The sequence below is a fragment of the Rhodococcus sp. PvR044 genome, from assembly GCF_040548995.1.
GTDB lineage: Bacteria > Actinomycetota > Actinomycetes > Mycobacteriales > Mycobacteriaceae > Rhodococcus_G > Rhodococcus_G oryzae.
Genome location: NZ_JBEPSX010000017.1, coordinates 1 through 55,334 on the forward strand (window position 1 = coordinate 1; position 55,334 = coordinate 55,334).

Sequence of the window (55,334 nt, forward strand, 5' to 3'; positions counted from 1 at the left end):
GCTGCACACCTACAATCACCACCGGCAACACTCCGCCATCGGCAGGAACGTTCCCTTCAGCCGCTTGACCAACGTCCCTGGGCAGTACACCTAGAACCCCAGGCGCCCGAGCTGCTTCGGGTCGCGCTGCCAGTCCTTGGCGACCTTCACGTGCAGCTCCAGGAAGATCCGGGTGCCGAGCAACTTCTCGATCTGGGTGCGCGCCTTGGTGCCGACCTCGCGCAGCCGGGCACCGCCCTTGCCGATCACGATGCCCTTCTGGCTGGGCCGCTCGACGTAGAGCAGCGCGTGCACGTCGAGCATCTCGCCCTGCTTCTCGGTGCGGCCCTCACGCTCGATGACCTCCTCGATCACCACGGCCAGCGAGTGCGGCAGCTCGTCGCCGAGCCCCTCGAGCGCGGCCTCGCGGATGAGCTCGGCCATCAGCGTCTCCTCCGGCTCGTCCGTGATCTCGCCATCCGGGTAGAACGCCGGGCCCTCGTCCATCGACTTCGCCAGCAGATCGACCAGCATCTCGACCTGCTCCCCCGACGCCGCCGACACCGGGATCACCTCGGTCTCGGGGCCGAGCAGCTTCGACAGCGCCACCAGTTGCTCGGCGACCTTCTGCTTGCTGACCTTGTCGATCTTGGTGACGATGCCGATCAGCTTGGTCTTCGGCGCCATCTGGCGGACCTGCTCGAGGATCCAGCGGTCGCCGGGGCCGATCTTCTCGTCCGCGGGGATGCACAGACCGATGGCATCGACCTCGGAGTAGGTGTCGCGCACCAGGTCGTTCAGTCGCTGACCGAGCAGAGTCCGGGGCCGGTGCAGCCCGGGGGTGTCGACCAGGATCAGTTGGGCGTGCGGGCGGTGCACGATGCCGCGGATGGTGTGCCGGGTGGTCTGCGGCCGCGACGAGGTGATCGCGATCTTGCTGCCGACCAGCGCGTTGGTCAGCGTCGACTTGCCGGTGTTCGGCCGTCCGACGAAACAGACGAAGCCGGAACGGAATTCGGTCTCAGTGCTCATGGGCATCTCCAGAAATGGGTCGGTAGGGCTCCCAGCCCATGACATAGGGGTCCGAGCCGTCGGCTCGGGCGGCGATCAGTTTGGCGGAGGCGGTGACCTCGGTCAGTGCGAGCACCCCGGGCTCGTTGTCCCGGACGGCGGTGACGATGTCTGCGGCGCTGCCGGGCAGGTCGCCCACCACCGCGGCGGCCTCGAAACCCTCCGCCCCGCTCGAGAGGGCCGCGGCGATCGCGGCCTGCAATGCGGTGAGGGTCAGGGCGTCGAGCGAGACCGGGCCTGCGGCGTAGGTGCGACCGTCGAGGTCCCGGACCGCCGCGCCCTGTGCGCCGCCGGTTCGGCCCATCGCCCCGCGGGCGAGGACCACCAGCTTGGCGTCCTCCTCGTCGAGATGCTCAGTCATGTCGGCCCTCGTCTCCCTCGTCATCGCCGACCGAGTCGGCGTCCGGTTCGGGCGCTCTCCATGCAAGAACAGTACTGATCCGGACCCGGCCTCGGACGTCGCTGCCGCCCTCGGCACGCAGCATCAGGCCGTCGGTGGTGACCTCCGAGCCCGGCAGCGGGACCCGGCCGAGCGCGTAGCCGAGCAGCCCGCCGACCGTCTCCACCTCGTCGTTGTCGATCTCCATCTCGAACAGCTCGGCGAGGTCCTCGATCGGCAGGCGGGCCGAGAGCCGAAAACGACCGTCGCCCAGGTCCTCCACCGGCGCGATCTCGCCGATGTCGTACTCGTCGGCGATCTCGCCGACGATCTCCTCGATGACGTCCTCGATGGTGACGAGCCCGGCGATGCCGCCGTACTCGTCGACCAGCAGCGCCATGTGGTTGCGGTCGCGCTGCATCTCGGCGAGCAGGCTGTCGAGCGGCTTGGAGTCGGGCACGAACACCGGCGGGCGCATCACCTCCCCGACGGTGACGCCCCGGCCGCCGTCGGTCGAGTGGTACGTCTTCTGGACCAGGTCCTTGAGGTACACGACGCCGAGGATGTCGTCGACGTTCTCGCCGATCACCGGGATCCGGGAGTGCCCGCTGCGGACGGCAAGCGAGGTCGCCTGACCCGCGGACTTGGTCGCCTCGATCCACACCATCTCGGTGCGCGGGACCATCACCTCGCGGGCGGGGGTGTCGCCGAGCTCGAACACGGACTGGATCATCCGGCGTTCCTCGTCGGCCACCACCCCGCGCTCCTGCGCCATGTCGACCAGCTCACGCAGCTCGATCTCGGAGGCGAAGGGGCCGTTGCGGAAACCCCGACCTGGGGTGAGCGCGTTGCCGACCAGGATGAGCAGTCGGCTGATCGGGGAGAACAGGACGCCGATCACCTGCAGCGGCAGCGCCGCGGCGAGCGTGATCGAGTAGGCATGCTGGCGGCCGATGGTCCGCGGCCCCACCCCGATCGCGACGTAGTCGATGAGCACCATGACAACCGCGGTGACCAGTAGCGCCCAGCTCCGCTCGAGCATGTCCAGGAGCGCGGCGGCGAGCAGGACCGTGGCGGTGATCTCGGCCAGAATCCGTAGCAGCACCATGAGATTGACGTACCGGGGCCGGTCGGCCACGACCATCAGCAGGCGCTGCGCACCCGGACGCGCATCCTTGGCCAGGTCCTCGACCCTGGCCCGGGAGATCGTGTTGAGTGCGGAGTCGATGGCGGCGAACAGCCCGCCGAGCGGTACCAGGATCGCGGCGAGCAGGATCTGGACTAGCTCATCACTCACTGCTCGGGGCCGTCGACAAACCCGGTCTTGCCCAGCAGCCTGCTGTCACGGGCGGCCAGTTCCGCCTCCCGCTCGGCCAGGCGCAGCTCGTCGTACCAGTCGGCGAGCAGGCTGTTCTGCAGCGCGAACATCTCCTTCTCCTCCTCCGGCTCGGCGTGGTCGTAGCCGAGCAGGTGCAGGACACCGTGCACGGTCAGCAGCGCCAGCTCGTGCGCGGTGGAATGGCCCGCCTTGGCTGCCTGGTCGGCGGCGAAGGCAGGGCACAGCACGATGTCGCCGAGCATCGCCGGTCCGGGTTCGGGGGCGTCGGGCCGACCGCCGGGCTCGAGCTCGTCCATCGGGAAGGACATCACGTCGGTCGGGCCGGGCAGGTCCATCCACCGCATGTGCAGGTCGGCCATCGTGTCGAGGTCGACGAGCACCATCGACAGCTCGGCCGCCGGGTGCACGTCCATCCGGCCGATGACGAACCGCGCGACGCTGATCAGCTCGCCCTCGGAGACGTCGATCCCGGACTCGTTGGATACCTCAATGCTCATGACAGTCGTTCTCCTCGGGGCCGCCTGCGGCGGGGATGGGCGGGTGCGGTGTGGCTCACGTGGGCGTCAGCGCCGCGACGGGCGGGCCTGCGCCGCGCGGCGCTGCGAGCGGTTGCCGAGCTTGACCTCGTCGATCCGCTCGGTCTCGAAACGCTCGTAGGCGTCGACGATGTCGGAGACCAGGCGGTGCCGCACCACGTCCGCGCTGGTGAGCTCCGCGAAGTGGATGTCGTCGATGTCGGTCAGGATCTCCGAGGCAGCCCGCAGCCCGGACCGGGCGCCGCCGGGCAGGTCGACCTGGGTCACGTCGCCGGTCACCACGATCTTGGAACCGAACCCGAGCCGGGTCAGGAACATCTTCATCTGCTCGGCCGTGGTGTTCTGCGCCTCATCCAGGATGATGAACGCGTCGTTGAGCGTGCGGCCGCGCATGTAGGCGAGCGGGGCGACCTCGATGACGCCCGCCTGCATGAGCTTCGGGATGGCCTCGGGGTCCATCATGTCGTGCAGCGCGTCGTGCAGCGGCCGCAGGTAGGGATCGATCTTCTCGTGCAGGGTGCCGGGCAGGAACCCGAGCCGCTCGCCCGCCTCGACCGCGGGTCGGGTCAGGATGATGCGGCTGACGTTCTTGCTCTGCAGCGCCTGCACGGCCTTGGCCATGGCGAGGTAGGTCTTGCCGGTGCCGGCGGGGCCGATGCCGAAGACGATGGTGTTCGCGTCGATCGCGTCGACGTATCGCTTCTGGTTGACCGTCTTGGGCCGGATGGTCTTGCCCCGCCGGGACAGGATGTCCAGGCTCAGTACCTCCGCGGGCGATTCGGCGACGCCCTCGGTGAGCATCGCGACGCTGCGCCGCACCGCATCGGGGGTCAGGGTGTTGCCGCCTGCGACGACGGCGATCAGCTCGCCGATCACCCGCTCGGCCAGCGCGACGTCCGCGGCCCTGCCGGTGAGGGTGATCGCGTTGCCACGAACGTGAATGTCTGCGTCGAGGGCCCGTTCGAGTTCCTTGAGGTTCTGATCCGAGGAACCGAGCAGCGGGAGCACCGCGTCGGGTGAGACGTCCATGCTCGACCGCACCGTGCGCTGCGCTGGGCGGTCCTGGCTGCCGTTGGCCTTCGCCCCTGCGCGCGAAGCGCGTCCCCCTGCGTCGTCCGACTGATCGCCCATGTCGCTGTCTGCACTCACGTGGTAGCTATGGCCTGCTTTCCTGGTTCCGTGTCCCGACGGACTGGGCCGCCCTGATACCTCGCAGTCTATCGCGGGTCGTTCGCGCCGCCCACACGATTACCGCCGGTCAGGGCCAGCCGCGGGTACCTGCGCGCCCGCGGCGTCCCGGATCCAGGCCCGTGCCTCGTCGACGACCTCCGCCGCCCGATCGGGCGCGACCCCGAGCAGCACCAGTGAGACGACGCCGAACGACTCCCCGGAATCGGTGACGCCGCCCTTGTTGACCTGATCGAGCAGGGTCATCGTGACGGCCTCGGTCATCGCGACCAGGAGCCCGGCGGGCAGGTACGACGAGAAGGTCCCCTCGCGCTGCCCCTGCTCGACCATGGCGATCGCCGGCGCCCGCGCCGGTTCCATCAGGTCGAGGATGCGCTGCTCGCCGAGTTCCTTGCGCGCGAAGGTCAGCAACATCCGGAACCGGTCGCCGACCGGCCAGGTCAGCAGGGCGAGGACGGCGAGCGCCAGGTCGGGTCGTTCCGGCACCGGAACGTCCGCACCGAAGGACGCGACCAGCTCGGCCGAGGCCTCGTCCGCAATGCCCTCGACGAGCGCCTCCCGGCTGGGGAAGTGCGCGTAGACCGTGCGGCGGACCACGCCTGCCGCGCGCGCGACGTCGTCCATGCTCGCGTCCGGGTCGGCGGCAAAGGCACCGATCGCGGCGTCGATGATGCGCGTCCGATTGGCCCGCGCCTCGCTGCGTCGACGCCTCACCGGCTCCGCCACCGTCGCATCCACCCTCTCGCCGCCCGATGTGATCTGCGTCAAGCATAGTTGCACAGCGATGTGCAAGCTATTAACTTGCACATCAATGTGCAGATAGGTCCGGACGCCGGACCGCCGCCGCCGAATGGAGCGCCGACGATGACAACACTCGCGACCAAGCCGGTCTCCTGGATGGAGCAGCCCTACCGCTGGCGCTGGGCCGCGCTCGGCGTGCTGTGCCTGAGCCTGCTGATCGTGGTGATGGCGAACACCGCGCTCATCGTGGCGGCGCCGGACATGACCCGGGACCTCGGCCTGACCAGCGCGCAGCTGCAGTGGGTCATCGACGGCTACACCGTGCCCTACGCGGCGCTGATGCTGCTGGCAGGCGTGATCGGCGACAAGTACAGCCGCCGCGGCGCGCTGCTGACCGGCCTGCTGGTGTTCGGCGGCGGCGCGGTGTTCGGCAGCCTCGCGGACACCACGACCGCGGTGATCGCCGCCCGGATGACCATGGGCGTCGGCGCGGCGATCATCATGCCCGCGACGCTCTCGCTGCTGGTCGCGACCTTCCCCAAGGCGGAGCGCTCCCGCGCGATCGCCGCCTGGGCGGCCACCTCCGGGCTGGCCATCGCGTTCGGGCCGCTGCTGGCGGGCTGGATCCTCGAGAGCCACTCCTGGAACGCGACCTTCCTGATCAACGTCCCCATCGCCGCGGTCGCGGCCGTCGCCGCACTCGTCCTCGTGCCGCCGTCGCGCGCCGAGGGCCTGGGCCGCATCGACTGGATCGGCGGCCTGCTGTCGGTCGTCGCGATCGGGGCGCTCGTCTACGCGATCATCAACGGCTTCCACTTCGGTTGGGGCGCAGGCCCGCTCGTCGGCGCCGCCATCGCGCTGGTCGGGCTCGCGGCGTTCGTCGCCTGGGAGCTGCGGCACCCGCAGCCGCTGCTGAACGTGCGCAAGCTCGGCGAGCGCAGCGTCGGCGGCTCGACCCTCGCGGTGCTGCTGCTGTTCCTGTCCGCGTTCGGCGCGATCTACTTCATCGCCCAGGAGTTCCAGTTCGTGCTCGGCTACGGCCCGCTCGAGACCGGCGTCCGGTTGCTGCCCCTCGCCGCGGCGGTGACCGCGGGTGCGGTGGTCAGCGGCCGGATCACCCCGCGCATCGGCGTGCGCAGCGCGATCGTGGCGGGCATGGTCCTCGCGGCGGCTGGCGTGCTGCTGCTGACGCGGGTCGACGGCGGCTCGGGCTACCTCGACTTCCTGGTGCCGCTGGTCCTGCTCGGGGTCGGCATCGGCCTGAGCGAGCCGCCCGCCACCGACGCGATCATGGGCAGCTTCCCCGACAGCGACCTCGGCGCCGCGGGCGGCCTCAACGACACCGCGATCGAGCTGGGTGGATCGCTGGGCATCGCCATCCTCGGTTCCATCCTGGCGGCGAGCTACAAGGACTCGATCGCCGGCTTCATCGACGGCGCGCCGCTCCCCCAGCTCGGCGGGGATCTCGCCGCCCAGGCCGACTACGCGATGGAGGTCTCCCGGGAGTCGGTCGGCGGCGCGGCACTGGTCGCGCAGGAGCTGGCGGGCAATCCGCTGTCGGCCTCGTACGCGCAGCCGCTCCTCGAGGCCGCCTCCACCTCGTTCGCGGACGCGATCGCGAGCGCGAGCCTGGCCGGCGGGCTCGCGCTCGCCGTCGGCGCGGTGCTGGTGGCGGTGATCCTGCCCGGCAAATCGACCGACCGACCGTAGCCGGCGGCGCGGGCGGCCTCGAACCGATGAGTTTCGCCCGGCCAGGGGGTCTACCTCCCCAGGGACACAACAGGAGGCGGATCATGCGAACGATGCAGACACTGGCGAGCGGGTTCGGACAGCTGGAATCCCCGCGCTGGCACGACGGCCGGCTGTGGTTCGCGGACTGGACGGCCGGGGTGATCCACGCAATCGACCCTGACGGACGGATCGAGGCCGTGGTCGAGCATCGGTCGTTGCCGCTGTGCTTCGACTTCCTGCCCGACGGGACACCGGTGCTCGCCTCCGGCCCCGAGCGGGCGCTGCTCCGCCTGTCGCCGGACCGGACCCTCACGCGCTACGCGGACCTGTCGGCGCTCTCGCCCTACGGCAGCAACGACATCGTCGTCGACGGCAGGGGCAACACCTACGTCAACAACGTCAACTTCGACTTCGCCGCCGGCCCGCCCGCGGCCGAGAGCGCACCAGGATTCGTCGCACTGGTCACCGCGGACGGGCAGGCACGCGTGGTCGCCGAGGACCTGGCCTTTCCGAACGGCATGGCGGTCACCGCCGACAACGCCACGCTGATCGTCGCCGAGTCCTACCGTCACCGGCTCACCGCCTTCGACATCGCGGCCGACGGTTCGCTGACCAACCGCCGCGTCTGGGCCGACGTGGGCAACCACTCGCCCGACGGCATCTGCCTCGACGCCGAGGGCGCCGCCTGGTACGCCGACGTCGGCGACCAGTGCTGCGTCCGCGTCGCGGAGGGCGGTCAGGTCCTCGACCGGGTGCAGCTCGACCGCGGCGCGTTCGCCTGCGCCCTCGGCGGGGCCGACGGCGGCACGCTCTTCGTCGTCGCAGCGCAATGGCCGGGAGCCGAGCGCTTCATGGACCACACGGCGTGGGACGGCACTGTGGTCAGCACGCCTGCGCCCGCGCCGGGGGCCGGCTGGCCTGGGTCTGGCGCCTGAGTCACGCCGGGCGCGCGGACCAGGGGTCGTCGTCGAGCAGGGCCCGCAGGGTCAGGTCCCAGCTTCGGGAACCGCGGGCGAGGAAGTCGTTGTGCCCCTCGCCCGGCACCTCCCAGAACGCCACCGTGTCCCCGGCCGCCGCGGCGGCGTCCCGGTACGCGCGGCTGGCGGCGGCGGGCACCTGGATGTCCTCCGCGCCGTGGATGCAGACCACCGGGACACCGATCGGGACCCGGTCCACGGGTGAGGCGTCGTGGTAGAGCTGCGGCGCGTCTTCGTACCGGGCGCCGAAGAACGCCTGCAGCGCCGCCCCGGCGGTGCGACCGGCCGCGCGCGCGGCCAGGTCCATCGCCCCCGCCTGCGTGACGACCCGCTCGGGGCGAACCGGGGAATCACGTTGCCCGGCAACCCACAACGCCAACTGAGCGCCCGCGGAGTGACCGACGATCCGGACGTTGCCGAGGTCGAGCGGGATCGGCGAGAGGGCGGGCAGCACGCCGCCGACCGCGGCCAGCGCGGCCTCGATGTCGGCACTGGTCTGCTCCCAGCCGCCGCCCGCGCCGACCCGGCGGTACTCGACGTTCCACGACGCCACCCCGAGCCGGGCGAGTTCGATGGCGAGGGCGGTCGCCAGGTTCAGGTGGAAGTCGGCGCTCCAATAGCCGCCGTGCAGGAGCATCACCACCGGCACCGGCTCGGCGACCGGGACGGCGGGCAGGTACAGGTGCCCGAACTGCTGCGGCTCGGGTCCGTAGTCGACGCGTTGACGGGGCACGGTTACTGCTGAGACATTCTGCGTTCGCCGGCGCTCACTGGAGGGGCCGCGCGGACCAGCGGTCGGTCAGCACGCCGATCGCGCCGAGCGCCACCGCGCCCGCCGTGGAGGTCCGCAGCACCGTCGGGCCCAGGCGCACCGCGACCGCCCCCGCCGCGGTCAGCGCGTCGACCTCCGCGTCGTCCAGGCCCCCCTCGGGCCCGACCACCAGCAACATCTCGGCCGCCGTGGCCAGCGGCAGCTCCGCCAGCGCCGTCGTGGCCGACTCGTGCAGCACCGCGACCACGGCGCCACCGGCCACCGCGGCCGCCACCCGCTCGACAACCGCGGGCGTGCGGTGCAAGTCGAGAACCTCCGGAATATGTGCTCGCCGTGACTGTTTCGCGGCGGCCGCCGCCACCGCGCGCCATTTCGCGACGCCCTTGTCGGCCTTCGGGCCCTCCCAGCGGGCCACGCACCGCGCGGACTGCCAGGGCACGATCGCGTCGATGCCCGCCTCGGTGGCCAACTCGACGGCCAGCTCGGAGCGCTCCGCCTTCGGCAGCGCCTGCACCAGCGTCACCGCAGGAGCGGCCGCCGGGACGGTGGCGCGGGCGGTGACCTCCAGGTCGAGGCGGTCCTTGCCGACCTCGACGACCACCGCGTCCGCGACGGCGCCCCGGCCGTCCGAGAGCACCAGCCGCTCACCGACCCGGATCCGGCGCACCGTGGCGGCGTGCCTGCCCTCCTTGCCGTCGAGCACGGCGACCGCGCCGACCTCGGGCAGCGGGTCCAGATAGAACACCGTCGCGGCCATGTACGTTCGCCCGACCCGTCAGCGACCGCTGAACGCGTCGCGCAGGCGGGAGAACAGTCCGCCGTTGTGCTGCGAGGCGGTGGTGACGACCTCGGCCTGGTCCTTGTCGCGCAGGTCCTTGAACGCGTTCAGCGCCGCGGTCTGCTTGCCGTCGAGGCGCGCGGGGACCACGACCTCCAGGTGCGCGTGCAGGTCGCCGCGCACCCCGGAACGCAGCTTCGGCATGCCGTGCCCGCGGACCGACTCCACCTTGCCCGGCTGGGTGCCCGCGGGAATGGTGATCTCCGTCGGGCCGTCGATGATCGTGTTGACGGTGACGGTGGTGCCGAGCGCCGCGTCGACCATCGGGACGCGGACGGTGCAGTGCAGGTCGTCGCCGTCGCGGACGAACACGTCGTGCTGCTGCTCGATGATCTCGACGTACAGGTCACCCGCGTGGCCGCCGCCGGGGCCGACCTCGCCCTGCGCGGCCAGCCGGATCCGCATGCCGCCGCTCACACCGACCGGCACCTTCACCGCGATGTCGCGGCGAGCACGCACCCGGCCGTCGCCGCCGCACTTGTGGCAGGGGTCCGGGATCGTCTCGCCGGCGCCGCGGCAGGTCGGGCACGGACGGGAGGTCATCACCTGGCCGAGAAACGAGCGCTGGACGGACTGCACCTCGCCCGCGCCGCGGCAGGTCTCACAGGTCACGGGCTTGGAGTCGCCGTTGGTGCCGGCACCGGTGCACGCGTCGCACAGGATCGCGGTGTCCACGGTGATGTGCTTGGTGACGCCGGTGGCGCACTCCTCGAGGGTCAGCTTGGTCCGCAGCAGCGAATCGGCGCCGGGCTGCACGCGGCCGCGCGGTCCGCGGCTGGTCTGGCCGCCGCCGCCGAAGAACGCCTCGAACACGTCGCCGAGTCCGCCGCCGAAGCCGGCACCACCGAATCCGGCGCCGCCGCCCCCGCCGCCCTGCGACAGCGGGTCGCCGCCGAGGTCGACGATGCGCCGCTTCTCGGGATCGGAGAGCACCTCGTATGCGGTCGAGATGTCCTTGAATCGGGCCTGCGCCGCCTCGTCGGGGTTGACGTCGGGATGCAGCTCCCTGGCGAGCTTGCGGTACGCCCGCTTGATCTCCTGATCGGTCGCCTTCGTGCTGACGCCCAGAAGTCCGTAGTAATCCCGTGCCACGTTAAGTCTCTCGTCCTCGTTGTCGATCAGTTCCAGCTGTCAGTGAAAGTCATGCTCGCGGCCGCCCGCGCACGCACGTCAGCGCTCGGCGAGTACCTCGCCGATATACCTCGCAACGGCGGCGACCGATGCGATTGTTCCCGGGTAGTCCATCCGGGTGGGGCCGAGCACCCCCATGCCGCCGAAGACGTTGCCGCCCGCGCCGTAGCCGGTGGTGATCACCGAGGTCCCGCGGATCTGCTCCATCTGGGTCTCTTCACCGATCCGGACGGTCACCTTGCCCGCGTCGCCGGTGGCGGCGAGCAGCTTGAGCACGATGACCTGCTCCTCGAGGGCCTCGAGGACGGATCGCAGCGAGCCGGGGAACCCGGTGAAGTCCGCCGCGTTGCGGGTCAGGTTCGCGGTGCCGCCCAGCACCAGCCGCTCCTCGGGGTGCTCGACGAGGGTCTCGATCAACACGGTCGCGGATCGGACCACGGCGTCGCGCAGGTGGTCAGGGGCGTCGGCCGCGAGCTCCGAGACAGCGATCGACGCGGCGGCCAGGCGCTTGCCCTCCAACGCGCCACCCAGCAGGTTCCGCAGCCGGGACAGGTTCTCGTCGTCGATCACGTCACCCAGTTCGACGATGCGCTGGTCGACGCGACCGGAGTCGGTGATGAGCACCAGCAGCAGCCGGGCCGGGGTCAGCGCGACCACCTCGAGGTGGCGGACCGAGGACGATGAGAGCGTGGGGTACTGCACGACCGCGACCTGCCGGGTCAGCTGGGCGAGCAACCGCACCCCGCGGCGGAGCACGTCGTCCAGGTCGACGCCGGATTCGAGGAACTCCAGGATGGCGCGGCGTTCGGCGGGCGAGAGCGGCTTGACGTCGGCGATCCGGTCCACGAACTGCCGGTAGCCCTTGTCCGTAGGCACCCGGCCGGAGCTGGTATGCGGCTGGGCGATGTAGCCCTCTGCCTCGAGCACGGCCATGTCGTTGCGGACGGTGGCACTGGAGACGCCCAGGTTGTGGCGTTCGACGAGGGCCTTCGAGCCGATCGGTTCCTGGGTGGCGACGTAGTCGGCGACGATCGCGCGCAGCACCTCGAAGCGTCGTTCATCGGTACTCGACATAGCGGCCACCTCCGTCACCCGACTCCCCCGTCCGGAAGTCCGGCGAGACCATTCGTCACGGTCGGCGTGGTTAACACCCCCGCGACCGGCTACCAGTCTAATCGCCCTGCCGGGCTCTTCCCGCGAGGCCTTACTGTGTGTGGTGCGCGAACGGCGCCAGGTGCCGGCCGCGCACCCCCGACTACCGGGACGGGAACACCGATGATTTTCAAGGGCGTGAGGGACGGCAAGCCGTACCCGGACCACGGGCTGTCCATGCGCGACTGGTCCAAGATCCCGCCGCGTCAGGTGCGGCTCGACGAGATCGTGACCACCACCAAGGTCCTGGAGCTCGATCGGCTGCTGTCCGAGGACTCCACCTTCTACGGCGACCTGTTCCCGCACGCGGTGCTCTGGGACGGCGTGATCTACCTCGAGGACGGTCTGCACCGCGCGGTCCGCTCCGCCCTGCGCAACCGGGTCGTCCTGCACGCCCGGGTCTTCGACTACGACGCGATTCGCTGACCCGACCGGGGGGTCTGATCCGCCTGCGCTCATCGATCGGCTCGGCCCCGCCCTCGCTCAGATCATCAGGGCGGCGAAACCGACACAGGCGACGGTGAACAAAGCCACGACCGCGCACAGGACAACGGACCCGGTCACGATCAGTGCGGGCGCGCAGGCCGAGATCCCGGAGCCGAGCGCGATCACCGGCGACGATCGGAGCCGGGAGGTCGACGGTTCGGCAGGGACGGGGGCCCGGTCGGCTGATGGGTGGTTCATGTGATCTCCTGTCCCGGCCTACAGGCCGACAGTCTTTTCGAGGGCGCAGAGTTCGTCGTCGAGGCGACCGAGCAGGGGCTGAAGTAGCGGCACCGCTCGCCGGCAGCCGGTCAGCCCGAACGCGATCTCGTCATCGGTACTGGTGCAGGTGATGTTGAGAGCCTGTCCGTCGACCGGGATCGACAGCGGATACAGCGCGGTCAGACGGGCACCGTTCCAGTACAGGGGCTCAGCCGGCCCGGGAACGTTGGAGATCATCACGTTCGGCGGGCGGATCGGCCCGCCCATTCCGAACATGCCCAGTGCGAGCGGCGCGGCCCCGAGCGCACTCATCGCCAGAGCCTGCGCCGAGCTCATCGCCCGCAGTGCCTGTTTGCCCTCGCGCATGGAGGCCGTCACGGTCGCGAGGCGGTTCGCCGGGTCGGCGAGGTCGGTGGCGAGATTACACATCAGCACCCCGATCTCATTGCCTGCCTTGCCCTCCCGCTGCTCGCCACGCAGCGAGACCGGCACCATCGCGATCAGCGGGTCGGCGGGCAGCGCCTCGAGATCGCCCATGTAGCCGCGCAGCGCCCCTGAGCACATCGCGAGCACCACGTCGTTGATGGTCGCCTCGGCATGCTTGGCGACCATCCGTAGCCGTTCGATCGGCCAGGAGCGCACCGCAAACCGTCGGGCCCCACCGATCGGCACGTTGAGCATCGACCCGGGCGCAGAGAGCGAGAGCGATCCGCCACGCCCGTGCAAGGCCCGGTCGACGGTGCCAACGAGCGCGGGCACGAGGCCTCCCAGCTCACCGAGCGCGCCGCGAGCGACACGCAGCGCGGTGGCAGGCACGCCGAGGGGTCCGGGACCGCCCGCCGGCTGGTCCGAGACGAGTCGCAGCGCGCCGCCCTCGCGCACCAGCGGCTCCCATGGCGCGGGCATCGCTCGCCGCGCCGGGTCCGCGCTGAGCCCACGGCGCAGCAGCTTCATCGCCGACACGCCGTCCGCGAGGGCGTGGTGGATCTTCGTGTAGACCGCGAAGCGGCCATCAGCGAGGCCCTCGATGAGGTGCATCTCCCACAGCGGCCTGCTTCGGTCCAGCAACACGGAATGCAAGCGGGAGACCAGCTCCAGCAGTTCGGTGATCCCGCCAGGGCGCGGCAAGGCATCGTGACGCACATGGTGCCCGAGGTCGACGTCGACATCCGTCTCCCAGCCCCACTGCCCCAGTGAGGTCACCGACCGACGGGCGCGTTTACGCAACAGCGGCGCGACATCGCCCCGACCCAAGGACGAATCGAGCAGTGCCCGCACATCGCACCCATCGGCGCCATCCGGCGGAGCGAACAGCGCGAGCCCCCCGACATGCATCGGATGGTCACGAGACTCGCCGAGCAGGAACATCGAATCGGTCGGCGCCATCGGCAGCAGCAAGGTTCGGCCTTTCCATGTGCCCGCACCCGGACGATCACGCGGGTCGTGGAGCCGAGGGGGCGTGTCCAGGATTTTGTCCAGCGGCAACGATGGGGCCAACGTTAGAGGCAGCAGCGGCTGAAGACTGTCCCCGAAGCGCGGGGGATGTCCCGATTGCGCAGGGACTTCGAGCGCGCAGGGTTTTCGGGCCGGGCTACGTCGTGGTGAGGGTCTTCGACGGCGGCTGCCCGTACCGCTTTCGGTATTCGAGAGCGAAACGGCCGAGGTGCTGGAATCCCCAGCGATAGGCCACATCGGTGACCGCGACATCGGACGGGTCTGCCTGGATCAGGTCCTCATGGGCCCGCTCGAGCCGCACATCGCGAAGATAGGCCAGTGGCGAGACCCCGACGTACCGCCGGAATCCGTCCTGCAGGGTGCGCACGCTGACGCCCACCAGCATCGCCAGCCTGCTGACGGTCCACGGATCCTCGGGATGCGCGTGGATCGCATCGATGGCCCGACTGATGGTGCGCGGGCGGGCAGCGTGGGCGGGCGAGTCGAGGAGTTCACGGCTGTCGTGAGCCGCCGTGAGCAGCAAACCGGTGGTCACGGCATCGACCAGCCGGCTCGAAACCAGCTCGTTGTAGAGCAGGCTGCTGTCGTCGTCGAGTTCCGCGGCGAGGGTTCGGACCAGAGCCAACCAGCTCGCGCCCGACTTGCTGGACAGATCGAACACGGGGTCGAAGGTCACCGGTTTGCCGACCGGCCGGCCGAGTAGGGCGCGAAGCTCGGACTCGAGGTAGGCGCGGTCGAACTTGATGCCGTACACCTCGCAGTCCGCGCTCCATCGCGTGATCCTGGTGGAGCGATGCGGGAGGTAGATGGACGCACGCCCGCGGGTGACCACATCGGACTCTCCGCCTGCTTCCGACTCGATGCCGCCCGACATCGGAATGTTCACGTGGTAGGCACTTTCCAGCTCGTCGAGGTGGATGCTCACGTCCACTCCGTACGACAACCGCCCCACGGACACAGGACCGAGCTGCACAGTGCGTAGCGACATGTCGAGGTCGGAGTCCATGGTGAGCTGGGCCAGCCGGTGGGGGTAGTAATTCCGACCGACGGCCGCGCGCGCTTCGTCGAGGGTTCGGGCGTGAAATGCCAACACCCGGCGCGTCGGTTCGGGCGCACCCGCTGCAGGCGATTTATCGTGCATCTTTCGGCTCCACACCCAGGCTACGCGCGGCCCGGCCGAAGCAGATCCCACAGATCCCGATTGGATCGAATCCGGGAGCCGCGGACCCGGCCACCTGCCCACTTGTGCCGCTGACCCAAAAGGCCCGTGGTTGTTGGCCGAATCGGCCAAGCGCCGCGGCTCCGATCGCGCCGATACTCGACGCCAACCCCCACCGAGGAGTGTGCGATGAGCATCGACCAGCTGGTGCCGACGATCGTCCGACCGCCCGTCACCATTCACTGCCCGGCGACCGGCGAGGAGGTCGGTTCGGTTCCCGACACAGAGCCCGACTCGGTCGCCGAGGTGGTCGACGGACTCCGCGCACAGCAGCCGGCCTGGGAGGCCCTCGGACCCAAGGGTCGGGCCAGGTGGCTGTTCATACTGCGGGACTGGTTGCTGGACAACGAGACCCACCTGGAGGATGTGCTCCAGTCCGAGACCGGGAAGCCGCGGACCGAGGCCGGTCTCGAGGTGCCGGTGATCGCCGAGATCATCAACTTCTACGCCGCCCGCGCGCCGCGCGACCTGGCCGACGCGAAGCTCCCGAACTCCGGTGCGTTCAGCCTCACCAAGTCGCAGCGCAAGACATATCGCCCGCATCCGGTGGTCGGGGTGATCACGCCGTGGAACTTCCCGCTGCTGATGCCCGCCATGGACGTGATCCCCGCGCTGCTCGCAGGCGCCGCCGTCATCCTCAAGCCGTCCGAGGTGACCCCGCTGTCCGCGCTCGAACTGGCGCGCGGATGGCGCGAGATAGGCGCGCCGCCGGTGCTGGCCTGCATCACCGGCCGCGGGGACACCGGCGCGGCCGTCGTCGACGCCGTCGACATGGTGCAGTTCACCGGTTCCACGGCCACCGGGCGCAAGATCGCCGCCCGGGCGGGCGAGCGCCTGATCCCCTGCAGCGTCGAACTCGGTGGGAAGGACGCCGCGATCGTGCTGGCCGACGCCGACCTCGAGCGGGCGGCCAACGGGATCCTGTGGGGCGGGCTGATGAACTCCGGCCAGGCCTGCATCTCGGTCGAACGGGTGTACGTCGAGGAGTCCGTGCACGACGAGTTCGTCGCGCTGCTCACCGCGAAGGTCCGGTCGCTGCGTCAGGGCGCCGACGACGACTCCCACTCCGCGGACGTCGGCGCGCTCGCGAACGCGAACCAGGTCGACATCGTGCGCCGTCACGTCGACGACGCGATCGCCCGCGGCGCCACCGCGCTGACCGGCGGCGCCCCAACCGGGGTGGGGACCTTCTTCAAGCCGACCGTGCTGGTCGACGTGGACCACACCATGGCCTGCATGACCGAGGAGACCTTCGGTCCCACCATCCCCGTGATGAGGGTGGCCGACGCGGACGAGGCCGTCCGGCTCGCCAACGACTCGGTCTACGGCCTGTCCGCGACCGTCTGGACCGGCAGCCGCTCGCGCGGAGACGCCATCGCTCGACGACTCGAGGCCGGGGCGGTGAACGTCAACGACATGTTCAGCAACCTCTTCTGCTTCGGGCTGCCGCACGGCGGGTGGAAGAGCTCCGGGATCGGTGCGCGCTTCGGCGGCGCCTCGGGCCTGCACAAGTACTGCCGGATGCAAGCCGTCACCGCGCCCCGGTTCCCCACCCTCACCAACGAACCGCTGTGGTACCCGTATACGCCCTCGCGGGGCCGGGTCGCGGCCCGCCTGCTGCGGGCGATCGTCGCCCGCGACGTTCGCCGCCGATTCTCCGGAACCCGTCGGTGACGCCAACGGCCCCGCCACCCGCAGTCCATATCCGGTTGCGTTTAACGGTTTGACCTGTGACGATGCCGATTTCCGAATTCAACTGCCGGCCGGTCTGACTCGCCCTAATCTGACCGATCGGGGGGCGTCCGATGTGGGCCACCCAGCCAGCACACTTCGAACGAAGGAATCTCATGTCACGATCTCTGGCGCGCCGTGGCGCGTCCGTCCTCGTCGCCGCGGCTCTGCTCGGCGGCGGCCTGGCCCTTGGTGGGGGTACGGCATCGGCCGCGGAGGCCACCGGCAGCGCGAGCGGCATCCAGCGCGACAGCCTCCTCGATTTGCCGGCAGCCCTGGTGCTGACGCTCGGGAGGGCGGCAGGCTCCGTCCATCACATGTACGGGGCGTGTTTCGATACCGGTGTGGAGTCATGTCCCAGCCACACGGAACTCTTGCTCGACCTGCTGCTGGGAAACAGGTCCTCCTGAGCCCCCCGTCAGTTCGTGGCCGCAGCCAGTCGGCCGCAACCCCGCCCGCCCAGGATCCCCGGGCGGGCGGAGTTGCGTACCTAGGGTTCAGCTCAGGATGTCCCGGATGACGCCGTCGGCCAGCAACCTGCCGCGGTCGGTGAGCACCAGTCGGTCACCGGCGCGCGAGAGCAGCCCGTCCGCGACGGCCTGCTCGGCGGCGGCGAGCTCGCTCGCTCGCAGGTCCGACTCCGGCAGCCCGGACCGCAGCCGCAGCGTCAGCATCACCCGCTCCATGTGCCGATCCTCGGCGGTGAGGTGCTCGCTGTCCGCCACCGGAAGTTCGCCCGCCGCAAGCTGATCGGCGTAGCGGGCGGGATGCTTGACGTTCCACCAGCGCACCCCGCCGACGTGGCCGTGCGCGCCTGGGCCCGCGCCCCACCAGTCACCGCCGTCCCAGTAGCCCAGGTTGTGCCTGCACTCGGCGCCCTCCTTCGCCCAGTTCGACACCTCGTACCAGCTCAGCCCGGCGTCGGCGAGGCGCTCGTCGATCCGCTCGTACCGGGCGGCGAGGACGTCGTCGTCGGGCGCGGGCAGGTCCCCGCGTCGCACCTTCCTGGCCAGCGCGGTGCCGTCCTCCACGATGAGCGCGTACGCCGAGACGTGGTCGACGCCCGCGGCGAGCACCGCGTCAAGGGACGCGTCGAGGTCCTCGTCGCGCTCGCCGGGCGTGCCGTAGATCAGGTCGAGATTCACGTGCTCGAACCCCGCCGCGCGTGCCTCCACGGCGGCGGCCACCGGGCGCCCCGGGGTGTGGGTGCGGTCGAGGATCCGCAGCACGTGCTGCGCCGCCGACTGCATGCCAAGCGAGATGCGGGTGAACCCGGCCTCGCGCAGGCGGTCGAAGAACTCGGGCGAGGTGGACTCGGGGTTCGATTCCGTTGTCACCTCCGCGCCGGCGGCCAGGCCGAAGCTCGAGCGGACCGCACCAAGCACGTCGGCCAGCCCGTCGCCGCCGAGCAGCGACGGCGTGCCGCCGCCGACGAACACCGTCTCCGCCGCGGGCACCGCGCCATCGGCGCCGAGCATCGCGGCGGCCGCGTCCAGCTCGCGACGCAGACCCTCCAGCCAGGACTGCGGCGACGCGGAGGTGCCCAGCTCCCCCGCCGTGTACGTGTTGAAGTCGCAGTACCCGCAGCGCGTCGCGCAGAACGGGACGTGGATGTAGATCCCGAACGGACGCGACCCCACTCCGGACAGGGCATGGTCCGGCAGCGCAAACGCAGCAGCCAACGCGTTTCCGCTCATTCCACAGGCTCCACTCGGCCGGTCATCGATCCACTCACCTCATCAGTGTCCCATTACCAGAGGACGTGACGAGCGCCACACATCGCCCTGCCTGCGCATTTCCCCCGAGTCGGGGGGAAATAGCCATGGGATGTCGGAATCGGCGAGGTGATCTGGCACAATTGGCCGGGTGACCGGACTTGGGATTGCGCTCGTGGCTCGACGCCACGTCGATCTCAAGCGTGTCTGTAGCTGTCTGCCCTTGCCTGCGTAGACGCCATTCGCCAGCCCCCTCTCAGTCCCGGCCGGTCTCGGATGTGCTGCGGGGACAGCCCTCCCCGTCGGCTATGCCATCACAGACCGGCGCACCGAAGAAGATTCTGGAGCGCCTCCGATGTCGCAAAGTGTCGACACTCCTCCTCCCGCCCGCGCGCCGCGGCCGGCCAAGCGCCGTGCCGAGGGCCAGTGGGCCCTCGGCTACCGCGAGCCGCTGAACGCCAACGAGCAGGCCAAGAAGGACGACAACCCGCTCAACGTCCGCGCCCGCATCGAGAACATCTACTCGAAGCAGGGATTCGACAGCATCGACAAGTCCGACCTGCGCGGCCGGATGCGCTGGTGGGGCCTCTACACCCAGCGTGAGCAGGGTTACGACGGCACCTTCACCGGTGACGAGAACATCGATCTGCTCGAGGCCAAGTACTTCATGATGCGGGTGCGCTGCGACGCAGGCGCGCTCAACGTCGAGCAGCTGCGCACCATCGCGGGCATCTCCACCGAGTTCGGCCGCGACACCGCCGACCTCTCCGACCGCGAGAACGTCCAGTACCACTGGATCGAGGTCGAGAACGTCCCCGAGATCTGGAAGCGGCTCGAGTCCGTCGGCCTCAAGACCACCGAGGCCTGCGGCGACTGCCCGCGCGTCGTCCTCGGGTCCCCGCTGGCAGGCGAGTCCCTCGACGAGGTCCTCGACCCGACCCCGGCGATCGACGAGATCGTCCGCCGCTACATCGGCAAGCCCGAGTACTCGAACCTGCCGCGCAAGTTCAAGACCGCGATCTCCGGCCAGCAGGACGTGGTGCACGAGATCAACGACGTCGCCTTCATCGGCGTCAACCATCCCGAGCACGGCCCCGGCCTCGACCTGTGGGTCGGCGGCGGGCTCTCGACGAACCCGATGCTGGCGCAGCGCGTCGGCGTCTGGGTGCCGCTCGACGAGGTGCCGGACGTGTGGGAGGCCGTGGTCTCGATCTTCCGCGACTACGGCTACCGCCGGCTGCGGTCCAAGGCGCGGCTGAAGTTCCTCATCAAGGACTGGGGCATCGAGAAGTTCCGGGAGGTGCTCGAGACCGAGTACCTCAAGCGGAAGCTGATCGACGGCCCCGCGCCCGAGCAGCCCAAGCGGCCGATCGACCACGTCGGCGTGCAGAAGACCCGCAATGGCCTCAACGCCGTCGGCTTCGCGCCGATCGCGGGCCGGGTGTCCGGCACCATCCTCGCGAAGGTCGCCGACGCCGCCGAGAAGGCAGGCAGCGACAAGATCCGCTTCACGCCGTACCAGAAGCTGATCATCCTCGACGTCGCCGACGACAAGCTCGATCAGCTGATCGCCGACCTCGACGAGCTGGGCCTGCCCGCCCGCCCGTCGCACTGGCGGCAGAACCTGATGGCCTGCTCCGGCATCGAGTTCTGCAAGCTGTCGTTCGCCGAGACCCGCAAGCGCTCGCAGGTGCTGGTGCCCGAGCTCGAGCAGCGACTCGCGGACATCAACGCGCAGCTCGACGTGCCGATCACCATCAACATCAACGGCTGCCCCAACTCCTGCGCCCGCTCGCAGGTCGCGGACATCGGCTTCAAGGGCATGCTCATCGACGACGGTGAGGGGAATCAGGTGGAGGGCTTCCAGGTTCACCTGGGAGGCAGCCTCGGATTCGACGTGGCCTTCGGCCGCAAGCTGCGTCAGCACAAGGTCGCCAGCACCGAGATGGGCGATTACATCGACCGGGTGGTCCGGCAGTTCGTCAAGCACCGCAATGCGGGCGAACGCTTCGCCGAGTGGGCCGTCCGAGCAGACGAGGGGGATCTCCGTTGACCACATTGGATCTGGCCACCGCGACCGCGGACGACCTGCGCGCGCTCGCCGAGCAAGCGGCGGCGAGCCTCGACGGCGCGTCCGCGCAGGAACTGCTGCAGTGGACCGAGGACACGTTCGGGACCGACTTCATCGTCGCGTCGAACATGCAGGACGGCGTCCTGGTGCACCTGGCCGCCCAGGTGCACCCCGGCGTCGACGTGCTGTTCCTCGAGACCGGCTACCACTTCGCGGAGACCATCGGCACCCGCGACGCGGTCGAGGCGGTGTACGGGGTGAACGTCATCAACGTCCAGGCCGAGGCCAGCGTCGCCGAGCAGGACGCGGCGGAGGGCAAGGACCTGTTCGCCCGCGACCCCGGCCGCTGCTGCGCACTGCGCAAGGTCGCGCCGCTGAAGAAGTCGCTCGCCGGATACAAGGCCTGGGTGACCGGCATCCGCCGGGTCGAGTCCCCCACCCGCGCCAACGCCCCGCTGATCTCGTTCGACGACGCGTTCGGGCTCGTGAAGATCAACCCGATCGCCGCGTGGTCCGACGACGACATGCAGGCCTACATCGACAAGCACTCGATCCTGGTGAATCCGCTTGTCGACGAAGGCTATCCATCAATCGGGTGCGCGCCGTGCACCGCCAAGCCAGCCCCCGGCTCCGATCCGCGCAGCGGACGGTGGGCCGGTAACGCCAAGACAGAATGCGGGTTGCACGCCTCATGACTGCTGAACTGACCGACATCCGACCGCAACTCGACGGCACCGACTTCGACACGCTCGCTGCCCTCGAGTCCGAGGCCATCCACATCTTCCGTGAGGTGGCAGGCGAGTTCGAGCGCCCGGTGATCCTGTTCTCCGGCGGCAAGGACTCCACCGTGCTGCTGCACCTGGCGATCAAGGCCTTCTGGCCCGCGCCGCTGCCCTTCGCGCTGCTGCACGTGGACACCGGGCACAACCTGCAGGAGGTGCTGGACTTCCGCGACCACGTGGTCGAGAAGTACAACCTGCGCCTGCACGTGGCCAAGGTCGAGGACTACCTCGCCGACGGCCGGCTCACCGAGCGGCCCGACGGCATCCGCAACCCGCTGCAGACGGTGCCGCTGCTGGACGCCATCGCCGAGAACCGCTTCGACGCGGTGTTCGGCGGCGCCCGCCGCGACGAGGAGCGCGCCCGCGCCAAGGAGCGGATCTTCTCGCTGCGCAACGCGTTCGGCCAGTGGGACCCGAAGAAGCAGCGTCCCGAACTGTGGAACCTGTACAACGGCAAGCACTCCCCCGGCGAGCAGGTCCGCGTATTCCCGCTGAGCAACTTCACCGAGCTCGACATCTGGCGGTACATCGCCCGCGACAACGTGGAACTGGCCAGCATCTACTACGCCCACCAGCGCGAGGTGTACCAGCGCGACGGCATGTGGATGACCTCCGGCGTCTGGGGCGGACCGCGGGAAGGCGAGGAGGTGCAGAACCTCTCGGTGCGCTACCGCACCGTCGGCGACGGCTCCACCACCGGCGCCGTGCTCTCGGAGGCGGCCGACAACGAGGCCATCCTCGCGGAGGTCGCGGCGTCCCGATTGACCGAACGCGGTGCCACCCGTGGCGACGACCGAGTTTCCGAAGCGGCCATGGAAGACCGCAAGCGAGAGGGCTACTTCTGATGAGCGACCTGTTGAGGCTCGCCACCGCGGGCAGCGTCGACGACGGCAAGTCCACCCTGGTGGGCCGGCTGCTGTACGACACGAAATCCGTTCTCGCCGACCAGATCGACGCCGTCACCCGCGCGTCGGTCGACCGTGGGCTCGACACCCCGGACCTGTCGCTGCTGGTCGACGGCCTGCGCGCGGAGCGTGAGCAGGGCATCACCATCGACGTGGCGTACCGCTACTTCGCGACACCCAACCGCACCTTCGTGCTCGCGGACACCCCGGGCCACGTGCAGTACACCCGAAATACCGTCTCCGGCGCGTCCACCGCGCAGCTGGTGATCCTGCTCGTCGACGCGCGCAAGGGCGTCATCTCGCAGACCCGCAAGCACGCCGCCGTGCTCGCGCTGCTCGGCGTGCCGAAGCTGGTGCTCGCGGTCAACAAGATCGACCTGGTCGAGAACCCGGCCCAGGTGTTCGCGGACATCTCCGAGGAGTTCAACGCGCTCACCACCTCGCTGGGGTGGGCATCCGAGGACGTCGTGGAGATCCCGGTCTCCGCGCTGCACGGCGACAACGTGGCCGTCCGCTCCGAGAACACCCCGTACTACAACGGCCCCACCCTGATCGAGCACCTCGAGTCGATCCCGGTGGACGCCGAGCCGCACCGGGTGGGCCTGCGTTTCCCGGTCCAGTACGTGATCCGGCCGCGCACCGCCGACTTCCTCGACTACCGCGGCTACGCCGGTCAGGTCGCCGCGGGTTCGGTCCGCCCGGGCGACGAGGTGGTGATCCTGCCGTCCGGCACCCGCACCACCGTCGAGCGCGTCGACACCGCCGACGGTGAGCTCGACGTCGCGAACGCGGGACGCAGCGTCACGCTGATCTTGGCCGACGACGTCGACGTCTCGCGCGGCGACACCATCGCCTCGATCGAGGACGCGCCCGAGCCGATCGGCGAGTTCGAGGCGACGGTCTGCTGGCTCGCCGAGAAGCCGCTGCGCCCCGGTGCCCGCCTGCTGCTCAAGCACGGCACCCGCACCACGCAGGCGATTGTCGGCGGCATCGTCGAGCGGTTCGACGAGCAGGACCTCACCACGGCGCAGAGCCCGGACACCCTCGAGCTCAACGAGATCGGCAAGATCTCGGTGCGCGTCGCGGAGCCGATCGTGGCGGACGACTACACGGTCAACCGGCACACCGGCAGCTTCCTGTTGATCGACCCGGCGGGTGGCAACACCCTCGCGGCCGGCCTGGTCGGCGACGCGATCGCCGCCATCGAGCTCGCCCGCGTCTAGCGTCGTGTTCGACATCCAGGTCGGGACGCACGCGTCCCCGATGCCCGTCCCGGCGCCGCTGATCGCGGTGGCCCACGGCAGCCGCGACCCCCGCTCCGCGCGGGCGGTCGCGGCCGCGGTGGACGGCATCCGGGCGTCGCGCCCCGACCTGGACGTCCGCCTCTGTTTCCTGGACCTGTCCGCCCCGTCGGTGGATCAGGCGATCGATGCGGTTGCCGCCAAGGGACATTCGTCCGCCGTCGTGGTGCCGCTGCTGCTGGGCAGCGCGTTCCACGCGCGGGTGGACCTGCCCGCGCTGCTCGCGGCGGGCCATCGCAGGCACCCCGAGCTCGACCTCGTGCAGGCCGAGGTGCTCGGCGACGACCACCGGTTGGTCTCCGCCGTGCGCGACCGCATCACCCAGACGGGAACCGATCTCGGCAATCCCGAGGTCGGGGTCGTGCTGGCCGCGGTCGGCTCGTCCTCGGAGACCGCCAACGAACTCACCACCCGCATCGGCCCGCGGCTGCTGGCCGGCACCGGCTGGGCAGGCGTCGAGGTCTGCTTCGCGACCACCGGACCCGGCGTGCCGCAGGCCGTCTCGGCGCTGCGGGCCCGCGGCGCGCGGTCCATCGTCGTCGCACCGTGGTTCCTCGCGCCCGGCCTGCTCACCGACCGGATCGGCCGGTCCGCCGAGGACTGCGCCCCGGAATCGCTGCAGGCCGACGTGATCGGCGCCCACCCCCTGCTCGCGGAGGTCGCACTCGACCGGTACGCCGCGGGCGTCGAGCGGATCGCCGCCGCCCGGGTCGAACTCTCCGCCTAACCCGGCCGCTCGACCTCGTCGAGCCTGCGCCGCAGGTGCTCCCGTTCGGCGTCGGTGCCGACCGTCTCCAGCGCCGCACGGTAGGCCGCCGCGGCCTCCGGGAACCGGCCGAGCCGCTGCAGCAGGTCCGCGCGGGCGACCGCGTACGGGTGGTAGCCCCGCAGCCGCGCCTCCCCCGCCAGCCCGTCGAGCAGGGTCAGCCCCGCCTCCGGTCCGTCCCGCATCGCCACCGCCACCGCCCGGTTCAGCGCCACCACCGGCGACGGCGCCAGCGCGAGCAACACGTCGTAGAGCGCCACGACCTGCGGCCAGTCCGTGGTCGCGACGTCCGCGGCCTCGTCGTGCAGGGCCGCGATGGCCGCCTGCACCCCGTACACGCCCGGCGGGCCGCCGGTCAGCGCGACGACCACCAGGGCGCCGCCCTCCTCGATGGCCCCGCGGTCCCAGTGGCTGCGGTCCTGGTCGTCGAGCAGCACCAGCTCGCCGCCCGGCCCGGTCCGCGCGTCGCGGCGGGCGTGGATCAGCAGCATCAGCGCCAGCAACCCGGCGACCTCGCGCTCGGCGGGCAGCAGCCGCCGCAGGATCCGGGCGAGCCGGATCGCCTCCTCCGCGAGGTCGAGGCGCTGCAGGTCGGGACCCGAGCTGGCCGCGTAACCCTCCGTGAAGATCGAGTAGATCACCCCGAGCACCCCGGGCAGGCGGTCCGGCAATTCGTCGGCGCCCGGTACCCGGAACGGGATCCTTGCCTGCCGGATCTTCTTCTTGGCCCGCACGATTCGCTGCGCCATCGTCGCGGTCGGGACGAGGAACGCCCTGGCCACCTCCGGCGTCGTCAGCCCGGCCAGGCAGCGCAGGGTCAGCGCGGCCCTGTCCTCGTCCGCGAGCGCCGGGTGGGTGCAGGTGAAGAACAGCTGCAGCCGGTCGTCGGGCAGGTCGGCGAGCGCGTCGGCGGGCGGGGCCGGGTCCGCCCGGTCGGACTCGACCTGCAGGACGGCGAGCCGGGCCGCATAGGCCTGGTCCCGCCGCAGCCGGTCGACCGCCCGCCGCCGCGCCGTCGTCATCAGCCAGGCGCCGGGCCTGGCAGGAACGCCGTCCACCGGCCAGTGCACCAGCGCGGCCTCGATGGCCTCCGAGGTGACCTCCTCGGCCAGGTCGAGGTCGCCGAACCGGCGGACGAGCGAGGCCAGCAGCCGGCCGCGTTCCTCCCGGAACACGGCCTCCACGGACGATTCGGCCGCGGCCCGCTCGTCCATCGCGGTCACTCGCCGAAGTCGGCGATCGGCCGCACCACGACCGATCCGCCGCCGCGGGCGCCGGGGCAGCGGGCCGCCCAGTCGAGCGCGACGTCGAGGTTCGGCACGTCGATCACGTAGAAGCCGCCCAGGACCTCGCGGCTCTCCGCGAACGGTCCGTCGGTGACGGTCCGCTGCCCATCCGCGTCGACCCGGACCGCCGTGGCGGTCGTCAGGTCCGCGAGCGATTCCCCGGACACGAAGATGCCCGCCTCGCTGACCTGCTTGTCGTAGACCATCCAGTCCTCCGGGGTGCACCCGTTCGCGACGGGATCGGTGGAGGCCGCGTTGATCAGCATCATGTACTTCATGGTTCGACTCCTGTCGTTTCATCGTGCGGCGAGGTGCCGTACTCAATGACGACGAACGGAACCCGGTCGAATCGACACGTGCAGGAAAATAGTAGGCGGCTTCGCCGCCTGTGCGCGGTTGACGAGTGTCTGGACTCGTCAACCGCGCACGGGCCGCGGAGCGGCCTAGGCCGGGATGTTCGGGATCAGGGTGGCGCGGGCGTAGACGGTCTCGCCCTCCTTGAGCTGCAGCGCCTCGCTGTCGCCGCGGGTCACCTGGGCCGCGAACAGGTCGCCGGTGGCGGCGTTGCGCAGCTCCACCCGCACCTCGAAGCCGAGGTGCACCACCCGCTCGACCGTCGCCCGGGTGACACCCGCGGACTCCGCGGTGCCTGCCTTCTGCGCGACCGCCATGCTGGGGTCGCGCCCGACGCGGATGTCGTGCGGGCGGACCAGCTGGCCGTTCAGCTTGGCCACCGGGCCGAGGAACGACATCACGAAGTCGTTCGCGGGCGTGTCGTACAGGTCCCGAGGGGTGCCGACCTGCTCGATCCGCCCCTTGTTCAGCACCGCGATCCGGTCGGCGACGTCGAGCGCCTCCTCCTGGTCGTGGGTGACCAGCACGGTGGTCACGTGCACCTCGTCGTGCAGCCGCCGCAGCCAGGTCCGCAGGTCCTCGCGGACCTTGGCGTCGAGCGCACCGAACGGCTCGTCGAGCAGCAGCACCTGCGGGTCGACGGCGAGCGCGCGGGCCAGCGCCATGCGCTGCCGCTGGCCGCCGGAGAGCTGGGCCGGGTAGCGGTGCTGGAAACCGTCGAGACCGACGATCTCGAGCAGCTCGTTGACCTTCTTGTCGATCTCGGGCTTCGGACGCTTGCGGATCTTCAGCCCGAACGCGACGTTGTCGCGAACGGTCATGTGCTTGAACGCCGCGTAGTGCTGGAACACGAAGCCGATGTCGCGCTTCTGCGGCGGCACACCGGTGACGTCCTTGCCCCCGATCGTGATGGTCCCCGAGTCCGGGTTCTCCAGCCCGGCGATCGACCGCAGCAGGGTCGACTTGCCGGACCCGGACGGACCGAGCAGCGCGGTCAGGGAGCCGGCCGGGATGTCCAGCGACAGGTTGTCGAGGGCGGCGAAGTCGCCGAAGTTCTTGTTGGCGCCGATCACGGAAATCATGTGTTGCTCCTCTTGCGGTCGAGCAGCGTCATCAGCAGCAGGGTCACCAGCGCGATCCCCATCAGCAGCGTCGCCGCGCAGTAGGCCCCGAAGGTGTTGTGATCGTCGATGTAGCGCGAGTGCACGAGCAGGGTCAGGGTCTGGGAGACGCCGGGGAACCCCGAGGACACCATGATCACCGCGCCGAACTCGCCGAGCGAACGGGCAACGGTGAGCACCACGCCGTAGGTCAGGCCCCAGCGGATCGCGGGCAGGGTTATCCGCCAGAAGGTCTGCCACTTGGAGGCGCCGAGGGTCGCGGCGGCCTGCTCCTGCTCGTCGCCGATCTCGTGCAGCACCGGTTCGACCTCGCGGACCACGAACGGCAGCGTGACGAAGATGGTGGCCAGCACCATGCCTGGCAGGCCGAAGATCACCCGGAACCCTGCCTCGTCCAGGACGCCGAACCAGCCGTTGACGCCCCACAGCAGGATCAGCGAGACGCCGACGACGATCGGCGAGACCGCGAACGGCAGGTCAACGACCGCCTGCATCAGGCCGCGGCCCGGGAACCGTCCCCGGACCAGCGCCAGGGCCGTGACGATGCCGAAGATCACGTTGATCGGCACGACGATGGCCACGATCAGCAGCGAGAGGTTCAGCGCCGAGATCGCCGCCGGGGTGGAGATCGCCTCGATGAAGGCGCCGATGCCCCGCTCGAAGGTGCGCCACAGGATGACGCCGATCGGCACCAGCAGCAGGAAGAACAGGTAGCCGAGCGCGACGACCCGCATCCCGAGCTTCGATCCGGTCGAGAGGTTCACTGGGCCTGCTCCTCACGTCGCTGGCTGCGGCTCGAGAGCACCCGCAACACCAACAGGGTGACGAAGGCGATCGCCAGCAGCGCCACCGACACCGCGGCGGCGTTGACCGGCCGGTCGATCTCGATCTGCTGCTGGATGTACTGCGAGGTCACCTGCGTCTCGCGCGGGATGTTCCCGCCGATCAGCACGACCGAGCCGTACTCGCCGATCGCCCTGGCGAACGCCAGGCCCGCGCCGCTGATGATCGCGGGCGACAGGATCGGCAGCACCACCTTCCGGAAGATGGTCCAGTTGCTCGCGCCGAGGGACGCGGCGGCCTGCTCCACCTCCCGGTCGGTCTCGATCAGCACCGGCTGCACCGACCGGACCACGAACGGCAGCGTGACGAACGCCAGCGCGACGACGAGGCCGGGCTGGGTCGCGTTGAGCTGCACACCGATCGGGCTGTTCGGGCCGTACAGCGCCAGCAGCACGATGCTCGCCACGATGGTCGGCAACGCGAACGGGAGATCGATGAGCGCGTTGACGAATCGCTTACCGGGGAACTCGTCGCGGACCAGCACCCAGGCGATCAGGGTGCCCATCACCACATTGATGAGGGCGACGACCGCCGAGACCGTGACGGTCACGCGCAGCGAGGCCAGCGCGACCGGGCTGGTCACGGCCTCCCAGAACCCGCTGAGGCCGTCCTCGAACGAGGTCACCGTCAGCGCCGCGAGCGGGAGCAGCACGATGACGCTGAGCCAGAGCATCGCGACGCCGATGCCAAGCGGGCCAACGGTGCCGGTCACGGCGGTCCACTTGCGCTTCTTCGGGCGGGTGGGCCGAGCGGGGGGACCGGTCTCGGTCGACTGCTGTCCTACGGACTCGGACACCAGTCCCCCCGTCGTTGTTTCTGTAGTGCTGGTCACGGTCAGATTACTTGGTGGCGTTGTCGTAGATCGTGGCGATGGAGCCGGTTTCCTTCTTGAACAGGCTCTCGTCGACGGCCTTCCAGCCGCCGAGGTCCGCGATCGTCCACAGCTTCGTGGGCGCAGGGAAGTCGGCCGCGAACTCGGCGGCGACACCGGGATCGACCGGACGGAATCCGGCCTCGGCCCACAGCTTCTGGCCCTCGGTGGTGAAGAGGAAGTCCTTGAACGCGTTGGCCTTCTCGAGGTTCTGGCTGCTCTTGATCACGGCGACCGGGTTCTCGATCTTGAATGTGACCGGCGGGGTGACGTGCTCGACCGGGTCCCCGTTGCGCTCGGCGAACAGGGCCTCGTTCTCGTAGCTCAGCAACACGTCGCCGGTGCCCTGCAGGAAGGTCTCGGTGGCCTCGCGACCGGACTTCGGCTGAACCTTCACGTGATCGGTGACGAGCGTGTTCAGGTAGTCGAGTCCGGCCTGCGGGTTCTTGCCGCCGTCGCTCTTGGCGGCGTACGGCGCCAAGAGGTTCCACTTCGCCGAGCCCGAGCTGAACGGGTTGGGCGTGACCACCTCGAGGCCGGGCTGGAGCAGGTCGTCCCAGTCCTTGATGCCCTTCGGGTTGCCCTCGCGGACCACCACCGTCACGACCGAGCCGAACGGGATCCCGTTGTAGGCGTCCTTGTTCCAGTCCTCGCTCACCAGGCCCGCGTCGACGAGGCGGGTGATGTCGGGCTCGACGGAGAAGTTGACGAAGTCGGCCTGGGCGCCGTCCTTGACCTTGCGGGACTGGTCACCGGAGGCGCCGTAGGACTGCTGGAACTCGACGTTCTTGCCGGCCTCGGTCTCGTTGAAGGCGGGGATCAGCTTGTCGTAGCCGGGCTTGGGGACCGCGTAGGCGAACAGGCTGACGGTGCCCCCGCTGCCGTCGCTCGATCCACCCTCGGCGCCGACGGTGTCGCTCGAGCCGCCGCTGCACGCGGTCAGTGCGATCGAGCCGGCGGTGACGGCGGCGGCCAGCAGGAGGCCGGAACGGGTGATGCGAGAGCGCGCGCTCATGTGAATTGCCTTTCACAGGTGTGCCACGAGGGCAAGGAGGTGGTGTCCGGTCCTCAGACCGCAGCGCGGGACCACTACCGGCAACGGCGTGGTCTCACGGTGACACAGAATTGGGGTTGTCGCCCGCTACGTGGGGCGGTCCGGCCGCGGCTCAGGTGGCTCGTGCGGCTACGGGAATCGACAACAGTCGATATCGGCGACCGCAAGCATGCCGACAGCGATCAACGCCAGTTCATGGCGGACCTGGTGCACGGCGGTTGCAGACACGCGCACGAATGTAGCAGAGCTACCGGCCCCGATCGAACTGGAGCCGGCACCGTTCCACTACCTGGTCAGCAGCCAGCCGATCAGGACCAGGAGCATCAGCGCGATGAGGGCGAGGGTGACACGCGAACGGGGCATCAGCGGGCACCGTCCTCGGTGGCGGAGGCGGGGGCCGAGTCCCGGCCGAGCAGCACGAAGATCCTGGCGAGCAGCAGGTCGGCGCCGCTGGCGATCCCGATCGCGAGCGGCATCATCACCGCCATCACGAGGATCAGCTGCGGGATGAAGGGCAGCCCGATCACCCAGAGCTCGAGTCCGTCCCACCAGCTGGCAATCTGTGTCACCCGGTCAGCCTATCGCCCCCACTCCGGTGGACGCCCACGCCCGTCGGGCAGATGATGATGAGATGGCCCCACTCGATGATCAGATGGCCCCACTCGATGACACCGAGGCGCTCACAAACGGCGAGATGGTGCCCGCGAACCTGCCTGCGCGCATCGACCTGGAGCACCATCGCAGCACCTTCCCGCCCATCGACGACTACGCCTTTCTCTCCGACTGCGAGACCACCTGCCTGATCGCCCGCAACGGCTCGGTCGAGTGGATGTGTGTGCCCCGCCCGGATTCGCCGAGCGTCTTCGGTGCGGTCCTCGATCGGAGCGCGGGTCACTTCCGGATCGGCCCCTACGGACAGAACGTGCCCGCGGCCAGGCGCTACCTGCCGGGCGGCCTGATCGTCGAGACCACGTGGCAGACCGAGACCGGCTGGCTCATCGTGCGTGATGCCCTGGTGATGGGCCCGTGGCACAACACCCAGGAGCGCTCGAAGACCCATCGGCGCACCCCGACCGACTGGGACGCCGAGGGCATCCTGTTGCGCACGATCAAGTGTGTCAGCGGGACCATCGAGCTGGAGATGAGCTGCGAGCCCGCCTTCGACTATCACCGCGCCGCCGCGAAGTGGGAGTACACGGGCAAGGTCTACGAGGAGGCCACCGCCACCTGCGACGGCAGCATCCTCGGCGCGCACCCCACCCTGCGGCTGACCACGAACTTCAAACTCGGACTCGAGGGCCGCGAGGCGCGGATCCGGACCCGGATGCGGGAGGGCGACAACGGCTTCGTCGCCCTGTCCTGGGCGGACGTGCCCGCGCCCGGCACCTTCGAGGAGGCCGCGGACAAGATGTGGCAGACCGCGGAGTGCTGGCGCCAGTGGATCACCATCGGCCGCTTCCCCGACCACCCGTGGCGCGGCTACCTGCAGCGCAGCGCGCTCGCCCTCAAGGGCCTGACCTACAGCCCGACCGGTGCGCTGCTCGCCGCCTGCACCACCTCCCTGCCGGAAACCCCTGGCGGCGAGCGCAACTGGGACTACCGCTACGCGTGGGTGCGCGACTCCACCTTCGCGCTGTGGGGCCTGTACACCCTCGGCCTCGACCGGGAGGCCAACGACTTCTTCTCGTTCATCTACGACGTGTCCCGGTCCGAGGACGGTCACCCGAACCCGCTGCAGGTGATGTACGGGATCGGCGGCGAGAAGACCCTCGAGGAGGAGGAGCTCGGCCACCTGTCCGGATACGACGGGGCCCGCCCGGTGCGCATCGGCAACGGCGCATACAACCAGAACCAGCACGACATCTGGGGCACCATGCTCGACTCGGTGTACCTGCACGTGCGCTCGCGCGACCGGGTCCCCGAATCGCTGTGGCCGCTGCTCAAACGGCAGGTCGAGGAGGCGATCGAGCATTGGCGTCAGCCCGACCGCGGGATCTGGGAGGTGCGCGGCGAACCGCAGCACTTCACCTCCTCGAAGGTGATGTGCTGGGTGGCCCTCGACCGCGGCAGCAAGCTGGCGATCCTGCACGGCGAGAAGGCGTATGCCGAGCAGTGGGCGCGGATCGCCGACGAGATCAAGGACGACATCCTCGAACACGGGGTGGACGACCGGGGCGTCTTCACACAGCGCTACGGCGACGATTCGCTCGACGCCTCGCTGCTGCTGGTGCCGTTGCTGCGCTTCCTGCCCTCGCACGACCACCGGGTGCGCGCCACCGTGCTTGCCATCGCCGACGAGTTGACCGACGACGGTCTGGTGCTGCGGTACCGGGTGGAGACCACCGACGACGGCCTGTCCGGCGAGGAGGGCACGTTCACCATCTGCTCGTTCTGGCTGGTGTCGGCGCTGGTCGAGATCGGCGAACTGTCACGCGCCAAGCGCCTGTGCGAGCGGCTGCTCGGGTTCGCCAGCCCTCTCAAGCTGTATGCCGAGGAGATCGATCCGCGGACCGGCAGGCACCTGGGGAACTTCCCCCAGGCCTTCACCCACCTGGCGCTGATCAACGCGGTGGTGCACGTGATCAGGGCCGAGGAGGCCGGCGACACCGGTACCTTCCAGCCCGCGCACGGCCCGACCTGAGAACGCCGCGGGTCGGCCCGCCAGGGCTTCGTCAGGCAAACCGGCGTAGCAGCCGCTCCGCATCGTCCGCGATCCACCGAACGACCTCGCCCGCCGGACGGGCCGAGTGCACCAGGCCGACGGCCTCACCGGCGTACACGACGCCGAGGTCGGGGTCGTTCGGGTCGTAGGCCTCCGCGAGGGTCTCCTCGGACCCGTCGGCGCCGTGCCAGGCCTCGGTGAACTCGTTCGCGATCGCCCGGCCGCCCCAGCGGCTCGGCCACGGCTGACTACGGGCCTGATCGAAGACGGAGGTGTACACGGTGTCGGCGCTGCCTGCCTCGACCACCCGCTCGCGGGCATAGCCGGGTCCGATGGTCTCCGGGCTGGCCAGCAGGGCGGTGCCGATCAGCGCGCCCTCCGCGCCCGCGGCGATGACCGCCGCCAGCCCGCGCCCCGTTCCGATGCCACCGGCCGCGACCACCGGCAGGTCCGTCGCGTCGAGCAGTTCCTGCAGCAGCGGCAGGGTGCCGATCTGGCCGGTGTGCCCGCCCGCCTCGCCGCCCTGGGCGATCACCAGGTCCACCCCGGCAGCCTCGGCGACCCGCAGGTCCTCGAGCGTGTTCACCTGGGACACGACAGGGATACCCGCGGCGTGCACCCGCGGCACGTAGGCGGCCGGGTCGCCGAAGGACAGCGACACCAGCACCGGCTCCTCAGCCAGCGCCGCGTCGAGCAGGGTGTCGTCGTCGTCGAGTGCCCACGTCATCAGCCCGACGCCGAACCGCCCGCCGATGCGGCGGGCCACCGCCGCCTCCTCGGCCACCCACTGCGGGGTCGCGTACCGCGCCGCGCCGAGCAGCCCGAGGCCCCCCGCCTTGGACACCTCGCCGGTCAGTTCGCCGCCTGCCCTGCCGCCCATCGGCGCGCCGAGGATCGGCACCTCGATCCGCAGTTCCCTGGTCAGCCAGGTCTCGAGCATGCCGATTCCTCTCCTGTCGCGGCTACGCCGCCTGTGCGCGCGGCGCCTACTTCTTCGGCTTGTCCGCCACCGACTCGTTGGACAGCGCCGCCACGAAGGCCTCCTGCGGGACCTCGACACGACCGATGGTCTTCATCCGCTTCTTGCCCTCCTTCTGCTTCTCGAGCAGCTTGCGCTTACGGCTGATGTCGCCGCCGTAGCACTTGGCGAGCACGTCCTTGCGGATCGCGCGAATGTTCTCGCGCGCAATGATCTTCGCGCCGATCGCGGCCTGGATCGGCACCTCGAACTGCTGGCGCGGGATCAGCTCGCGCAGCTTGGTGGTCATCTTGTTGCCGTAGGCGAACGCGGCGTCCTTGTGCACGATCGCGCTGAACGCGTCGACCGCCTCGCCCTGCAGCAGGATGTCCACCTTCACCAGGGCGGCCTGCTGCTCGCCGGACTCCTCGTAGTCGAGGCTGGCGTAGCCCTTGGTGCGCGACTTCAGCGAGTCGAAGAAGTCGAACATGATCTCGCCCATCGGCAGCGTGTAGCGCAGCTCGACCCGGGTCTCGGAGAGGTAGTCCATGCCGCCGAGCTCGCCGCGACGGCTCTGGCACAGCTCCATGATCGGGCCGGTGTACTCGCTCGGCGCGATGACGGTGCACTTGGCCATCGGCTCGTACACCTCGCGCACCCGGCCCTCCGGCCAGTACGACGGGTTGGTGACCTCGTGCTCGGAGCCGTCCTCCATCACCACGCGGTAGACCACGTTGGGCGCCGTCGAGATGAGGTCGAGGCCGAACTCGCGCTCGAGCCGGTCCCGGGTGATCTCCATGTGCAGCAGCCCGAGGAACCCGCAGCGGAAACCGAACCCAAGGGCCACAGAGGTTTCCGGCTCGTACGCCAGCGCCGCGTCGTTGAGCCGCAGCTTGTCGAGCGCGTCGCGCAGCACCGGGTAGTCGGAGCCGTCCATCGGGTACAGGCCGGAGTACACCATCGGCTTGGGATCGCGATAGCCGACGAGCGGCTCGGTGGCGCCGTTGCGCGCGGCGGTGACGGTGTCGCCGACACGGGACTGGCGGACGTCCTTGACGCCGGTGATCAGGTAGCCCACCTCGCCGACACCGAGGCCGATGCTCGGCTTGGGCTCGGGCGAGATGATGCCGACCTCGAGCAGCTCGTGGGTGGTGCCGGTGGACATCATGGTGATCTTCTCGCGCGGGGTGATCCGCCCGTCCACCACGCGGACGTAGGTGACCACGCCGCGGTACGCGTCGTACACGGAGTCGAAGATCATCGCGCGCGCAGGGCCGTCCGCGTTCCCGACCGGAGCCGGGACCTTCTTGACGACCTCGTCGAGCAGTTCCTTGACGCCGACACCGGTCTTGCCCGAGACCCGCAGCACGTCGCCCGGCTCACACCCGGTGATGTGCGCGATCTCCTCGGCGTAGCGGTCGGGATCGGCCGCGGGCAGGTCGATCTTGTTGAGCACCGGGATGATGGTGAGGTCCTTCTCCATCGCCAGGTACAGGTTCGCCAGCGTCTGCGCCTCGATGCCCTGCGCGGCGTCCACCAGCAGCACGGCGCCCTCGCAGGCCTCCAGCGCGCGGGACACCTCGTAGGTGAAGTCGACGTGACCGGGCGTGTCGATCAGGTGCAGGACGATCTCTTCCTTGGTGCCGTCCTCGTTCTCGACGACCCAGGGCAGCCGCACGTTCTGCGCCTTGATGGTGATGCCGCGCTCGCGCTCGATGTCCATCCGGTCCAGGTACTGGGCGCGCATCTGCCGCGGATCGACCACTCCGGTGAGCTGCAGCATCCGGTCCGCGAGAGTCGACTTGCCGTGGTCGATGTGCGCGATGATGCAGAAGTTCCGGATCCGCGTGGGATCCGTGAAGGTGGTCTCCGCAAAGTTGCTGGTCAAGCCCTTTTCCTCATCTCACTCACTCACTGAAGCTGCACCGGCCGGTGTGTCCGTCCCGCACTGGTCCCGCACCAGAACCATATCCATTGCGTCCCGCGCGCGATCGTCGTCGCCGGACCACAGGTGTGCGTAGACGTCTAGTGTGACAGCTGCCGATGCCCGGCCGAGATAGTGAGCCACCATCTTCGCCGATGCACCTGCCAAGAGCATTCCTTCGGGCCTGCGAATGCGAGATGATCGTGGTCAGAGTTCCTCGCCGTTGAGTGGTGCACTCAGCTATCCGATGCGTGCGGTCTGAGGGAGTGTGGTGGCGCATGATCCATGAACAGGTCAGGTGCGCAGCGGTCACGAGTCCCCGATGGTGGGCGCAGCTTGTCGTGCTGATCGTCGCCACCTCGTGGCTGGCCGGGGGGTCGCCCGCCGCGGCGAGCCCCGATCGCTCGGCGCTCCAGAGCGGGACAGGCTCGTATCTCGATCACATCGACAGGACCGGCGGCCGGCAGTGGAACGTGTACGTCCACTCCGCGGCGATGGACAGGACGATCCAGTTGGAGGTGATCCGCCCGGCCGACACCTCCTCACCGCGACCGACGCTGTACCTGCTCAACGGCGCAGGCGGGGGTGAGGACGCGGCAACCTGGCAGGCGCAGTCCGACGCGGTCGCCTTCTTCGCGGACAAGAACGTCAACGTGGTCACTCCGGTCGGGGGGAAGTTCAGCTACTACACCGACTGGCAGCGGCCAGACCCGGCGCTCGGGGTGAACAAGTGGACCACCTTCCTCACCAGGGAACTCCCGCCGATCGTCGATGCGACGCTGGGCGCGAACGGGCGCAACGCAATTGCCGGGCTGTCCACGTCGGGCAGCGCGGTGTTGACGCTCGCGGAGATGGCGCCGTCCCTGTATCGGGGCGCTGCCGCATTCAGCGGCTGTGCGCACACGAGCGCTCCTCCGGGCCGCGCGTATGTGGAGCTGGTAGTTGGGGCCGGGGGTGGCGCCACGACGAACATGTGGGGTCCCTACACGGACCCCGATTGGGTGGCCAACGACGCGTATCTGCAGGCCGAGAGGCTGCGCGGGATCGCGTTGTACATCTCCAACCGGACCGGGTTACCGGGTCCACACGACACCCTCGACAATCCCCGGATCGGCGGCAACCCCATCGCATTGGGCGCCCAGGTTGCGGTGGGTGGCGTCATCGAAGCGGCCACCGATCAGTGCACCCGCCAGCTGGCCGACCGGCTCGCAGCGCTCGGGATCCCCGCCACCGTCGAACTCGGCGCACCGGGCAGTCACTCGTGGGGCTACTGGCAGGACGACCTGCATGCGTCCTGGCAGCTGTTGTCGGCCGCTCTCGGCGCATGACAACGCGCACAAGCATATTCAGCGCCCCTGCCGCGCAGTTGTGAAGCCGCGCAGTTGTGAAGTTGGATCCTCGGTTGGCATATCACCCCATGACGATGAGGTCGCCGACGATGTGTCGGTCAGTCTTCGAGTTCGTCGATGTCGTATTTGATGGCTGCGTCGCTGATCAGCAAGCCGAGCCCGAGCGCCGCGCTGCCGAGGGCGAGTCCGATGGTGAGGGCTAAGCCCACACCCAGACCCAGCGCGAGGGCGGTGCTGCCCAGACCCAAAAAGAGGCCGAGCATGATCTCTCCCAATCCTTGGATTGTTCCCGACATCGCCGGGAAATCCTGACGAGTCCATTCTCGTCCGGCAGCACCCGCTACAGAAGGACCCAGAGGTATCGAAATCGGATGGTGCAGCCCGTTGCGTGGATCCGATGCGGCCGATCGATGCCGATCCGCGCCGCGCAGATAGGTTGGACGCATGGCACGAAGCTGGACGCAGATCGGCAAGCAACTCGGGAGCATCGCGCTGCGCGAGGGCCCCCGCCTGTTCAAGGAGCTGCAACGCTCGGGAGTGTTGCCCGGCAAGGCCCGTGTCGAGCAGGCCCCGACGCCGAAGCCGCCCCTCAAGCCCGGACGACCGGTGTCCTCCACCGCGGTGCCGACCGCGCACCGCGCCCGCCGGGTCGAGTACTCCCCCGACCTCGACGGCCGGGCCGACCCGGGCGAGGTCGTGTGGACCTGGGTGACCTACGAGGAGGACGCACACCAGGGCAAGGACCGGCCGGTCCTGGTCGTCGGGCGCGACGGCGAGACCCTGCTCGGCCTGATGCTGTCCTCGAACGCCGATCGGGACGGCGACCGGAACTGGATGGGAGTCGGCGCCGGCTCCTGGGACAGCGCCGGCCGCCCGAGCTGGGTGCGCCTCGACCGGGTGCTCGACGTCCCCGAGGCCGGCATCCGCCGCGAGGGCGCCATCCTCGATCAGCGCCGGTTCGAGCAGGTCGCGACCCGCCTGCGGGCCGACTTCAGCTGGAGCTGAGGCACTTCCGGCCCGCCACCCTGATCAGTTGCCGGCGAACTCCACGTCGAGCCGCAGCCGGTGGGTGCCGTCCGCGTCGACGAGAAGCTCGCCGGTCCCGGTGATCCCCGCCAGGTCGCCGGTCCCGCTGGTGGGGACCACGACGAGCTGGTGGTGGCTGCGGTCGGCGCCGTCCGTGGTGGCCATGTGCGCGAAGTTGAAGGTGCCGCGGCGGTCGCCGATCGACCCCTCGAACGATTCCATCGCGAGGTAGGTGCCCACGCCGGTCTCCTGGGAGAACGCGGAGGTGAACTGGGTCCGCGAGGTGCCTTCGATGTCGCCGGTGAAGGTCTTGGTCATGTACGTGTACCCGACGTCGAGTCCGGTCTGGATCGGGGAGGTGTACTCGGTCGGTTCGAACGAGGTCACGGAGAAGGTGCTGTCTGCCTGCATGACATGCAGCGTAGGACGGTCCACCGACACCGCGCTTGAACAAACGCGACGCCGCGACACGGACGAAGGACCCCCGACGCTATCCGCGTCGGGGGTCCTTCGGATCGTGGGTTCGGGTCCCGCTAGATGTTGATCCGGTCGTATCGACCGAACACCCCGCGGTAGGCCAGCGCGCCGAGCGCGCCGCCGATCAGCGGGAACACGATGAACGCCCACAGCTGGCCGAGCGCGCCATCCTGGTAGGGCGCCACCGCGATGCTGCGGGCCGGGTTCACCGAGGTGTTGTCGATCGGGATCGACACCAGGTGGATCACCGCGAGGGTGAAGCCGATCGAGATGCCCGCCAGCGGCACGTCCGAGATCTGGTCGGTCGAGGCCATGACCACGAACACCAGCAGCGCGGTGAGGAGCACCTCGATCACGATCATCGCGGCGAGGCCGTACCCGTTCTCCAGCACCCCGATGCCCAGCGGACCCTTGATCGCCGACGGGCTGTGCGCACCCCACCCGTTCGCACCGAGCCCCGACGCGGCGCGGTTGTAGGAGGGCAGCGACTTGGCCACCGAGTAGAGGACGACGCCGGCGAGCACGCCGCCGAGAACCTGGGCGGCCACGTACAGGCCCGCCTTGGCCACGGATATGCGGCCGAGCAGGAAGTGCCCGAAGGTGACGGCCGGGTTCACGTGGCAGCCCGAGATGGGTCCGATCGAATACACGAGGAAGAGCAGGGTGAGGCCGAACGCCAGGGCGACGCCGAGGTTGCCGACCTTGTCGCCCGCGATCACCGCGGTGCCCACCGATGTGAACACCAAGACGAACGTGCCGATGCCCTCGGCGACGTACTTCTTGACGTCCGAGATCGGTTCCTTCTCAGATATTTCCTGTGCAGTCGGAGACATGTTCCACCTTCAGTGAAATAGGGTCATATGCAAGGACAAGATCATTTCGGGACGCTACGCGAGGCGGGTGATCTCCACAACAACATCGAGGTCTGTCGAGCCGCCGCCGGAGTAGATCCCCTTGAGCGGTGGGACATCGGCGTAATCCCTGCCCACGGCCACCGATACGTGCTGCTCGTTGACCTCGACGGCATTGGTCGGGTCATGCCCCCACCACTCCCCCGTCCAGGCCTCCACCCAGGCGTGGCTCTCGCCCTCCACGGTGTCCCCCAGTGCGGCGGAACGTTTCGGATGCAGGTAGCCGGACACGTAGCGACTGGGGATGCCCATGCTCCGCAGCAACAGCAGCGTCAGGTGCGCGTAGTCCTGGCACACCCCGGCCCGCTCGTCCCAGGCCTGCAACGCCGACGTGTGCACCCCCGTCGTGCCCGGCACGTAGGACATCTCCTCGTGCACCCAATTGGACGCCGCCACAACCGCTTCTGCGGGCCCGCACCCCTTGCGCAGGTCCCTGGCGACGGCAGCGAGCTTGCGACTTCCCGGCACATAGGCTGTGTCGCTGAGCAATTCACCGAACCTGTCGCGCAGATACGAACCCTCGAGCTGCGCCCACGTCACGGTCTCCGTGGGTGCGGCGAAGGGATCGGTCTCCACCACCGACGATCCCGAGACCTCCAGCGTGGTGTGCGGGGCGTGCAGGTCGAACGCGGTGACCGCGGTACCCCAGTAGTCGGTGTACCGGTACCACCTGGTCGCCGGGGCCGTCTCGACACGGTTGAGGATCACGTTCTGCCGATGATCGCTCCTCGGGGTGAGCCGGGCCTCGTTGTAGGAGGAGGTCACCGGCGCGTTGTACGCGAATCCGGTGGTGTGCACCACCCGCAGCCGCCAGCTCATAGCTCCCCCTCCAGCGTCGAGTCGCCGCTCCTGGCCCCCGCGTCGGTCCACGCCACCCACGGCGCGGAGTGGAAGTACTGCAACGCGATGGCCTCCCCCAGCTCGCGGCACGTCTCCTGCAGCGACACCAGCCTGGCCTGCAGGTCCTCCATCAGCACCCCCGGCGGCAGGAACTCCAGCTCGCTCCTGGCCCTGCCGAGCAACCTCTGGGCCTCGGCGCGCGAGCCGACCCGGCTGTGCGGCCGGTGGTCGAGTTCGTCGAGGCACTGCTCGGCCTGCCGGAGGGCGTGGAACACGGACCGCGGGAAGAGCCGGTCCAGGAGGATGAACTCGACCACTCGACGCGCATCGAGGGCGCCGCGGTAGGTCCGCAGGTAGGTGTCCTGGGCTCCCGCCGACCGCAGCACCGTCACCCAGGCGGGCGAGCTGGTACGGTCCCCCGCCCGCGAGAGCAGCAGCCGCACGATCATGTCCACCCGTTCGACGGACCGGCCGAGGAGCAGGAACCGGTAGCCGTCGTCGCGACTGAGGGTGGAATCCGCCAGCCCGGCGAACATCGCGGCGCGGCCCTCGACGTACCTGAAGAACTCGTGCGGGCCGAGACGCCGAGCGGCCTCCTCGCGCGCGGCGAGGCCGTTGTAGGTGGTGTTCAGGCACTCCCACATCTCGCTCGACGTCACCTCCCGTGCGCCCCTTGCATTCTCGCGGGCATGCGCAAGGGAGTCGACGATCGATCCACCCTGGTCGCGGCTGAACGCGACCAGGTCGGTGACCGACCACACGTCGAGCGCGCCCTCCGGCGGCGAGATCCCCAGCACCCGCAGCAGCAGCCGCGAGGACCGGTCGGCGTCGACCGTGGAGTCCTCGAACAACTGGTGCACGGCGACATCGAGGATGCGGGCGGTGTCGTCGGCGCGCTCGACATAGCGCCCGATCCAGTACAGCGACTCGGCATTACGCGCCAGCATCGTCCCCCACCCCACCCTGCTGCTGTTGTTGCTGCTGTTGCTGTCCTGTGGACAGCTCCGGCCCCTGCTCGGTCTGCCCGGCCCGCGACGGTTCACCCACCAGCTCGGCGCCCGCCAGCTCGCGCTCCGCGTCCGAGGTCCGGCTCGCGAGCACCCAGGTGTCCTTGCTGCCGCCGCCCTGGCTGGAATTGACCACCAGCGACCCCTCCGGCAACGCGACCCTGGTCAGACCCCCGGGCAGGACCCAGACGTCCTCGCCGTCGTTCACCGCGAACGGCCGCAGGTCCACGTGGCGCGGCGCCAGCACGTCGCCGACCTTCGTCGGGACGGTCGAGAGCTGGACCACCGGCTGCGCGATCCAACCGCGCGGGTCGTCGCGGATCTTGCGCTTGATCGCCCGGAGCTCCTTCGGCGAGGCATCCGGGCCGAAGACGATCCCGTACCCGCCCGAGCCCTCGACCGGCTTGATCACCAGCTCGTCGACCCGATCGAGGACCTGCGCGCACTCGTCCTCGAGCCAGCACCGGTAGGTGTCCACGTTGGCCAGCAGCGGCTTCTCCCCGAGGTAGTACTCGATGATCGCGGGAACATAGGTGTAGACGAGCTTGTCGTCGCCGACACCGTTGCCGACGGCGCTGGAGATGACGACGTTCCCGGCGCGCGCGGCGTTCAGGAGCCCGGCGACGCCGAGCACCGAATCCGGCCGGAACTGCATCGGGTCCAGGTACTCGTCGTCGAGCCGGCGGTAGATCACGTCCACCTGACGCTCGCCCTCGGTGCTGCGCATGTAGACGACGTTGTCGCGGCAGAACAGGTCGCGCCCCTCCACCAGCTCCACGCCCATCTGCCGGGCCAGCAGGGAATGCTCGAAGTACGCCGAGTTCGCGACGCCAGGGGTGAGCACAACCACGGTCGGATCGGCCTCGTTCAACGCCGCCGCGTTGCGCAGGGCCCGCAGCAGGTGCGTCGCATAGTCGCCGACCGCCCGCACCCGGTGAGAGGAGAACAGGTCGGGGAAGACCCGCGCCATGGTCCGCCTGTTCTCCATCACATAGGACACCCCCGACGGCGAGCGGAGGTTGTCCTCGAGCACCCGGAAGGTCCCGTTCGCGTCGCGCACGAGGTCGATACCCGCCACGTGGATGCGCACCCCGTTCGGCGGCACGATCCCGAATGCCTCGCGGTGAAAGTGCTCACACGAGGTGATCAGCGACTTCGGGACCACCTCATCGCGCAGGATCGCCTGTTCGCCGTAGACATCGGCGAGGAACATCTCGAGCGCCTGCACCCGCTGCTTGATCCCCCGCTCCAGCCGGGACCACTCGGCCGCCGCGATCACCCGCGGCACCAGGTCCAGCGGGAACGGGCGCTCCTGGCCCGACAGCGAGAAGGTGATGCCCTGATCGATGAAGGCCCGGCCGAGCGCGTCGGCGCGGGCGGCGAGGTGAGCGGCGTCCGAGGGTGTCAGCGCTGCATGGATCCCACGGTAGGGCGCGCGGATCTTGCCGTCCCGGTCGAACATCTCGTCGTAGGCGAGCGCGTATCGTCCGATGTCGGCGTACCCGTCGAAGATGCGAGGCGGCCGCGATCCGCCCCGCTGCACAGGACCCGCCTCGGCCGCCACCTGCGGCATCGTCGATGATCGGAGATTCATCGGCCAATGGTGCTACAGCTAGCGGCGACCGGCAGCGCGAGCCGACAACGTCATAGTTCGCACCCCGCGATGCGCGTCGGTTTGGGTTCCAGGACCGGTCCCTGGTAATCTCGACCGTCGGCGCCCAAGTGCGCCCAAAGCTTCTTAGACAAGAAACCGAGCGAAAACGACAGGATTCTACGCGTGGCCAACATCAAGTCCCAGGTGAAGCGGATCGCTACCAACGAGCGCCAGCGACTGCGCAACCAGTCGGTGAAGTCCTCGCTGCGTACCGCGATCCGTTCCTTCCGTGAGGCTGCGTCCTCGGGCGACAAGGCGAAGGCCGACGAGCTCCTCCTGGTCGCGAGCCGCAAGCTCGACAAGGCAGCCAGCAAGGGCGTCATCCACGCCAACCAGGCTGCCAACAAGAAGTCGGCCCTCGCGCTGGCCGCCAACAAGCTCTGACGTAAACCGTCTCGCAGAACCGCCCGGTCCATGACCGGGCGGTTTTTCGCGTTCCCGAATCAGGGCTTGGGGTGCTCACGGCCGTAGCCGGTCATCACTGCGATCCGGCCGCCGGGCGAGAGCACCCGGATCATCTCGTCGACGACGGTCATCGGCTCGGGGACGAGGTAGAGCGCGGCGTAGCAGCAGACGGCGTCGAACGTCCCGTCGTCGAACGGCAACCGCCTGGCATCTCCTCGCACGTACGCGATGTGCGGCCCGCGGCCGCTGCGCACCGCCTGGTCCAACATGGGACGCGAGATGTCGAAACCGACCGCGATGCCATCCCCGTCGAGCCGCTCCCCGAAGTAGCGGGTGAAGGTGCCCGGACCGCACGCCACATTCGAGGACCCGCTTCTCACCGCCCAGGGCGAGATCGGCAACCGCCTTCGCCCGCTCGCCGCCCGCCGACAGTCTGTTGGCGCCCATCGCAGCGGTCCAGACCGGACGCCAGACCCGCTCGTACACGGCGGCGACCAGTCGGTTGTTCATCGCGTGCTGAGCCGGCGTGGGTCGCGGCGAGCCCGCATCCGGGAGCAGATCGAGGTAGCCCGCCGTCGTCGGGCGCGGGGTTCACCTGTACAGCTCGGCGACGCGCCGCACCGCGAACTCCACGGCATAGTCCGGGTCCGCGGCCGCGCCCTTGACGTCGGCATTGAGCTGGGCGACGACGCCGAGGGCCTCACCGATGGACTCGGAGCCCCAGCCGCGCGCCTGCCCCTGCGCCTTCTTGATCTTCCAGGGCGGCATGCCCAGCTCCGACGCCATCCGGAACGGGTCGCCGCGGCCGGCGGAGCCCACCCGGGCGACGGTGTGCACGGCATCGGCGAGGGCGTCGGCGAGCAGCACGTGCGGGACGCCCCGCAGCATCGCCCACCGCAGCGCCTCCATCGCGCCGGTTCGGTCGCCCGACACCGCCAGCTCGGCGACATCGAAGCCCGAGACCTCGGCCTTGCCCGTGTAGTACTTCTGCACGGCGGCCGCGTCGATGAGTCCGCCGGTATCGGCGGCGAGCTGCGAGCAGGCCGCGGCCAGCTCGCGCAGATCAGACCCGACCGCGTCGATCACCGCCTGGATCACCTCCGGCGAGACCCGGACGCCCGCCGTGCGGAACTCGCCGCGCACGAAGTCGGCGCGCTCGCCCTGCTTGCTGAGCCTGGCGCATTCATGGACGACGGCGCCGGACTTCTGCAACGCCCCCACCATCGCCTTGGCGCGGCCGCCACCGGAATGCAGGATGACCAGGACGAATCCCTCGGGAGGCGCAGCCGCGGCGTCGAGGACCAGCGCGACCGCATCCTTTCCCGCCTCGGCGGCGGCCTCGAGCACGATCACCCGATCCTCGGCGAACAACGAGGGGCTGAGCAGCTCGGCGAATTCGGCGACGCTCACGTCACCCGCCCGGAGCCTCGTCACGGGCAGCTCCTCGGCGTTCGCCGAGCTGGCCCTGACCTCGGCGACGATGCCGGCGACCGCGCGATCGATCAGGAGTTCCTCGTCGCCGAGGACCAGGTGGAGCGGCGCGGGGGCTGGGGATGCGGGACTCACCCGAAGATCGTCCCACGATGCGCCGACACCGCGCGGAGGGAGCCGTACCGACGCACGCCGGGTCATCAGGGTCGTCCGACGGAGATCGCCCCGCCGCCGGATCTGCCCACCGCGACGTCGCCGCCCCGGTCGGTCCGGGCGACCGTGGCGCCCATCTCCTGCAGGGCACGCAGGATGCCGGGGTTGGGGTGGCCGAAGGTGTTGCCCTGCCCGACCGAGACCACGACCAGGCTGGCCCCGACCGCCCGCATGAACTCCTCGGTGGTGGTGCGCGAGCCGTGGTGCGGCAGCTTGAGAATGTCCGCGGCCACCGGCACCCGATCCCGCAGCAGGTCCCGCTGCCCCTCCGCCTCGACGTCCCCGGTGAGCAGGATCCGTCCCGCGATGGTGTCCACCGACAGCACCAGAGATTGTTCGTTCGCCATCTCCGCTCCCACGGCCGGGCTGCGGGGCACCGGCAGCGTCGGCCCGAGGACCCGGAACGTCAGTGCCCCCAGCCGCAGCTGCTCCCCCGCCCTCGCCTCCCTGATCGCCACGCCGGAAGCGGCGGCCTGCGCGCTCACCTGGCGAAAACCCCTCTCCGGCTGGTGCATCGGGCCGAGCACCACGGCACCGACCCGGCGCCCCCGCAACACCCCGGGCAGGCCGTCGATGTGGTCGGCGTGCAGATGCGTCAGCACCACCGCCGCGACCGTCCGCACGCCCAGCCTTTCGAGGCAGCCGTCCACGAGTCGCGGTTCCGGACCGGCGTCGATCACCACCGCGGCGCCGTCCCCCGCGGCCAGCACCACCGCGTCGCCCTGCCCGACGTCGCAGGCCACCAACACCCAGTCCCGCAACGGCCAGCCCGGCCACAGGACGCGGACCGGCACCCACACCAGCGCCAGCCCCAGCACCGCGGCCGCGAGCACCCGCCGCAGCCACCGAGATCGGATCGCGAGCAGCAGACCCGCCGCGATCCCCGCCATCACCGCGGCGCCGGCGAGCCCGGCGGGAACCTCGACCGTGGCGCCGGGCGCACCCGCGGCCCACTCGGCGACCCGCAGCAACCACCACAGCGGCGGCCCGGTCGCCCGCACGATCAGGCCGCCGAGCGGGAGCCACACCGCCGCACCCGCGGCCCCGATCGCGCCGATCACGGTGACCGGCGCGATCACCGGGGCCACCGCGACGTTGGCGGCGACCGCCACCGTGCTGAGCGTCCCGGACATCGCCGCGACGATCGGCACCGTCGCGACGTACGCGGCGGTGGCCACCGCCACCGCCTCGGCCAGCGCCCGCGGCCAGCCCCGCGCCCGCAGCCACCGCGTCCACCCGGGCGCCAGCAGCACCAGCGCCGCGGTCGCCGCGACGGACAGGGCGAACCCGAAATCCACGGCCAAGGCGGGAAACAACGCCAACAGCACGATCACGGCCGCCCCGAGCGCGGGCATCGCCTGCTTACGCCTGCCGGTCATCAGGGCGAGCAGCCCGATCGAGCCCATCACCGCGGCCCGGAGCACGCTCGGCGACGGCCGGGCCAGGATCACGAAGGCCGCCAACGCCACCGCCGCCAGCACCGCCGACGTGCGCGGCCCCAGAGCCAACGCCCGCATGAGCAGCAGGACTGCGCCGATCAGGATCGAGATGTTCGCCCCGGAGACCGCGGTCAGGTGGGACAGCCCGGCGGCGGTGAAGTCGTCCCGCACCGCGCCAGGCAGCCCGGAGGTGTCCCCCACCACCAGCCCCGGCAACAGCCCGGCCGCCTCGGACGGCAACGCCGATCGCGCGGCCGCGGCGAAGCGGTCCCGGACCGCGCCCGCCACCCGCTGCGTCCGCGGCGCCGGTTCGACCCGAAGCGGCTCCCCCGTCACGCGGATCGTCGCCACCGTGAGGTCGCGGTGGATCGGGCGGCTCACCTTGCCCCGCAGGCTCACCCGCTGCCCCGGCAGCAGCTCCCGCCAGCCGTCGGCGGGCGCGAAGATCACCACGGAACCGCCGACGGCGTATCCGCCCGCCCCCGGACCCCGCGCGTCGATCGATCGAAGCGACGCCCGGACCATCACCGTGTCGCCTGCCGGGGAGCGAACGCGCCGCGGGTCGTCCACCGGCACGACGGTGAGGCTCACGTGCCCTCCCCGCGAGGCGACCGCGGTCAGCGGGTGCTCGGCAACCGCCCGCTCGCGGGCCGCGACGGCGACCGCGAAGCCGGCTCCGATCAGCAGCGCCGCGATCAGCACGCCCGCCAAGGCTCGGCGGGTGCCCGCGACCGCGACGACCACGGCGGTCGCCGCCGCGGCCAGCGCTCCGACCGCCGTCCACAGCGCGGCCCGCCATCCCAGCTCGATCCCGACCAGCGTTGCGCCCCAGCACATTCCCGCCGACGGCAGCAGCCGGAGGTCGAGCACTCGCCCGTCGGGGACCGGGGCACCTGACATCGTCATCTACACGGTCACCAGCGCGCGCAGCTTCTCCAGCCGGGCAGGCCCGATCCCGTCCACCTCGCCGAGCTGTTCGATGTCGGTGAACCGCCCGTTGGCCTGCCGCCACGCGGCGATGGCCGCCGCCGTGACCGGGCCCACCCCCGGCAGTCCGTCCAGCTCCGCCTCGGACGCCGTGTTGAGGTTCACCCGGCCTGGCGCCGCCGGATCGGGCGGACGGGCCGGGCCCGCAGCGGCCGGGCCCGCCCCGATGGTGGCGCTGCCCACCGCGACGGGCGCCCCGTCGCGGGGCGCCAGCCCCACCAGGATCTGGTCCCCGTCGTTGAGCCGCTGTGCCAGGTTCAGCCCCAGCAGGTCGGCGCCGTCCCTGGCCCCGCCCGCCGCCGCCAGCGCGTCCGCGATCCGGGCCCCCGCAGGCAGGTGCACCAGGCCCGCGGTCCGTACCAGTCCGACGACGCTGATCACCAGCTCGGCGGGCGGTGACGCGGCCACCGGATCCGCGGGCGCCGGTGCGGGCGTTGGTGCGTCCCCTGGCTGACCAGGGGAGTCGGTGGACACGACGGTCACCGGTTGGACCGCCTGCGCCACGGGCCGGTCCCGCCAGGCGAACACCACCCCGATCACCGCCGCGACGAGCGCGACCGCCGCCAACGCCACCACTCCGCGGCGGCCGGGCGCCAGCCGCGAGCGCGCCGGGGCCGCCTGGTCGGTCAGCCACTCGGGAGCGCGCAGACCCGGATCGCCGTCACCGGGGTCCGGCCCGGATTCCGCCTGATCAACGCGGTCCCACGACGGGGCGGGCTTGTCGACCCGGCCCCCGGCAGCGATCGCCTCGAGTCGTTGCCTGATCCGGTCCCGGGTCTCGTCGGTGCTGCGCATGACAGCGACGCTAGGACCGCGATCCGCCCGGATCGGGCGAGCAGACCCCGAGTTCGAGCCTGCTGTGGATCAGTTCTCGGGCTGGGGATGAAACCAACCGCAGGGCTAAACTTCTCAATCAACGTGACAGTGCCAGGAGGTACCGAAGCCCAGGGGGCCGACCGACCGAGTGGAGGACTGACGTGAGCACGCATCGTGGCATCGTCTGGCGTGCAGGAATCGCGGTGGTCGCCGGCGCCGCGTTGGCGCTGTTGTCGGCTTGCGACGGCGACGGCGGCGTGCAGGGCGCTCAGTCCAGCAGCCCCACCCCGGGAACACCGACGGCGCGGTTGGAACAGGCGCCTGCGCTGCCAGGGGCGCAGCCCATCTCGCCGAGTGACCGGGTCTACACCGGGGACCAGACCTCGAACACGGTGACGGTGATCAACCCCGCGGCCGACGAGGTCCTGGGGACGATAGCGCTCGGGGCACAGCGGCTCGGCGACATCCTGGGTCCGCAATACCTGCGCAATGTCGACGTGCACGGTCTCGGATTCTCCCGGGACGGCCAATTCCTCGACGCGGTCAGCGTCACGTCCAACACCGTCACCGTGATCCGCACGGCCGACAACAGCATCGTGTCGCAGACCACCGTTGGCCGTTCCTCCCATGAGGGATTCTTCAGCCCGGACGGCCACACCGTCTGGGTCGCGGACCGGGCACTGTCCCAGCTCGACATCGTGGATGCGTTACAGGGCGGGGTCATCGGACAGATCAGCACGGAGTCGGGCCCGTCGAAGGTGTTGTTCAGCCCCGACGGGAGTCGTGCCTACGTCAACCACTCACGCGCGGCGACGATCGACGTCATCGACGTCGCCTCGCGTGAAGTCGTGCAGCAAATCGCAGGGCTCACCGACCCCTTCTCCTCCGACATGGCCCTCTCACCCGACGGCAAGGAGCTGTGGGCCGCGCACAAGAAGGCCGGCAAGGTCAGCGTCATCGACCTGACCACCGGCGCTGTCAGCGCGGTCCTCGATTCCGGGCCGAACACCAACCACCCGGCATTCGTGACCACACCTGAAGCGGAGCTCGTCTACCTCACCGTGGGTGGTACCGACGAAACCAAGATCTACCAGCGTCACCCTGATGGGCCACCCACCCAGGTCGGGTCCATTCCGTCCTCCGGTGTCGAACCGCACGGCATCTGGCCCAGCCCCGACAACACCCGTGTCTACGTCGTCAACGAGGGCTCTGACAGCGTCGACGTCATCGACACCGCCACCCGCGCGATCGTCACGACCCTGCGGACGGGACAGGAAGGTCAGGCGGTGGTGTACGTCGCCGGCGCGGTGCCCGATGGGCCGGGGACGGCCAACCTGACCCGGCAAGGCCTGAACCTTCCGGTCCAGAGCGTCACCTCGGCTCTGGTGGGTCCGGGCTCGAGCGCTCTCATCGTGCGGGCCGTCGACGGTGTGGACATGGTGCAGTTCTCTGGACGCGGGATGACCGCCGACACCCGCTACACCGTGTACGCCACACATGCAGGTCTGCAGAACCCACTGATGTCGTTCACCACCGACCAGAACGGAGACAAGCCGCAGGCGCTGGCCTTCGTCCAGTTCTTCGGCGTCTACGACATCAACTCGGTCATCGTCAGACCCAGTGACGGCTGAACGGGACCATGAGGGGCAACGCTGTGAGTCAGTTCTCGGGCTGGGGATGAGTGCTCTCGCCCTGGCCGGCGGGCTCCGCCGTCATGTTCTCGGCGTCCGCTCCGCCGGGGCAGACCAGCACACCGATGGCACCGGGGCCGATGTGCGTGCCGATCACCGCGCCGATCTCCGAGACCACCATCTCGCTGATCGACGGGATCCGCGCCCGAAGCGCCTCCGCGACCTCCTCGGCCCGCTCCGGCGCCTGCAGGTGGTGCACGGCCACCGCGGCGGGGCCGTGCCCCGCATAGTCGGCCGCGCTCTCGATGATCTTGGCGAGCGCCTTGGTCGCGGTGCGCGTCTTCTCCTTGAGTACCAGCTTGCCGTCCACCATGTGCAGCACCGGCTTCATGGCCAGCGCGGTGCCGAGCAACGCCGCGGCGGTGCCGATCCGGCCGCCCCTGCGCAGGTGATCGAGCCGGTCGACCATGATCAGCAGCCGGCCACGGTTCGCGACGTCCACGGCGCGTTCATAGACCGCCCGCAGGTCGCCCCCCGCCTTCGCCACCCGGGCTGCAGCCAACGCCGGGTAGCCCAATCCCATTGCCGTGGACTGCGAATCGACGATGCGCACGCTGCCGCCGAATCCCTCCGCGGCCTGCCGTCCGGCTTCCCAGGTGCCGGAGAGCTGGCGCGAGATGTGCACGGCGAGCACGCCGTCGCCCGCGCTCTCGTCCAGTGCCCGCGAATACGCCTCGGTCAGCTCGCCCGGCGAGGCCCCGGACGTGGTGATCGTGGCGCCCTGCGGGAGCGGATGAGGCATCTCGTCGACGCCCTCCCGCACATCGCTGCCGCCGACGAGGACATGCAGGGGCACGACGCGAATCCCGTACCGCTGCGCCACTTCGGGAGCGATACAGGCCGAGGAATCGGTGACGACGACGACGGGCACAGCGTTACCGTATGCCCTCCAGCGGTTCCCGGCCGGGAACCGCCGCGCGGATCGCGCTCAGCATGGCCGCGGCGACCCGCTCGTGCCCCTCCCAGCCCCAGTGGATGCCATCGGGATTGCCGTGCTCCGAGAAGACGTTCTCGCGGACCGCCTCGGCGAGGTCGACCAGCGGCACGTTCTTCTCCGCACCCCACTGCTCGAGCGCGCGGACCGCGCCGGGCCGACCCGAATGCACCTTGCCGTAGGCCTCGCAGTCGTGGACGGACGGCAGGGTGCCGATCACCGGGAGCTCGGGTCGCATGTATTCCAATGCGTTCCTTGCACTCTCGAGATACTCGACGCTCAGTTTCGGGGGCAGCGCGACCGGCCAGCCGAGCGGCGACAGCCGCGGCTGCAGCCAGCCGTAGGCGGACCGCACCACGCGCCGCAGCGCGGGCGGCCGCACGTAGCGGATCTGCTCACGCAGCGCGGTGGGCAGCGGCGAGGGCAGCGAATCCATGCCGCCGACGGCGAAGACAACGGCCCCGGCGCGCGGCACGGTGGCCCACACCCGCGGGTCCTGGATCAGCGCCCAGTAGGCATCGCGGCTGGTCCAGCCGATTCGGGCGACCAGTTCGACGTCCCAACCGAGCTCGGCGGCAACGATGTTCGGCCAGATCCGCGGATGGTCGGCGGGCAGCCCGCCCTTCGGCCCGAAGTAGGACAGCGAATCGGCCAGCACCAACAGGACGGGGCGGCCGGGTTCGACGGGCGGTTCGACCGCGAGCTCAGAGGACATCGCTGGCCACCGTCGCCGAGGCGTTCCACACGTCCAGGCGCCAGCTCGGCGCGTCCGGGTCCCCGTGGCCACTCAGCTGCACCCAGCTGGTGTTGCCCAGGCCTCCGAACACCGCCCACCGGTCGACGGGCAGATCCAGCAGCGCGGCCGTGAGAGCGGCGATCAGCCCGCCGTGCGCCACCAGCACGATCGGTTCGTCGCCCCAGCTCTCCTGCCGGGCAACCAGTTCGGTCACGACCGGTGTCGCGCGCCTGGCCACGTCGATCCGGCTCTCGCCGCCGGGCGGGGCCCACCGGGCGTCGGCGCGCCAGGCCAGCCGGGCACCCGGGTCACGCTCGTCGACCTGGGTGTGGGTCAGCCCCTGCCACTGGCCGAGATGGGTCTCGCGCAGCCGCTCGTCGAGTCCGATCTCGAGGCCGGCGTGCTCGCCCAACGCGGTGGCCGTGTCGCGGGCCCGCCGCAGGTCAGAGGAGACGATCGCGATCGGACGCCGCTCGGCCAGCACCCTGGCCGCCGACTTCGCCTGGACCCGGCCGAGTTCCGAGAGATCGGTGTCGAGCTGACCCTGCATCCGGTCGCCCGCGTTGTACTCGGTCTGGCCGTGCCGGAGCAGGATCAAGCGCCGGACGGTCGGGCCGGTGGTGGGGCTTTCGGTCACTGAGCGGACTCCGGGTAGTCGGGGGACTCCACGGCCTCGTCCGCGGGGGTGCCTGCGATCTTCGACCGCGGCTCGATGCCGTCGACCGGGACGACCGGGCAGTCCTTCCACAGCCGCTCGAGCGCGTAGAAGTTCCGCTCCTCGTCGTGCTGGACATGGACGACCATGTCGACATAGTCGAGCAGCGCCCAGCGACCCTCGCGGGTGCCCTCCTTACGGACCGGCTTGTGACCGGCCTCGCGCAGCTTCTCCTCGACGTTGTCGACGATGGCGTTGACCTGACGCTCGTTCGCCGCTGACGCGATGACGAAGCAGTCGGTGATGACGAGCTGCTCGGAGACGTCGAGCACCACCACATCGCTCGCCAGTTTCTCGTCTGCTGCCAGCGCCGCGATTCGCGACATTTCAAGGGCTTCGGCGGATGCGCTCACTACGTGTTCTCCCGGTTCTGCGGATGGGTACTGATCTTGTGCGGTGCCGGTTGCGACACGGTGACGGCGCCGTCGAGGCGCTCGGAATCGTGCGGTCGGTACAGATTGCGTTTCGAGATGTACTGCACGACGCCGTCCGGCACGAGGTACCAGACGGGACGGTTTTCGGCGGCCCGGAGCCGGCACTCGGTCGAGGAGATCGCCAGGGCGGGGACCTCGATCAGTGTGACCGCGTCCTCCGGCAGGCCCTCGAGGTGTTCGGCCAGGTGCCCGACGCCGAGCTCGAAGCCCGGGCGGCTCACGCCGACGAACTTCGCGAGTTCGAACAGTTCCTCCCAGTCCTGCCAGGACAGGATGCTCTCCAGCGCGTCCGCGCCGGTGATGAAGAACAGTTCGGCATCGGGATGCTGGCGGTGCAGATCGCGGAGGGTGTCCACGGTGTAGGTGGCCTTCTCGCGGTCCACATCCACCCGGCTGACCGAGAAGCTCGGGTTCGAGGCCGTCGCGATCACGGTCATCAGGTAGCGGTCCTCGGCCGGGCTGACGGTGCGCGCGGCCTTCTGCCACGGCTGCCCGGTCGGCACGAAGATCACCTCGTCGAGCGCGAACCGGTCCGCGACCTCGCTGGCCGCGACCAGGTGGCCGTGGTGGATCGGGTCGAAGGTGCCGCCCATCACCCCGAGGCGACGCGGTCGCCGCCTGGGGGTTGCTCCTGGTTCCTGCTGCACGGTTGTCGAGCTTACTGGCTGCCGTGGCGCGGCCCGACCGTGCGCCGTCACACCGGGAGCAGACCCTCGACCACCGCGGCGAGCTGCTGCGCCGACCGGCACTCGTGCATGGTCACCGTGTCCGCGTAGACGAAGGCCGCGGAGTCGCCACTACCCCACTGCCCGCGCGGCTCCGGGTTGAGCCAGTGTGTGTGCTTGGCGACCGCGGCGAGGTGGGTGAGCGCGGCGATGTTCGGGTCGCGGTAGTTGTTGCGCGCGTCGCCGAGGATCAGCAGCGAGCTCTTACTGGTCAGACTGTGCGCGAAGCGTTCGGCGAAGACACCGAGCGCATTGCCGTAGTCGGAGTGGCCGTCGTAGGTGATCAGGTCCGCCTCGCGGATCATCCGCGACATCGCCGCGCCGAGGTCGGCGCCCGCGTCGAAGAACCGGGTCACCTCGTCGGTGGTGTCGATGAACGCGAAGACCCGCACCCGGGAGAACTGCTCCCGCAGGGCGTGCACGAGCAGCAGGGTGAAGTTGCTGAAGCCCGCCACCGAGCCGGAGACGTCGCACAGCACCACCAGCTCCGGTCGGGCAGGCCGCGGCTTGCGCTGCACGAGGTCGATCGGCACCCCGCCGGTCGACATCGACTTGCGCAGCGTCTTGCGCAGGTCGATGGCGCCAGCCCTGCTGCGCTTGCGCCTGGCCGCGAGCCGGCTCGCGAGCTTGCGCGCCAGGGGGCTCACGCTGCGTCGCAGCGCCACGAGCTCGGTGTCCGAGGCCCGCAGGAAGTCGACCTCCTCGGCGAGCCGGGGCACACCGTAGGTCGCCACCCGGTCCTTGCCGAGTTGTTCGGCGGACCGGCGCCGCGTCTCCACCTCGACCATCTTGCGGAAGTCCGCGATCCGCTGCGCGGCGGTCCGGCGTGCGACCTCGGTGGCGTAGTCGCCGTCCGGGTGCTCGCCGTCCACGCTGTTGCCGATCAGTCCGTCGAGGATCCGGGAGAGCAGCGTCTCCGGTGCCACATCGCGCAGCGCCTGGTAGGCGGAGAAGGACGGTCCCTTGGAGGACTCGTACTTGCCGAGCTCCTCGACGAGTTGCCCGGTGAGCAGCTCGGTGAGCGCAAGCGACTCGGGCGATCCGTCGGCGAGCAGTCCGGCGATCAGCTCCCGCAGGGCGTCGAAGTCCACCAGGCCCTCGGGGGTGCGCGGGATCGACACCTCGGCGCCGCCGTCCGCGCGCAGTCCCACCCCTGCGGGGAACCAGAGGTCGAACAGCGCGTCGAAGGTCGCGCGATGGGTCGGCCTGCGCAGCAGCGAACACGCCAGGCCCTCGCGCAGCGACTCCCGGTCCAGCAGGTCGAGCACGGCCATCACCCGACCGGCGTCGACGGTTTCCGAGGGCCCGACCGCGATCCCCCGCTTACGCAGCGCCTCGACGAAGTCGACGAGGTGGCCGGGCAGCCCGTGCGGCGACGCGAGGGCACCGGGCGTGTGGGGCGTTGCGGCCATATCGGTTCCGTCCTCTCGGTTGCGGCGAGCTAGTTCAGCCGGAGCTCGGACGCCGCCCGCTGCTGATCGGACTGGTGCTTGAGGATGACGCCCATCGTGGCGCGGACCGCATCGTCGTCGAGCGTGTCCATGCCCAGCGCCAGCAGCGTGCGGCCCCAGTCGATGGTCTCGGCGACCGAGGGCAGCTTCTTGAGCTGCATGCCGCGCAACACCCTGATGGTCCGCACGAGCTGCTCGGCCATCGCCTCGGGCAACTCGGGAACGCGGCTGGCGAGGATGCGCCGCTCGAGGTCCGCGTCCGGGAAGTCGAGGTGCAGGAACAGGCAGCGGCGCTTGAGCGCCTCCGACAGCTCGCGGGTCGCGTTCGAGGTCAGCACCGCGAACGGCTTGCGGGTGGCGACGATGGTGCCCAGCTCGGGGACGGTGACCGCGAAGTCGCTGAGCACCTCGAGCAGCAGGCCCTCGATCTCGACGTCCGCCTTGTCGACCTCGTCGATGAGCAGCACCGTCGGGTCCTCGCGGCGGATCGCGGTGAGCAGCGGACGCGGCAGCAGGAACTCCTCGGAGAACACGTC

At 70.1% G+C, this 55,334-nt stretch carries 57 protein-coding genes (1 of these 57 running past the window's edge); 16 read left to right on the forward strand and 41 right to left on the reverse strand.

The window, feature by feature from the left end:
* Positions 1–90: 90 nt before the first annotated feature.
* The 6 genes from era to ABIC28_RS25800 all read right to left on the reverse strand — a co-directional run bounded on the left by era (position 91) and on the right by ABIC28_RS25800 (position 5,218).
* Entirely contained in the window at positions 91–1,011 is a 921-nt protein-coding gene (era, locus tag ABIC28_RS25775; protein ID WP_077042041.1) for a GTPase Era, read from the reverse strand.
* Entirely contained in the window at positions 1,001–1,411 is a 411-nt protein-coding gene (locus ABIC28_RS25780; RefSeq protein ID WP_051636960.1) for a cytidine deaminase-like protein, read from the reverse strand. The genes era and ABIC28_RS25780 overlap by 11 nt, the downstream gene beginning before the upstream one ends.
* Complete coding sequence (locus ABIC28_RS25785) at positions 1,404–2,726, reverse strand: hemolysin family protein (protein ID WP_097211370.1); 1,323 nt, start codon at positions 2,724–2,726, stop codon at positions 1,404–1,406. The genes ABIC28_RS25780 and ABIC28_RS25785 overlap by 8 nt, the downstream gene beginning before the upstream one ends.
* Entirely contained in the window at positions 2,723–3,265 is a 543-nt protein-coding gene (ybeY, locus tag ABIC28_RS25790) for an rRNA maturation RNase YbeY (RefSeq protein WP_097211371.1), read from the reverse strand. The genes ABIC28_RS25785 and ybeY overlap by 4 nt, the downstream gene beginning before the upstream one ends.
* Before the next feature lie 66 nt (positions 3,266–3,331).
* Positions 3,332–4,333 (reverse strand): PhoH family protein, encoded by a 1,002-nt coding sequence (locus ABIC28_RS25795; protein WP_354581626.1) that lies wholly within the window; start codon positions 4,331–4,333, stop codon positions 3,332–3,334.
* A gap of 219 nt (positions 4,334–4,552) precedes the next feature.
* Complete coding sequence (locus ABIC28_RS25800) at positions 4,553–5,218, reverse strand: TetR/AcrR family transcriptional regulator (protein ID WP_354581576.1); 666 nt, start codon at positions 5,216–5,218, stop codon at positions 4,553–4,555.
* A gap of 138 nt (positions 5,219–5,356) precedes the next feature.
* Between ABIC28_RS25800 and ABIC28_RS25805 the strand changes: the two genes are divergently transcribed.
* Both ABIC28_RS25805 and ABIC28_RS25810 read left to right on the forward strand, forming a co-directional pair.
* A complete protein-coding gene (locus tag ABIC28_RS25805; protein WP_354581578.1) occupies positions 5,357–6,943 on the forward strand; it encodes an MFS transporter in 1,587 nt (528 codons plus the stop codon).
* A gap of 83 nt (positions 6,944–7,026) precedes the next feature.
* On the forward strand, positions 7,027–7,899 hold the full coding sequence (locus ABIC28_RS25810; RefSeq protein WP_354581580.1) for an SMP-30/gluconolactonase/LRE family protein: 873 nt from the start codon (positions 7,027–7,029) through the stop codon (positions 7,897–7,899).
* A 1-nt stretch (position 7,900) separates the two neighbouring features.
* Here the strand turns inward: ABIC28_RS25810 and ABIC28_RS25815 are convergent, their stop codons facing one another.
* The 4 genes from ABIC28_RS25815 to hrcA form a co-directional block, all read right to left on the reverse strand.
* Positions 7,901–8,674: an alpha/beta hydrolase family protein gene (locus tag ABIC28_RS25815; protein ID WP_354581582.1), complete on the reverse strand. Its 774-nt coding sequence runs from the start codon at positions 8,672–8,674 to the stop codon at positions 7,901–7,903.
* A gap of 34 nt (positions 8,675–8,708) precedes the next feature.
* Positions 8,709–9,470, reverse strand: a complete 762-nt coding sequence (locus tag ABIC28_RS25820) for a 16S rRNA (uracil(1498)-N(3))-methyltransferase (RefSeq protein ID WP_354581584.1) — start codon at positions 9,468–9,470, stop codon at positions 8,709–8,711.
* 18 nt (positions 9,471–9,488) lie between these two features.
* Entirely contained in the window at positions 9,489–10,643 is a 1,155-nt protein-coding gene (dnaJ, locus tag ABIC28_RS25825; RefSeq protein ID WP_097211377.1) for a molecular chaperone DnaJ, read from the reverse strand.
* Between the two features lie 78 nt (positions 10,644–10,721).
* The gene (gene hrcA / locus ABIC28_RS25830) at positions 10,722–11,756 is read right to left on the reverse strand and encodes a heat-inducible transcriptional repressor HrcA (RefSeq protein ID WP_077042049.1); all 1,035 of its coding nucleotides are present in this window, start codon (positions 11,754–11,756) and stop codon (positions 10,722–10,724) included.
* Positions 11,757–11,957: 201 nt separating this feature from the next.
* On the opposite strand from hrcA, the gene ABIC28_RS25835 reads away from it, so the two are divergent.
* Positions 11,958–12,260, forward strand: coding sequence for a type II toxin-antitoxin system VapB family antitoxin (locus tag ABIC28_RS25835; RefSeq protein ID WP_077042050.1), 303 nt, complete (start codon positions 11,958–11,960; stop codon positions 12,258–12,260).
* Positions 12,261–12,317: 57 nt separating this feature from the next.
* On the opposite strand, the gene ABIC28_RS25840 is transcribed toward ABIC28_RS25835, so the two are convergent.
* From ABIC28_RS25840 to ABIC28_RS25850, 3 genes are all read right to left on the reverse strand, one after another.
* Positions 12,318–12,518 (reverse strand): hypothetical protein, encoded by a 201-nt coding sequence (locus tag ABIC28_RS25840; RefSeq protein ID WP_108168813.1) that lies wholly within the window; start codon positions 12,516–12,518, stop codon positions 12,318–12,320.
* 18 nt (positions 12,519–12,536) lie between these two features.
* A complete protein-coding gene (locus ABIC28_RS25845; protein ID WP_354581587.1) occupies positions 12,537–13,937 on the reverse strand; it encodes a WS/DGAT/MGAT family O-acyltransferase in 1,401 nt (466 codons plus the stop codon).
* 193 nt (positions 13,938–14,130) lie between these two features.
* The gene (locus ABIC28_RS25850) at positions 14,131–15,135 is read right to left on the reverse strand and encodes an AraC family transcriptional regulator (protein ID WP_354581589.1); all 1,005 of its coding nucleotides are present in this window, start codon (positions 15,133–15,135) and stop codon (positions 14,131–14,133) included.
* A 207-nt stretch (positions 15,136–15,342) separates the two neighbouring features.
* Here ABIC28_RS25850 and ABIC28_RS25855 point away from each other — a divergent pair, with 207 nt between their 5' ends.
* Both ABIC28_RS25855 and ABIC28_RS25860 read left to right on the forward strand, forming a co-directional pair.
* The gene (locus ABIC28_RS25855) at positions 15,343–16,887 is read left to right on the forward strand and encodes an aldehyde dehydrogenase family protein (protein WP_354581591.1); all 1,545 of its coding nucleotides are present in this window, start codon (positions 15,343–15,345) and stop codon (positions 16,885–16,887) included.
* A gap of 173 nt (positions 16,888–17,060) precedes the next feature.
* Entirely contained in the window at positions 17,061–17,354 is a 294-nt protein-coding gene (locus ABIC28_RS25860) for a hypothetical protein (RefSeq protein WP_354581593.1), read from the forward strand.
* 87 nt (positions 17,355–17,441) lie between these two features.
* Here ABIC28_RS25860 and hemW read toward each other — a convergent pair whose 3' ends face one another.
* Positions 17,442–18,641, reverse strand: coding sequence for a radical SAM family heme chaperone HemW (gene hemW, locus ABIC28_RS25865; RefSeq protein WP_354581595.1), 1,200 nt, complete (start codon positions 18,639–18,641; stop codon positions 17,442–17,444).
* Between the two features lie 169 nt (positions 18,642–18,810).
* Here hemW and ABIC28_RS25870 point away from each other — a divergent pair, with 169 nt between their 5' ends.
* From ABIC28_RS25870 to ABIC28_RS25895, 6 genes are all read left to right on the forward strand, one after another.
* Positions 18,811–18,894, forward strand: coding sequence for an Ms4527A family Cys-rich leader peptide (locus ABIC28_RS25870; protein WP_354581628.1), 84 nt, complete (start codon positions 18,811–18,813; stop codon positions 18,892–18,894).
* A 120-nt stretch (positions 18,895–19,014) separates the two neighbouring features.
* Positions 19,015–20,712, forward strand: coding sequence for a nitrite/sulfite reductase (locus ABIC28_RS25875; protein WP_027499952.1), 1,698 nt, complete (start codon positions 19,015–19,017; stop codon positions 20,710–20,712).
* Between the two features lie 5 nt (positions 20,713–20,717).
* Positions 20,718–21,425: a phosphoadenylyl-sulfate reductase gene (locus ABIC28_RS25880; RefSeq protein ID WP_209928998.1), complete on the forward strand. Its 708-nt coding sequence runs from the start codon at positions 20,718–20,720 to the stop codon at positions 21,423–21,425.
* Entirely contained in the window at positions 21,422–22,357 is a 936-nt protein-coding gene (gene cysD, locus ABIC28_RS25885) for a sulfate adenylyltransferase subunit CysD (RefSeq protein ID WP_077042056.1), read from the forward strand. Before ABIC28_RS25880 ends, cysD begins: the two co-directional genes overlap by 4 nt.
* Positions 22,357–23,640, forward strand: coding sequence for a sulfate adenylyltransferase subunit 1 (locus ABIC28_RS25890; protein WP_097211383.1), 1,284 nt, complete (start codon positions 22,357–22,359; stop codon positions 23,638–23,640). Before cysD ends, ABIC28_RS25890 begins: the two co-directional genes overlap by 1 nt.
* Positions 23,641–23,680: 40 nt before the next feature.
* The gene (locus ABIC28_RS25895; RefSeq protein WP_354581630.1) at positions 23,681–24,445 is read left to right on the forward strand and encodes a sirohydrochlorin chelatase; all 765 of its coding nucleotides are present in this window, start codon (positions 23,681–23,683) and stop codon (positions 24,443–24,445) included.
* Here the strand turns inward: ABIC28_RS25895 and ABIC28_RS25900 are convergent.
* The 8 genes from ABIC28_RS25900 to ABIC28_RS25935 form a co-directional block, all read right to left on the reverse strand.
* Positions 24,442–25,698, reverse strand: coding sequence for an RNA polymerase sigma factor (locus tag ABIC28_RS25900; protein ID WP_354581632.1), 1,257 nt, complete (start codon positions 25,696–25,698; stop codon positions 24,442–24,444). The two genes, ABIC28_RS25895 and ABIC28_RS25900, sit on opposite strands and share 4 nt — an antisense overlap.
* Positions 25,699–25,703: 5 nt before the next feature.
* Complete coding sequence (locus ABIC28_RS25905) at positions 25,704–26,048, reverse strand: YciI family protein (protein ID WP_354581598.1); 345 nt, start codon at positions 26,046–26,048, stop codon at positions 25,704–25,706.
* A gap of 165 nt (positions 26,049–26,213) precedes the next feature.
* A complete protein-coding gene (locus ABIC28_RS25910; protein ID WP_027499945.1) occupies positions 26,214–27,206 on the reverse strand; it encodes a sulfate/molybdate ABC transporter ATP-binding protein in 993 nt (330 codons plus the stop codon).
* Positions 27,203–27,979: a sulfate ABC transporter permease subunit CysW gene (cysW, locus tag ABIC28_RS25915; protein ID WP_245221511.1), complete on the reverse strand. Its 777-nt coding sequence runs from the start codon at positions 27,977–27,979 to the stop codon at positions 27,203–27,205. The genes ABIC28_RS25910 and cysW overlap by 4 nt, the downstream gene beginning before the upstream one ends.
* 26 nt (positions 27,980–28,005) lie before the next feature.
* Positions 28,006–28,926: a sulfate ABC transporter permease subunit CysT gene (cysT, locus tag ABIC28_RS25920; protein ID WP_373560248.1), complete on the reverse strand. Its 921-nt coding sequence runs from the start codon at positions 28,924–28,926 to the stop codon at positions 28,006–28,008.
* A gap of 1 nt (position 28,927) precedes the next feature.
* Complete coding sequence (locus ABIC28_RS25925; RefSeq protein WP_354581601.1) at positions 28,928–29,974, reverse strand: sulfate ABC transporter substrate-binding protein; 1,047 nt, start codon at positions 29,972–29,974, stop codon at positions 28,928–28,930.
* A 168-nt stretch (positions 29,975–30,142) separates the two neighbouring features.
* Positions 30,143–30,247 carry an Ms4533A family Cys-rich leader peptide gene (locus ABIC28_RS25930; protein WP_354581603.1) on the reverse strand — a complete coding sequence of 35 codons (105 nt, stop codon included), beginning with the start codon at positions 30,245–30,247 and terminating at the stop codon, positions 30,143–30,145.
* 128 nt (positions 30,248–30,375) lie between these two features.
* Positions 30,376–30,582 (reverse strand): hypothetical protein, encoded by a 207-nt coding sequence (locus ABIC28_RS25935; protein ID WP_097211386.1) that lies wholly within the window; start codon positions 30,580–30,582, stop codon positions 30,376–30,378.
* Positions 30,583–30,707: 125 nt separating this feature from the next.
* Between ABIC28_RS25935 and ABIC28_RS25940 the strand changes: the two genes are divergently transcribed.
* Positions 30,708–32,654, forward strand: coding sequence for a glycoside hydrolase family 15 protein (locus ABIC28_RS25940; protein WP_097211530.1), 1,947 nt, complete (start codon positions 30,708–30,710; stop codon positions 32,652–32,654).
* A gap of 31 nt (positions 32,655–32,685) precedes the next feature.
* Here the strand turns inward: ABIC28_RS25940 and ABIC28_RS25945 are convergent, their stop codons facing one another.
* On the reverse strand, positions 32,686–33,615 hold the full coding sequence (locus ABIC28_RS25945) for an NAD(P)H-dependent flavin oxidoreductase (RefSeq protein ID WP_097211387.1): 930 nt from the start codon (positions 33,613–33,615) through the stop codon (positions 32,686–32,688).
* 46 nt (positions 33,616–33,661) lie between these two features.
* The gene (gene lepA, locus ABIC28_RS25950) at positions 33,662–35,521 is read right to left on the reverse strand and encodes a translation elongation factor 4 (protein ID WP_209926785.1); all 1,860 of its coding nucleotides are present in this window, start codon (positions 35,519–35,521) and stop codon (positions 33,662–33,664) included.
* A gap of 314 nt (positions 35,522–35,835) precedes the next feature.
* On the opposite strand from lepA, the gene ABIC28_RS25955 reads away from it, so the two are divergent.
* Positions 35,836–36,885, forward strand: coding sequence for an alpha/beta hydrolase (locus ABIC28_RS25955; protein ID WP_354581606.1), 1,050 nt, complete (start codon positions 35,836–35,838; stop codon positions 36,883–36,885).
* 119 nt (positions 36,886–37,004) lie between these two features.
* Here the strand turns inward: ABIC28_RS25955 and ABIC28_RS25960 are convergent, their stop codons facing one another.
* Complete coding sequence (locus ABIC28_RS25960) at positions 37,005–37,352, reverse strand: hypothetical protein (RefSeq protein WP_143548430.1); 348 nt, start codon at positions 37,350–37,352, stop codon at positions 37,005–37,007.
* Between ABIC28_RS25960 and ABIC28_RS25965 the strand changes: the two genes are divergently transcribed.
* Positions 37,351–37,911 (forward strand): type II toxin-antitoxin system PemK/MazF family toxin, encoded by a 561-nt coding sequence (locus tag ABIC28_RS25965; protein WP_097211390.1) that lies wholly within the window; start codon positions 37,351–37,353, stop codon positions 37,909–37,911. The genes ABIC28_RS25960 and ABIC28_RS25965 overlap by 2 nt on opposite strands.
* 24 nt (positions 37,912–37,935) lie before the next feature.
* On the opposite strand, the gene ABIC28_RS25970 is transcribed toward ABIC28_RS25965, so the two are convergent.
* The 5 genes from ABIC28_RS25970 to ABIC28_RS25990 form a co-directional block, all read right to left on the reverse strand.
* On the reverse strand, positions 37,936–38,343 hold the full coding sequence (locus ABIC28_RS25970) for a DUF3224 domain-containing protein (RefSeq protein ID WP_097211391.1): 408 nt from the start codon (positions 38,341–38,343) through the stop codon (positions 37,936–37,938).
* A 122-nt stretch (positions 38,344–38,465) separates the two neighbouring features.
* Positions 38,466–39,242, reverse strand: coding sequence for an aquaporin (locus tag ABIC28_RS25975; protein WP_209926786.1), 777 nt, complete (start codon positions 39,240–39,242; stop codon positions 38,466–38,468).
* Between the two features lie 54 nt (positions 39,243–39,296).
* Positions 39,297–40,139, reverse strand: coding sequence for a transglutaminase family protein (locus tag ABIC28_RS25980; protein ID WP_354581610.1), 843 nt, complete (start codon positions 40,137–40,139; stop codon positions 39,297–39,299).
* Positions 40,136–41,107, reverse strand: coding sequence for an alpha-E domain-containing protein (locus ABIC28_RS25985; RefSeq protein WP_209926790.1), 972 nt, complete (start codon positions 41,105–41,107; stop codon positions 40,136–40,138). The genes ABIC28_RS25980 and ABIC28_RS25985 overlap by 4 nt, the downstream gene beginning before the upstream one ends.
* Positions 41,094–42,740: a circularly permuted type 2 ATP-grasp protein gene (locus tag ABIC28_RS25990; RefSeq protein WP_209929004.1), complete on the reverse strand. Its 1,647-nt coding sequence runs from the start codon at positions 42,738–42,740 to the stop codon at positions 41,094–41,096. Before ABIC28_RS25990 ends, ABIC28_RS25985 begins: the two co-directional genes overlap by 14 nt.
* A gap of 204 nt (positions 42,741–42,944) precedes the next feature.
* On the opposite strand from ABIC28_RS25990, the gene rpsT reads away from it, so the two are divergent.
* Complete coding sequence (gene rpsT, locus ABIC28_RS25995) at positions 42,945–43,205, forward strand: 30S ribosomal protein S20 (RefSeq protein WP_027499933.1); 261 nt, start codon at positions 42,945–42,947, stop codon at positions 43,203–43,205.
* Positions 43,206–43,264: 59 nt separating this feature from the next.
* Here rpsT and ABIC28_RS26000 read toward each other — a convergent pair whose 3' ends face one another.
* From ABIC28_RS26000 to ABIC28_RS26015, 4 genes are all read right to left on the reverse strand, one after another.
* Positions 43,265–43,606, reverse strand: coding sequence for a class I SAM-dependent methyltransferase (locus tag ABIC28_RS26000; protein WP_354581613.1), 342 nt, complete (start codon positions 43,604–43,606; stop codon positions 43,265–43,267).
* 211 nt (positions 43,607–43,817) lie between these two features.
* The gene (gene holA / locus ABIC28_RS26005; RefSeq protein WP_257017420.1) at positions 43,818–44,792 is read right to left on the reverse strand and encodes a DNA polymerase III subunit delta; all 975 of its coding nucleotides are present in this window, start codon (positions 44,790–44,792) and stop codon (positions 43,818–43,820) included.
* Positions 44,793–44,857: 65 nt separating this feature from the next.
* The gene (locus ABIC28_RS26010; protein WP_354581615.1) at positions 44,858–47,215 is read right to left on the reverse strand and encodes a ComEC/Rec2 family competence protein; all 2,358 of its coding nucleotides are present in this window, start codon (positions 47,213–47,215) and stop codon (positions 44,858–44,860) included.
* Entirely contained in the window at positions 47,216–48,091 is an 876-nt protein-coding gene (locus ABIC28_RS26015; protein WP_097211396.1) for a ComEA family DNA-binding protein, read from the reverse strand.
* 182 nt (positions 48,092–48,273) lie between these two features.
* Between ABIC28_RS26015 and ABIC28_RS26020 the strand changes: the two genes are divergently transcribed.
* Positions 48,274–49,743, forward strand: a complete 1,470-nt coding sequence (locus ABIC28_RS26020) for a YncE family protein (protein WP_179800516.1) — start codon at positions 48,274–48,276, stop codon at positions 49,741–49,743.
* 28 nt (positions 49,744–49,771) lie between these two features.
* On the opposite strand, the gene ABIC28_RS26025 is transcribed toward ABIC28_RS26020, so the two are convergent.
* The 7 genes from ABIC28_RS26025 to ABIC28_RS26055 all read right to left on the reverse strand — a co-directional run.
* Entirely contained in the window at positions 49,772–50,674 is a 903-nt protein-coding gene (locus ABIC28_RS26025; protein ID WP_097211398.1) for a DegV family protein, read from the reverse strand.
* 4 nt (positions 50,675–50,678) lie between these two features.
* Positions 50,679–51,452 carry a diglucosylglycerate octanoyltransferase gene (octT, locus tag ABIC28_RS26030; protein ID WP_077042071.1) on the reverse strand — a complete coding sequence of 258 codons (774 nt, stop codon included), beginning with the start codon at positions 51,450–51,452 and terminating at the stop codon, positions 50,679–50,681.
* Positions 51,442–52,110 (reverse strand): histidine phosphatase family protein, encoded by a 669-nt coding sequence (locus ABIC28_RS26035; RefSeq protein WP_097211399.1) that lies wholly within the window; start codon positions 52,108–52,110, stop codon positions 51,442–51,444. The genes octT and ABIC28_RS26035 overlap by 11 nt, the downstream gene beginning before the upstream one ends.
* A complete protein-coding gene (gene rsfS, locus ABIC28_RS26040) occupies positions 52,107–52,541 on the reverse strand; it encodes a ribosome silencing factor (protein ID WP_097211400.1) in 435 nt (144 codons plus the stop codon). The genes ABIC28_RS26035 and rsfS overlap by 4 nt, the downstream gene beginning before the upstream one ends.
* The gene (gene nadD, locus ABIC28_RS26045; protein ID WP_027499922.1) at positions 52,541–53,215 is read right to left on the reverse strand and encodes a nicotinate-nucleotide adenylyltransferase; all 675 of its coding nucleotides are present in this window, start codon (positions 53,213–53,215) and stop codon (positions 52,541–52,543) included. Before nadD ends, rsfS begins: the two co-directional genes overlap by 1 nt.
* Positions 53,216–53,316: 101 nt before the next feature.
* Positions 53,317–54,759: a vWA domain-containing protein gene (locus tag ABIC28_RS26050; protein ID WP_269589200.1), complete on the reverse strand. Its 1,443-nt coding sequence runs from the start codon at positions 54,757–54,759 to the stop codon at positions 53,317–53,319.
* A 29-nt stretch (positions 54,760–54,788) separates the two neighbouring features.
* Positions 54,789–55,334: the 3' portion of an AAA family ATPase gene (locus ABIC28_RS26055; RefSeq protein WP_077042074.1), read on the reverse strand. It continues 333 nt past the right edge of the window; 546 of the gene's 879 nt are visible here — the last part of the coding sequence; its start codon lies off the right edge, out of view; its stop codon occupies positions 54,789–54,791.

What these genes read in the sequence shown, in the direction of transcription:
- ABIC28_RS25855 (WP_354581591.1), top strand. Translation starts at nt 15,343, where the DNA reads ATGAGCATCGACCAGCTGGTGCCGACGATCGTCCGACCGCCCGTCACC.
- ABIC28_RS25850 (WP_354581589.1), bottom strand. Translation starts at nt 15,135, where the DNA reads ATGCACGATAAATCGCCTGCAGCGGGTGCGCCCGAACCGACGCGCCGG.
- ABIC28_RS25810 (WP_354581580.1), top strand. Translation starts at nt 7,027, where the DNA reads ATGCGAACGATGCAGACACTGGCGAGCGGGTTCGGACAGCTGGAATCC.
- ABIC28_RS25940 (WP_097211530.1), top strand. Translation starts at nt 30,708, where the DNA reads ATGGTGCCCGCGAACCTGCCTGCGCGCATCGACCTGGAGCACCATCGC.
- ABIC28_RS26015 (WP_097211396.1), bottom strand. Translation starts at nt 48,091, where the DNA reads ATGCGCAGCACCGACGAGACCCGGGACCGGATCAGGCAACGACTCGAG.
- ABIC28_RS25980 (WP_354581610.1), bottom strand. Translation starts at nt 40,139, where the DNA reads ATGAGCTGGCGGCTGCGGGTGGTGCACACCACCGGATTCGCGTACAAC.
- ABIC28_RS25910 (WP_027499945.1), bottom strand. Translation starts at nt 27,206, where the DNA reads ATGATTTCCGTGATCGGCGCCAACAAGAACTTCGGCGACTTCGCCGCC.
- ybeY (WP_097211371.1), bottom strand. Translation starts at nt 3,265, where the DNA reads ATGAGCATTGAGGTATCCAACGAGTCCGGGATCGACGTCTCCGAGGGC.
- ABIC28_RS25840 (WP_108168813.1), bottom strand. Translation starts at nt 12,518, where the DNA reads ATGAACCACCCATCAGCCGACCGGGCCCCCGTCCCTGCCGAACCGTCG.
- ABIC28_RS25955 (WP_354581606.1), top strand. Translation starts at nt 35,836, where the DNA reads ATGATCCATGAACAGGTCAGGTGCGCAGCGGTCACGAGTCCCCGATGG.
- ABIC28_RS25945 (WP_097211387.1), bottom strand. Translation starts at nt 33,615, where the DNA reads ATGCTCGAGACCTGGCTGACCAGGGAACTGCGGATCGAGGTGCCGATC.
- ABIC28_RS25975 (WP_209926786.1), bottom strand. Translation starts at nt 39,242, where the DNA reads ATGTCTCCGACTGCACAGGAAATATCTGAGAAGGAACCGATCTCGGAC.
- ABIC28_RS25860 (WP_354581593.1), top strand. Translation starts at nt 17,061, where the DNA reads ATGTCACGATCTCTGGCGCGCCGTGGCGCGTCCGTCCTCGTCGCCGCG.
- ABIC28_RS25970 (WP_097211391.1), bottom strand. Translation starts at nt 38,343, where the DNA reads ATGCAGGCAGACAGCACCTTCTCCGTGACCTCGTTCGAACCGACCGAG.
- hrcA (WP_077042049.1), bottom strand. Translation starts at nt 11,756, where the DNA reads ATGTCGAGTACCGATGAACGACGCTTCGAGGTGCTGCGCGCGATCGTC.
- ABIC28_RS25820 (WP_354581584.1), bottom strand. Translation starts at nt 9,470, where the DNA reads ATGGCCGCGACGGTGTTCTATCTGGACCCGCTGCCCGAGGTCGGCGCG.
- ABIC28_RS25895 (WP_354581630.1), top strand. Translation starts at nt 23,681, where the DNA reads ATGCCCGTCCCGGCGCCGCTGATCGCGGTGGCCCACGGCAGCCGCGAC.
- ABIC28_RS25965 (WP_097211390.1), top strand. Translation starts at nt 37,351, where the DNA reads ATGGCACGAAGCTGGACGCAGATCGGCAAGCAACTCGGGAGCATCGCG.
- era (WP_077042041.1), bottom strand. Translation starts at nt 1,011, where the DNA reads ATGAGCACTGAGACCGAATTCCGTTCCGGCTTCGTCTGTTTCGTCGGA.
- ABIC28_RS25835 (WP_077042050.1), top strand. Translation starts at nt 11,958, where the DNA reads ATGATTTTCAAGGGCGTGAGGGACGGCAAGCCGTACCCGGACCACGGG.
- ABIC28_RS26050 (WP_269589200.1), bottom strand. Translation starts at nt 54,759, where the DNA reads ATGGCCGCAACGCCCCACACGCCCGGTGCCCTCGCGTCGCCGCACGGG.
- ABIC28_RS25905 (WP_354581598.1), bottom strand. Translation starts at nt 26,048, where the DNA reads ATGAAGTACATGATGCTGATCAACGCGGCCTCCACCGATCCCGTCGCG.
- cysD (WP_077042056.1), top strand. Translation starts at nt 21,422, where the DNA reads ATGACTGCTGAACTGACCGACATCCGACCGCAACTCGACGGCACCGAC.
- hemW (WP_354581595.1), bottom strand. Translation starts at nt 18,641, where the DNA reads ATGAGCGGAAACGCGTTGGCTGCTGCGTTTGCGCTGCCGGACCATGCC.
- cysW (WP_245221511.1), bottom strand. Translation starts at nt 27,979, where the DNA reads ATGCGGGTCGTCGCGCTCGGCTACCTGTTCTTCCTGCTGCTGGTGCCG.
- ABIC28_RS25795 (WP_354581626.1), bottom strand. Translation starts at nt 4,333, where the DNA reads ATGGACGTCTCACCCGACGCGGTGCTCCCGCTGCTCGGTTCCTCGGAT.
- ABIC28_RS25805 (WP_354581578.1), top strand. Translation starts at nt 5,357, where the DNA reads ATGACAACACTCGCGACCAAGCCGGTCTCCTGGATGGAGCAGCCCTAC.
- ABIC28_RS25890 (WP_097211383.1), top strand. Translation starts at nt 22,357, where the DNA reads ATGAGCGACCTGTTGAGGCTCGCCACCGCGGGCAGCGTCGACGACGGC.
- ABIC28_RS25875 (WP_027499952.1), top strand. Translation starts at nt 19,015, where the DNA reads ATGTCGCAAAGTGTCGACACTCCTCCTCCCGCCCGCGCGCCGCGGCCG.
- ABIC28_RS25985 (WP_209926790.1), bottom strand. Translation starts at nt 41,107, where the DNA reads ATGCTGGCGCGTAATGCCGAGTCGCTGTACTGGATCGGGCGCTATGTC.
- ABIC28_RS25960 (WP_143548430.1), bottom strand. Translation starts at nt 37,352, where the DNA reads ATGCGTCCAACCTATCTGCGCGGCGCGGATCGGCATCGATCGGCCGCA.
- octT (WP_077042071.1), bottom strand. Translation starts at nt 51,452, where the DNA reads ATGTCCTCTGAGCTCGCGGTCGAACCGCCCGTCGAACCCGGCCGCCCC.
- ABIC28_RS25900 (WP_354581632.1), bottom strand. Translation starts at nt 25,698, where the DNA reads ATGGACGAGCGGGCCGCGGCCGAATCGTCCGTGGAGGCCGTGTTCCGG.
- nadD (WP_027499922.1), bottom strand. Translation starts at nt 53,215, where the DNA reads ATGGGCGGCACCTTCGACCCGATCCACCACGGCCACCTGGTCGCGGCC.
- ABIC28_RS25780 (WP_051636960.1), bottom strand. Translation starts at nt 1,411, where the DNA reads ATGACTGAGCATCTCGACGAGGAGGACGCCAAGCTGGTGGTCCTCGCC.
- ABIC28_RS25990 (WP_209929004.1), bottom strand. Translation starts at nt 42,740, where the DNA reads ATGCCGCAGGTGGCGGCCGAGGCGGGTCCTGTGCAGCGGGGCGGATCG.
- ABIC28_RS25925 (WP_354581601.1), bottom strand. Translation starts at nt 29,974, where the DNA reads ATGAGCGCGCGCTCTCGCATCACCCGTTCCGGCCTCCTGCTGGCCGCC.
- ABIC28_RS26010 (WP_354581615.1), bottom strand. Translation starts at nt 47,215, where the DNA reads ATGACGATGTCAGGTGCCCCGGTCCCCGACGGGCGAGTGCTCGACCTC.